Below are 56928 nucleotides of genomic sequence, written 5' to 3'. Positions count from 1 at the left end.
GGCATCAGGCCCGTGCTCATGCCCGGCCCCTCACCCACGCGCACCGGCCACCCGCTGCAGGCGCCCCTCGGCATCCCAGCGGGCCAGCATCACGTCGGACTCGGACAGCGCCTCGTGGCGCTCGCGCGTGAAGGCCGGGGCATAACGTCGCACCACGCCGTCGATCGGATCGAGCTGCTCCAGCGCCTCGCGGATGGCCTCGCGGCGGGTGCTGCGGGCCCGCTCGATCGCCCGGTGCAGGATCAGGGTCGTGTCGTAGCCCTGCCCCAGGCCGACCAGCGAGGGCAGGCGCATCGGATCGGCCACGCCCATGCGCTCGGCGGCACGCTCCATCAGTTGCCGCCCGCGCGGACTGCGGTGGATCAGCAGCGCGCGGGTCTGCACCACCCGCAGGTCCAGCTCGTGCAGGCCAGGACCCACCAGCCGGGGAAAGTCCCCGCCGGCGATGCCCCAGTGGCTCAGGATGGGCAGGCGGCTGGCCACCGGCAGATCGAGCATCTCCCGGGCCAGCACCATGCCCTCGGGCTCGTTGGCCACCAGCAGCAGGGCCTGCATGCCCGCCCGCTTGAGGTCGAGCACATGTTCGATGAGCGAGGTCTCGCCACCCCAGTTGTACCAGCGCACCGGCAGCAGCTGCAGCCCCTTGTGGAGCGGCACCTGGGCTTCGGCCGCCTGCTGGCAGCTGCGCCCCCAGCCCGAGTTGGGCGCGATCAGGCCGACGCGCAGGTGGCCCTCGGCATGGGCCTGGCGCAGCAGCGCCTTCATGGCCCAGGTGTCGTTGAGCGAGACCCGGAAGGACCAGTCGGGCTGCCGACCCGGATCGAGCACGGTGCTGCCCGCCGCCCAGGGGCTGAACACCGGGCACTGCAGGCCGGGCGCGACATGGCCCATCTCGGTCAGCACCGGGCTGAAGCGGCTGCCGAACACCGCCACCAGGTCGGGCAGCGCCGCCAGCGCCCGCAGGTTCTCGACGCCACGGCTGGGCACGCTGCGATCGTCGCGGACCTCCAGCTGAAGCGGGCGCCCGCCCAGCACGCCACCGGCCGCGTTCAGGTCCTCGATGGCCAGCTCCACGCCCAGGCGGATCATGTCGTGGCTGGTGCTCGTGGCCATCTTCAGCTCGGCCGTCATGCCGATGCGCACCGGCGACGGCGACGCCCGCAGGGGCGAACACGACACGGCCGCCATCGCCGCGGCGGCCAGGCGCAGCGCCGCGCGGCGGGAAGGACGAACTGTGGCGACCATCGTGTGTGCTCCTGGCTGCGCCGGGCACAAGGCCCGGCATCGCCCGGGTTATCGACGGCACCGAGGCGGACTTGAGCGGCATCGGCCGCCACGGGCCCGGCGGCTCAGGCCCGCGACGTCAGCAAGCCCAGCAGCAGCAGCACGAGCAGCCCCAGCAGCAGCGCGACCCCACGCCAGAAGCGCGCCGGATCGCGCTCCAGCAGGGGCGCACGCTGGGCCCTCAGGTGCTGGGGCCCGGGGTGGCTCAGGTCGTGGAGGAAGGCCGACAGCGCCTCGTGCCGCCGGGCCCGCCGCGGATGCAGCGCCTGGCGCAGCACGGCGTCGAGCCAGGCGGGCAGGTCGCGCCGGGCCTGGCGCACCGGCTCGTAGCTCAGCCGGTGCAGATCCCCCGGGCCCCGGACCTGCGTGACCTGCAGCCCGTAGGGCAGCGCGCCGGTCAGCATCTGGTAGGTGATGAGCGCCAGCGAGAACAGGTCGGACTGCGCCGAGACGCCTTCGCCGGTGAAGTATTCGGGCGCGGCGTACTGGAGCGATCCCGGCAGCAGGTCGGCATCGGCCACGCGGGTGCCTTCGGCCAGGCCGGCGACGTGCACCGCGCCGAAGTCGATGATCTTCACCGTGCCTTGACGGTCGATCATGATGTTCTCGGGGCGCAGGTCCTGGTGCAGCATCTCCTTGCGGTGCAGGGCCTGCAGGCCCCTGGCCACCTGCTCGACGATGCGGCGCACCGCATCCAGGTCCGGCCGGGGGTGGTCGGTCATCCACTGGGCCAGCGTCTGGCCATCCACGTACTCCATGGCCACGTACAGGTGACGGCGCCGACGATCCGTGACGCAGGGCTTGAGCAGGTTCGGATGGTCCAGCCGGCGAGCCACCCACTCCTCCAGCAGGAAGCGGTCGAGGTGCTCCGGGTGGTCACGCAGGTCCACCGAAGGGGTCTTCAGCACGACCTGGCGCCCGCTCGCCGGGTCGATGGCCAGGTGGACGTGGCTGCGCGCGCTGGTCTGCAGCTCGCGCACGATGATGTAGCCCTCGAAGTCCATGCGCGGCTGCAGCACCGGCGGCATGGCCAGGCCCTCGCGCTGCGCATGCAGGCGATGCGCCGGCTCGTCGGGCAGCGAGACCACCCGGGCCAGCTGCACCGTCAGGTTGTCGTCGGCCCCCTGCGCCAGCGCCCGGGCCACCAGGTGGGCGGCCGCGGCATCGAGCTGCGCGGGATGCGCCGCCAGGGCCGCATGCACGTCGGCGGCGACCAGATGCTCGCAGGCCCCGTCGGTGGCGAGCAGGTAGACCTCCCCGACCTCGGTGGTCCAGCAGCGGTAGTCGATCTCCACCGTGGCACTGGCGCCGAGGGCGCGGCCGAGGTGGCTTTCGCCGTCGGACACCCGCACACGATGGTCCTCGGTCAGCTGCTCCAGCGCCTGGGGATGCAGGCGATAGATGCGGGAGTCCCCCACATGCAGCAGGTGGGCCTCGCAGCCCTTGAAGACCAGGGCACTGAAGGTGCACACCTGGCCCCGATCCCTGTCGAAGCGGGCATCGCTGCGCTGGTTCTGCGCGTGCAGCCAGGAGTTGGTGGCCTGCAGTACCCGCTGGGCGGCCCGCTTGACGGGCCAGGCCTCGGACGTGCTGAAGTAGTCGTCGAGGAAGCCCCGCACTGCCGCCGCGCTGGCCACCTGGCTGACCGCGCTGCTGCCGATGCCGTCGGCCAGCGCCAGCACGATGCCCTTGGTGCTCAGCAGGGGCTCCGTCGGTACGCTCGCGCCGTGGAAGTCTTGGTTGACCGCCCGCCCGCCGGGGTCGGAGTGCTGGCCCAGATCGACACGCAGGCAGGTGGACATGGCGGACGACCCGGGTCAGCGCGATCGAGGTCCTCGGGGCATGCGCGCCGTCACTCAGTGCGCCCGCCTGGGCGCCGTCTTGTAGTGGGTCGAGTACAGCGTCGCGCCGACGAAGGTCAGGCCGCCGACGAGGTTGCCCAGCACGGTGGGGATCTCGTTCCAGATCATGTAGTCCATGAAGGTGAAGTTGCCGCCCAGCATCAGGCCCGACGGGAACAGGTACATGTTGACGATGCTGTGCTCGAAGCCCATGTAGAAGAAGACCAGGATGGGCATCCACATCGCGATGACCTTGCCAGACACGCTGGTGGACATCATCGCCGCCACCACGCCGGTGGAGACCATCCAGTTGCACATCACCGCCCGGATGAACAGCGTCAGCATGCCCGCGGCGCCGTGCGCCGCGTAGCCCACGGTGCGGCCCTCGCCGATGTGGCCGATCTTCACGCCCACCGCATTGGGCGCTTCGGAGAAGCCGTTGGTGAAGATGATGGCCATGAACAGCGCCACGGTCATCGCGCCGGCGAAGTTGCCGCAGAAGACCAGCGCCCAGTTGCGCATCACGCCGCTCCAGGTGGCGCCGGGGCGGCGGTCCAGCACCGCCAGCGGCGCCAGCGTGAACACGCCGGTGAGCAGGTCGAAGCCCAGCAGGTACAGCAGGCAGAAGCCGACGGGAAACAGCAGCGCGCCGATCAGCGGATTGCCGGTGTTGACGTTGACGGTCACCGCGAAGGCGGCAGCCAGCGCGAGGATGGCGCCGGCCATGTAGGCACGGATCAGGGTGTCGCGGGTCGACATCAGCAGCTTGGATTCGCCGGCGTCGACCATCTTGGTCACGAACTCTGCGGGGGCTAGGTAGGCCATGTTCTTGTCCTGTCAGTTCGAGGCGATCAGCACACGGCCCTGGTCGATGCGCACGGCGTGGGCGCGCACCGAGTGCTCCGGCGCCTCCACGCACTCGCCGGTGCGCAGGTCGTAGTGCTGCTTGTACAGCGGCGAGGCCACCACGATGCGTTCGCCCAGGCTGCCGACCAGGCCACGCGAGAGCACGCTCGCGCCGGCCTTGGGATCGACGTTGTCGATGGCGTAGAAGTCATCGCTGCCCACGCGGAAGATCGCCACGTGGCGCTCGCCGACCCGCGCGCAGACGCCGGTGTGGGGCAGGATGTCGTCGGCCGCGCACACGGCGGTCCAGTTCAGGGTCTCGGTGTTCATGGATGGGGCTCCGGTGCGGACTCAGGCGGGCGTGCGTTCTTCGGGGCGGGCCGGACGGATCTGGCCCCGTTCCTCGACGAACACGATGTGCTCGTCGGCCCGATCGCTGTTGACGAAGGAGCGGAAGCGCTGGCGCACCACGGGGTCGGTCACCGCCGTCTTCCACTCGCACTGGTAGGTGTCGACCACGTGCTGCATCTGGGTCTCCAGCTCGTCGGCGATGCCCAGGCTGTCCTTCAGGATCACGTCCTGCAGATAGGCCAGGCCGCCTTCGAGGTTGTCGCGCCAGGTGCTGGTGCGCTGCAGCCGGTCGGCGGTGCGCACGTAGAACATCAGCACGCGGTCGATCATGCGCACCAGCTCGTCCTTGCCCAGGTCGCTGGCGAACAGCTCGGCGTGGCGCGGCTTCATGCCGCCGTTGCCGCAGACGTACAGGTTCCAGCCCTTCTCGGTGGCGATCACGCCGATGTCCTTGCCCTGGGCCTCGGCGCATTCACGCGTGCAGCCCGAGACGCCGAACTTGATCTTGTGCGGCGCGCGCAGGCCCTTGTAGCGGTTCTCCAGCTCGACGGCCAGGCCGACGCTGTCGCCCACGCCGTAGCGGCACCAGGTCGAGCCGACGCAGCTCTTCACGGTGCGCAGCGACTTGCCGTAGGCGTGGCCCGACTCGAAGCCCGCGGCGATCAGCTCCTCCCAGATCAGCGGCAGCTGCTCGACGCGGGCGCCGAACATGTCGACCCGGGCGCCGCCGGTGACCTTGGTGTAGAGGCCGTACTTCTTGGCGATCGTGCCCACGGCGATCAGGCCGTCGGGCGTGACCTCGCCGCCCGGCATGCGCGGCACCACCGAGTAGCTGCCGTCCTTCTGGATGTTGCCCAGGAAGTAGTCGTTGCTGTCCTGCAGGCCGGCCAGGTCCTTCTTCAGCACGAACTCGTTCCAGCACGACGCGAAGATGCTCGCGGCGGTCGGCTTGCAGATGTCGCAGCCCAGGCCCTGGCCGTGGCGGGCCAGCAGCTCGTCGAAGGACTTGATCTGGCCGACCTTGATCAGGTGGAACAGCTCCTGGCGCGAATACGCGAAGTGCTCGCACAGGTGGTTGTTGACCGCCATGCCGCGCCTGGCCATCTCGACCTTCATCACCTGGGTGACCAGCGGCACGCAGCCGCCGCAGGTCGCGCCGGCCTTGGTGCAGGCCTTCATCTCGCCGATGGTGCAGGCGCCCTCGCCCACCGCGGCGCAGATCTGGCCCTTGGTGACGTTGTTGCACGAGCAGATCTGGGCCGAATCCGGCAGCGCCTCCACGCCCAGGCCCGGCTTGGCCTTGCCGTCGCTGGACGGCAGGATCAGGAACTCGGGCTCGGCCGGCAGCGTGATGCCGTTGAGCGCCATCTGCAGCAGCGTGCCGTACTCGGCGGCATCGCCCACCAGCACCGCGCCCAGCAGCTGCTTGCCATCCTCGCTGACGACGATCTTCTTGTAGATCTGGCGCAGCTCGTCGGTGTACTGGAACGAGCGGCTGCCCGGCGTGTTGCCGTGCGCGTCGCCGATGCTGGCCACGTCCACGCCCATCAGCTTGAGCTTGGTGCTCATGTCCGCGCCGACGAAGACCGCCTCTTCCTGGCCGGCCAGCTGGCGCGCGGTGACACGGGCCATCTCGTAGCCCGGCGCCACCAGGCCGAAGGTCTGGCCGTTCCAGGCTGCGCATTCGCCGATGGCATGGATGTCGGCATCGCTGGTGCGGCACTCGCTGTCGATGGCCACGCCACCACGCGGGCCGATGTCCAGGCCCGCCGCGCGGGCCAGCTCGTCACGCGGGCGGATGCCGGCCGAGAAGACGATCATGTCGGCTTCCAGATGGCTGCCATCGGCGAACTCCATGCGGTGGCGGGCCGTCTCGCCGTCGACGATGCGCAGCGTGTTCTTCTGCGTGTGCACCTGCAGGCCGAGGCCCTCGATCTTGCGGCGCAGCACGCGCCCGCCGCCCTCGTCGATCTGCACCGCCATCAGGCGCGGCGCGAACTCGACCACATGGGTCTGCTGCAGGCCCATGTCGCGCAGCGCCTTGGCGCATTCCAGGCCCAGCAGGCCTCCGCCCACCACCACGCCGGTCTTCGAGCGCGCCCCGCATTCCTGCATCGCCTCCAGATCCTCGATGGTGCGGTAGACGAAGCAGTCCGCACGGTCCTTGCCCGGCAGCGGCGGCACGAAGGGATAGGAGCCGGTGGCCAGCACCAGCTTGTCGTAGGGCAGCACCTCGCCATCGACGGTGGTGACAGTGCGCGCCGCGCGGTCGATGCGGGCGGCACGGGCGGCCAGGCGCAGCTCGTGGCCGGTGCGCTCGAAGAAGCCGGGCTCCACCAGCGACAGGTCGGCGGCCGACTTGCCGGAGAAGAATGCCGACAGGTGCACCCGGTCGTAGGCGGCCCGCGGCTCCTCGCACAGCACGGTCACCCTGGCGTGGGACAGGCCCGACGCTTCGAGGCTCTCGAGGAATTTGTGGCCGACCATGCCGTGACCGACAACGACGATGTTCATGGGTGACTTCCGGAAAAAGCGGAGCGGGCGCGTCAGGCACGACAGGCGTGACGAACACAGTCCGGATGACGGGCGCCTGGGTCAGGCGTGACGGGGGAATTCGACGAACGGCGCGTGGCATCGGTGCCAGTGCCGGCGGGGGTGCCGGAGGTTCCCGCTCTCGTTAGCGGAAGCCGATCGTCGAATGGCTGGCTGGCATGGTGACGTTCACTTCCGCCGCAGCGAAAGAACTTCAGCAAGCGCCATGCCGGGCCACGAAGCCGGTCTGGCGTCCTTTTTCTGCCGCCGAGGCCCCTTCGGCGCCTTGGGTTGGTGCGCCAGCCGGTCGAACGCACGGATCAGGGTCGTTCCGCATTCATTTGGTGCCAACCGGCGAAGACCACGATCGTGATCCACCAGATGGCCCCCGGGGTATCGACGGGACTGGCTAGACTTCGCCCCATGAGCACGTTCTTTCCCCTGGGCTGGGCCCACTACCTGGCCGGCGGCCTGCTGATCGGCGCCGGCGTGGCGCTGCTGTTCGTCACCACCGGGCGCATCGGCGGCATGAGCACGGTGTTCTCGTCGACCTGGTCCTACGTGTCGAAGCGGCCGTTCTTCCAGCAGGCCCGGCTGGTCGAGAGCCGCGGCTGGCGGCTGGTGTACGCCGCCGGGCTGATCCTGGGCGCGGCGCTGTGGTGGAAGCTCATGGGCACGGCGGCGGCGCCGTCGACGGGCCTGCCGGCGTGGCAGCTGGTGCTGGGCGGCCTGCTGGCGGGTTACGGCGCACGACGGGGCAACGGTTGCACCTCGGGGCACGGCATCTGCGGCCTGGGCTCGCTGCAGTGGCCCTCGCTGGTGGCGGTGCTGACCTTCATGGCCACGGCCTTCGTCACCGCCAACCTGGTGCGCCACCTGCTGGGCGCCGCGGCATGAAGGCGGCACAGGTGCTGGCGGTGCTGGTGTCCGGGGCCCTGTTCGGCTTCGGGCTGGCGCTCTCGACCATGGTGCAGCCGGCGGTGGTGCTGAGCTTCCTGCACTTCGAGGACCTCGGGCTGGCGCTGGTGATGGGCGGTGCGGTGGTGGTGACGCTGCTGGCTTATCGCCTGGCCCCGGCGGTGATGCAGCGACCGCTGCTGGGCGGCGGCTTCGGCCGCCATGCGTCGGTCATGGAGCGTGACACCGTGGTGGGCGCGGCCCTCTTCGGCATCGGCTGGGGGCTGTGCGGCGTGTGCCCGGGCCCGGCCATCGCGGGGCTGGGCACCGGCAACCTCGAACTGCTGTGGGCGCTGGGCGGCATCCTCGCCGGGGCGTGGCTGCAGGGACGGCGAGCCCGGGTGCCGGGCTGAGCGGCAGCGAGTGGTAGGCCGTGTTGGACTTGAGCCAACCGTAAGCTCCCCTGCAAGCGGTTGGCGGCCTCAACTTCGAAGAGGCTGCCAACCTCAACCAACAGCTTTTGCGCTTCGGGTCAGAGCCTGGGGAGCAGGCTTGCGTTGGACGCCTCCCAGCGAAGAGCACGCATTGGCACCAACACTGCCCACGGGAAAGGACGCTATCGAACTCGGGGCCGCAATCTTTGGCCCCCTCATGGGCGAGGTGTTGCGGGACATCGCGTTTCCGCTGGCCCGCCGTGTGGCGACCGCCTGAGCCCTGGCCCGCTGCAACTGATTGCACGGCTACCCACCGCGCACCCTGCGGATAATGTAGGCACCTGCAACGGGTGCCACCAAAGACACGCCACACCGACCACCAGCGACAAGCACCCACGCAGGCAACCCAAGGGGAGAACATGCCTGCACTCGTGCCCGAACTGGTCAACATGGCGAGCGATCCCGCCGTGTCCACTGGCGAACTATTGCGCCGCGCCCTTGTGGCTGCCCGCCGCCTTGATGCGCCGGAGCTTGTGGAGTGGATAACGTCCGAACTGAACGGCTACAAAGACCGCGAAATCCCGGACTATCGAATCATCCGGGGCCAGATCATGGTGATGAACCCGGTTCGCGGATTGATCCCGTTTCGCGTGCGCAATGCCGAAGCGTTCGACTTGCTTTCCCGACACCCGGAAATGCAGTCCATCCCGGAGCTTGAAGAACTGGCCCGAAGCGACGGCGAACTAGGCCGCTACTTCCCGCCAGCGATTGAGCAGCGCATCATGCAAGGGATGCAGCTTCCCATGCGTCCGCAACTGTGCTTTTCCGCTGTGCAGGTGAAAGGGATCGTTGAGAAGGTGCGCAATCGCATCCTCGAATGGGCGCTAGACCTTGAGAGGCGGGGCGTGCTCGGGGAGGGGCTTACGTTCACCCAGAAGGAGAAGCAGACCGTGCAAGAACAGCACTACCACTTCGGCAACGTGTCGGGTTCACAGATTCAGATCAGTTCCAACGGATCAACCCAGACCCAAGCGAACACCACGGGCACCGACCTTGAGGCCCTGCGGGGCTTGGTTGAAGCCCTGGGCACAGCCCTTGACCGTGGCGCCGTGCAGGGGGACGCAGCCGACGAACTGCGGGCCGAACTGGCGACACTGAAGGCACAAGCCGCTTCGCCGAAACCGAAGTGGGAAATCATCAAGGCCACGGCCCGCACCATCAAGACAGTAGCCGAAGGCGCAGCGGGCAACATCCTGGGGGAACTGGCGAAGCCGCACGTTCAAACGCTGCTGGCCCTTGCTGCTGGCGCTGCTGGGGGTTGAAGGCCCGTTGCCAGTCGGTTGCCAGTGCGGGCCGCACCTTTGCACTTGATTGCAGCGGGAGAAGGCGGGACATGTTGCAGGGCCACCACCGCGCAACCTCTTCGCCACCCTCAAGCCCTTGCCCCACGGAGGGGACACCCCGCCGAAAACTGGCAACAGACTGGCAACGGAGAACACCAAGAAACAAGACCAACAAGTCACAGCGCCAGAATTCTCCGCAACTTGTTGATTTTCATGATGTTTTTGGTAGGCCGTGTTGGACTTGAACCAACGACCAAAGGATTATGAGTCCTCTGCTCTGACCAACTGAGCTAACGGCCCCCTCGTGCAGCGGGCGATTGTAGAGGCTGTCGGCGCCCCCCCCAGGGGCGCGCTCGCCTCACTTCTGACTCAGCGCGTTGCCGACCAGGCGGGCGGTGACGTCGACGATCTGGATCATGCGATCGTAGGCCATGCGGGTGGGGCCGATGACGCCGAGGGTGCCGACGATCTGGCCATGCACCTCGTAGGGGGCGGAGACGACCGACAGCTCCTCGAAGGGCACGACGCCGGTCTCGCCGCCGATGTAGATGCTGACGCCCTCGGCGCGGCTGGAGCCGTCGAGCAGGCGCATCAGCTGGGTCTTCTGCTCGAAGACGTCGAACATCTTGCGCAGCGAGCCCAGGTCGGTGCCGAAGTCGCTGACCTCGAGCAGGTTGCGCTCGCCGACGACGACGACACGCTGCGACTCCTCGTCGACCGCCTCGGAGCCGGCCTGCACGGCCGACTGCATCAGCGTGGAGATCTCGACGCGCAGCGTGTCGACCTCGGACTTGATGCGCTCGCGCATGGCCTCGATGCTCAGGCCCGCGCAGTGGCTGTTGAGGTAGTTGCTGGCCTCCTGCAGCTCGCCCTGGCCGTAGTCCTTGGCGGTGAAGAGCACGCGGTTCTGCACGTCGCCGTCGGGCGAGACCAGGATGAGCAGGATGCGGCGCTCGCCCAGGCGCAGGAACTCCATGTGGCGGAAGACGCTGGGCTTGCGCGGCGTGGTGATGACGCCGACGAAGTGCGACAGGCTCGACAGCACCTGGGCCGCGTTGGCGATGACCCGCTTGGGCTGGTCGGGCTCGATCAGCGGCGCGGGCAGCGTGTCGACGGCGTCGCGGCCGGCGCCCTGCACCCGCGTGGTGAGCATCGCGTCGACGAACATGCGATAGCCGCGCGCGGTGGGCACCCGGCCGGCGGAGGTGTGCGGGCTGACGATCAGGCCCAGCTCCTCCAGGTCGGACATCACGTTGCGGATGGTCGCGGGGGAAAGCTCCAGCCCCGAGGTCCGGGACAAGGTCCGCGACCCCACGGGCTGCCCGTCGGCGATGTATCGCTCGACCAGGGTCTTGAGCAGCATCTTGGCTCGGTCGTCCAGCATGTATCCGATTGTAGGTTCGTGAATCACCACCCGCGGCCACAGGCGGGGAAGACCGCCATCATGGCAGGCGGGGGGCTGTGGTGTAATTTCCTCATGACGAGCCGCTTTCGCCATGCCGCCCTTGTAGGCAAGTATCAGGCACAGGGCATGCGCCCGCTGCTGGAGACCATCGCCCAGCAGCTGGTCCGCCAGGGCCTGACGGTCTCGCTGGAAGAGGCCACTGCCCGCAACACCGGCATGGACCAGTACCCTGCCCTCGACATCGACGCCCTGGGGCGCCGGTGCGACATCGCCATCGTGGTCGGGGGAGACGGCACGATGCTGGGCATCGCCCGCGAGATGGCGCGCCACGGCGTGCCGATGGTCGGGGTCAACCAGGGTCGGCTGGGCTTCATCACCGACGTGCCGGTCCACGGCGTGGAGCAGACGCTCGAGGCCATGCTGGCGGGCGACTACGAAGAGGAATACCGCGCGATGCTCGAGGGCCGGGTGCTGCGCGACGGCCAGTGCATCTACGAGGCGCTGGCGATGAACGACGTCGTGCTGCGCAGCGGCGCGGCGACGATGGTCGAGCTGCGGGTCGAGGTCGACCAGCAGTTCGTGGCCAACTTCCGCGCCGACGGCCTGATCCTGTCCTCGCCGACCGGCTCGACCGCCTACTCGCTGTCGGCGGGCGGGCCGATCCTGCATCCGGGCGTGGCGGGCTGGCTGCTGGTGCCGATCGCGCCGCACATGCTGTCGAACCGGCCCATCGTGCTGCCCGACTCGGGCGAGGTCTGCATCGAGATCGTCAGCGACCGCGACACCTCGGCCAACTTCGACATGCATGCACTGACCCACCTGATGCACGGCGACCGCATCTGCGTGCGCCGCTCCGACCAGCGGGTGCGTTTCCTGCACCCGCGCGGCTGGAACTACTACGCCACCCTGCGGCGCAAGCTGCACTGGAACGAAGGCGCCCCGGCCCCGATCGGAGCCGCCTGATGCTCAAGCGCCTCGTCCTGCGCGACTTCGTCATCGTCACGAGCCTGGAGGTCGATTTCGACGCGGGCTTTGCCGTGCTGACCGGCGAGACCGGCGCGGGCAAGTCCATCCTGATCGACGCGCTGCAGCTGACGCTGGGCGGTCGGGGAGACGCCGGCGTGGTGCGTGAAGGCTGCAGCCGCGCCGACCTCTGCGCCGAGTTCGAACCGGTCACGCCCGCGGTGACCGCCTGGCTCGAGGCCGCGGGCTGCGCGCCCGAGTCGCCGCTGCTGATGCGCCGCACCGTCGACGGCCAGGGCAAGAGCCGCGGCTGGATCAACGGCAGCCCCGCCACGCTGGCGCAGATGAAGGAGCTGGGCGAGCTGCTGGTCGACATCCACGGCCAGCACGCCTGGCAGAGCCTGACGCGGGCGGCCTCGGTGCGCGAGCTGCTCGACGACTTCGCCGGCATCGACACGAACGCGATGGCCCAGGCCTGGAGCCGCTGGCGGGCCGCCCGGCAGGCGCTCGACGAGGCCCGCGCGCACGGCGCCGACCTCGAGCGCGAGCGCGAGCGGCTGGGCTGGCAGATCGGCGAGATCGCCCGGCTGGCCCCCGGGGAGCACGAATGGGACGAGCTCAACGGCGAGCACCAGCGGCTCGCCCACGCCCAGGCCATCCTCGATGCCGCCCAGCTGGCGCTGGACGCGACCAGTGAAGGCGAGATCAGCGCCAGCGCGCTGACCGACCGGGCGCTGGGCGCGCTGGCCGGCGTGTCGCACTACGACCCGCAGCTGGGCGAGGTGGTCGAGGTGCTGCAGGGCGCCCAGGCGCAGCTGGCCGACGCCGCGCACAGCCTGCGCGCGGCGCTGCGCCGCACCGACCTGGAGCCCGAGCGGCTGGGCGAGCTCGACGCCCGGCTGTCGGCCTGGATGGGACTGGCCCGGCGACTGCGCCGTCCGCCCGAGGAACTGCCGGCGCTCTGGCAGGGCTGGCGCCGGGAGCTGCAGGCGCTGGACGCCGCCGCCGACCTGGACGGGCTCGAGCGCCGCGCCGAGCGGGCGCGCCTGGACTTCGAGACCGCCGCCAGCGCCGTGTCGCACCATCGGCACGAGGCCGCCCCGCGCCTGGCGGCCGACGTGAGCGCGGCCATGCAGACGCTGGGCATGGCGGGCGGACGCTTCGACATCACGCTCGAGCCCCTGCCCCAGCCGCAGGCCCACGGGCTGGAGTCGGCCGAGTTCCTGGTGGCCGGCCATGCCGGCAGCACGCCCCGACCGATCGGCAAGGTGGCCTCGGGCGGCGAGCTGTCGCGCCTGGCCCTGGCCATCGCGGTGACCACCAGCCAGCGGCAGGGCCGCCAGGGCCGGGGCACGGCCACGCTGATCTTCGACGAGGTCGACTCCGGCATCGGCGGCACGGTGGCCGACACGGTGGGGCAGCTGATGCGCCGCCTGGGCGGCGAGCGCCAGGTGCTGGCGGTCACGCACCTGCCGCAGGTCGCCGCCTGCGCGGACCAGCACTTCGTGGTCAGCAAGCAGAGCGAGGCGGGCCTGACCCGCAGCGACGTGCGTCCGGTGGACGACGAGGCCCGGGTCGGCGAGATCGCCCGCATGCTGGGCGGCCAGCAGGCCTCGAGCGCGGGCATCGCCCACGCACGCGAGATGCTGGCCCATGCACAAAGCCATGCAAGGATCGGCATCCACCCCGATACTTCGGCCTCGACGCATCAGAAGTCCCGCGCCCGCCGGTGATCCGCCATGAACACACCCCTGCCGCCCTCACCCGCCACGGATGAGATTCCTTCACCGGTGGTGCTGATCTCGGGCATCTCGGGCTCGGGCAAGTCGGTCACGCTCAATGCGCTGGAGGACGCCGGCTACTTCTGCGTCGACAACCTGCCGCCCGAGCTGCTGCTCGACTTCATCCGGCTGGAACGCTCGCAGGCCGCCCGCAAGGTGGCGGTGGCCATGGACGTGCGCAGCGCGGCGTCGCTGCCCAAGCTGCTGCCGCTGAGCGACGAGCTGCAGCGTCTGGGCATCCCGATGCTCAAGCTGTTCCTGGAGTCGAGCACCGAGGCGCTGGTGCGGCGCTACTCCGAGACCCGCCGGCGCCATCCGCTGTCCTCGCGCGACGAGGAGCCGGGGCAGCCCCCGTCGCGCTCCGGGCTGATCGAGGCGATCGAGCTCGAGCGCGAGACGCTCGGCCGGCTGCGCGAGGTCTCCACCGTCATCGACACCACCGACCTGCGGCCCGCCCAGCTGCGCAGCTGGATCCTGCAGCTCGTCGGGGCCAGCGATGCGGCGCTGACGGTGGTGTTCGAGTCCTTCGCCTTCAAGCACGGCGTGCCCCGTGATGCCGACCTGGTCTTCGACCTGCGGGTGCTGCCCAATCCGCACTACGTGCGCGAGCTGCGGGCCCTGACCGGGCGCGACGCCGGGGTGCAGGATTTCCTGCGCGCCCAGCCCGAGGTCGGCGACATGCTGGCGCAGATCCAGTCCTTCCTGGACCGCTGGCTGCCCAGCTACGCGATGGACCAGCGCAGCTACCTGACCGTGGCCGTGGGCTGCACCGGCGGGCAGCACCGCTCGGTCTACCTGGCCGAGCGCCTGGGCGAGATCTACCGCTCGCGCGTGCCCACGCTGATCCGGCACCGCGAGATCGAGGCCAAGGAGGCCGGCAGCCGCTGAGGCTGCCGCCCGCCGCCATGAGCGCACCGGCCCTGCCCTCCGAGCTGGCGCTGTTTCCGCTGCACACCGTGCTGTTCCCGCAGGGTCAGCTGGGGCTGCAGATCTTCGAGGCGCGTTACCTCGATCTGATGGCGCACTGCCTGCGCCACGGCGAAGGCTTCGGCGTGGTCACGCTGATCCAGGGCTCCGAGGTGCGCCGCAGCGACGAGCCCATGTCGTGCGAGCCCGTGGGCTGCCTGGCCCGGCTGATCTCCTGCGACAGCGAGCAGGCCGGCCTGCTGCACGTGCGCTGCCGCGGCAGCCAGCGCTTCGAGCTGTCGTCGAGCCCGCGCCAGGAACGTGACGGCCTGTGGCGCGCCGGGGTGAGCTGGCTGGACGACGATCCGCCGGTGCGGCCGGCCGACGAGGTGCGCAGCACGGTCGAGGCCCTGCGCACGACGGTCGACACGCTGGCCGCGCAGGGGTCCGAGCCCTTCCTGAGCCCCTGGCACTACGACGACGCCGGCTGGGTCGCCAACCGCTGGAGCGAGCTGCTGCCGCTGCCGGCGGCCACCAAGCAACGGCTGATGGCGTTGCGGGATCCCGGCGCCCGGCTGGCGCTGGTGCACGGTTTCCTGCGCCGTCAGCAGATCATCGCGGCGTCAGCAGGCGACGCATAGGCGTGGGCAGGCCGACGGCCGCCAGGCCGTCGCGCGACACCCAGCGCCCGGGGCCCAGCGCCGCCGACAGCGGCGGCGGGCCGGCGTCGCCGCGCAGCACCAGCCGACGCGGGTGCAGCGTCCAGTCGCGGTGGGTCAGCACATGCACGAAGGCCGGCAGCGTCCACAGGCCGAGGCTGTCGGGCTCCGGTTCGGTCTCGAGCAGATCGGCCGGGGCCAGCCCGGGCGGCGTCTCGCGGCAGACCCATGGCGACGCGCCCGCCACCGCCGCTGGCTGCGCCTCGACCAGCCCCCGCACCGCGGACTGCAGCGTGGCCTCGTCGTCGAACAGCGGCATCGTCCACAGGCCGGCCCAGACGCCGCGCTCGGGCCGCTGCTGCAGCCACACCGCATCGCCCGAAGAGATCCAGAGCGTCCAGCTGGCCATGGCCTTGCGCACCAGCTTGCGGGTCTTGACCGGGAACTCGGCCACGCGTGCGAGCTGGCGGGCCCGGCAGCGATCGGCCAGCGGGCAGGCGTCGCACTGCGTCGAGCGGGGTCCGCACAGGCTGGCGCCTAGGTCCATCAGGCCCTGGGTGTAGGCCGGCATGTCCGAGGCCGCGAGCGGCAGCAGCGCCTGCGCCTGCGCCCAGAGCGCACGCTCCTGCGCCGCCTGGGCCAGATCGCCCTCGAAGGCCAGCACCCGCCCCAGCACCCGCTTGACGTTGCCGTCGAGGATGGCGACCCGCTCGCCGAAGCAGAAGGCGGCGATGGCCGCCGCCGTCGAGCGGCCGATGCCGGGCAGCTCGGCCAGCACCGCCGCACGGTCCGGAAAGGCCCCGCCGTGCTGCGCCACCACCGCCTGGGCGCAGCGGTGCAGGTTGCGGGCACGGCTGTAATAACCGAGGCCGGCCCACAGGGCCAGGACCTCGTCGAGCGGCGCGGCCGCCAGGTCGGCGACACCGGGGAAACGCTCGAGGAAACGGGCGTAGTAGGCCAGCACCGTGGTGACCTGGGTCTGCTGCAGCATGATCTCCGACAGCCAGACGCGGTAGGGATCACGGGTCTGCTGCCAGGGCAGCGCGTGGCGGCCGCTGATGCGCTGCCAGCGCACCAGCGGCGTCGCCACGTCGGGCAAGGAAGGAGCGGTCAAGGCAAAGGGGAAGACGTCGAGATCGATCAGGCCCGCTCGGCCGCCGGCGGCGACAGGGTGGCAGGTGACGAGGTGGAGAGGAAAGGCAGCCCGGGCCCGGGCGCCAGCTCGATGCGGTCGGTCAGGGTCACCGGCGACGCGCCGGCGACGGCCATCGGCAGCGGCTGGGTGTCGCCGAACTCGCGCTGGGTGGCTGCGCGACGCGAGGCCTCGAACAGCTGCGCCAGGTGGCCGTCGAGCGCGGTCAGCCGCAGCTCCTGCTGCTCGAGCTCGTTGACCCGGACCTCCAGCTCGCCCGAGGCCTGCCGGATGCGCTCGAGCGACTCGCGGCGGCGCTTGAACGCCTTGCGGCGCTCGCGCAGCTGGGCATCGACCTGAGCCGACGCGGTGCGGTTCCAGAGCTCCATCTCGCCGGCCGCGCTCTCGAACACCACCCGCAGGCGCGACATCAGCATGCGCCGGAACTGGTCGAGGAAACGGGGCTGCGCCAGGCGCATCGCCTGGCTGAGGCCGAGGTACTGGATGTAGTTGCGCTCGATCAGCGCCATGTCGTCACGGAAGCGCGACAGCTCCGGCGTGCTCGAGGGTGACAGGCTGAAGCCGAACTCGGTGTTGAGCCGGGTGAACGAGGCCGCCAGCATGTCGCGGATGTCCTGCCCGCGGCGCTGCGCCTCGTCGAGCGAGACGCGCAGCTGGGCGAACAGCTGGGTGAAGGAGCGCTTGGCCCCCAGCTTGAGCAGCGACTCGCGGATCGAGCGGATCATCAGGTCGACCTGGTCACGCAGCACGTCGCCGGACAGGCCCTGCAGCAGCTCCTTGAGCATGCGCGTGTGCACCGAGCGCAGCGCCTGCAGCTGGGCGGTGCACTGCTCGAACTCGGTGGTCTCGGCGGCCACGCGCGACAGCAGCATCTGCACCTTGCTGGCGTTCTTGCCACGCAGGCCGCGCAGCTCCATCAGCTGTTCGGTCAGGCCGCGGCGCAGGTCGTTGAGGCTGCGCTGGGTCTGCTGCTGGACCACGCCGAGCGCCTCCAGCGTCAGCTGCTCGAACACCGCCCGGCGCTGCGGCAGCAGCTGCTGCGCCAGCGCCTGCTCCAGCGCCAGCAGGCGGCTGTCGACCAGCAGCGCGCTGTTGCCCTCGACGCGGGCCTCCAGCGCCTGCCGGGCCGACAGCGGGAACACCCGCGCCAGCGGCACGTCCAGCGTGCGCGCCACCTGGACGCACTGACGGGTGATCTGGGACTCGCTGTGCTCCACGCTCGACAGCGGGTCGTAGAGCGCATCGATCTTGTTGAGCACCACGTAGCGGGTCAGCGCCTGCGAGGCCAGGTGGTCGCGCCAGATCTCGAGGTCCGAGCGGGTCACGCCGGTGTCCGCGCCCAGCACGAAGACCACCACGTGGGCGCTGGGCAGCAGGCCCACGGTCAGCTCGGGCTCGGCCCCGATGGCGTTCAGGCCCGGCGTGTCGATGACCACCAGCCCGCGCTTGAGCAGCGGGTGCGGCACGTTGATGATGGCGTGGCGCCACATCGGCACCTCGACCCGGCCCTCGATGTCGATCGGCGGGTTGTCGGCCGGCTGCTCGTCGTTCCAGAAGCCGAGCGCCCGGGCCTCGTCGACCGGGACGTGGCGGGTGCGCATCACGGCCGTCAGGGCGCCGGCGAACGATTCGGGATCCTTGACGTCGAGCGACTCGCGCACCCAGGCGCGCGGCTGCCCGCGCAGCTCGGCCAGCGAGGCCCCGTCCAGCCGCGTCTCGATGGGCAGCAGCGACAGCCCCGGCGGCTCGTCCGCATCCCAGCCCAGCTCGACCGGGCACATCGTGGTGCGCCCCGGCGTGGCCGGCATGATGCGGCGGCCCGCATCGGCGAAGAAAATGGCGTTGATCAGCTCGGACTTGCCGCGCGAGAACTCGGCGACGAAGGCCACGACCAGCTTCTCGCCGGCCAGGCGCTGGCGCAGCGAATCGAGCAGGTCGCCGGCGGCCTCGTCCAGCAGTCCCTGCTCGCGCAGGAAGCGCACCAGTTCGCGCACGCTCTCCTCGAGCCGGCCGCGCCAGGTGCCCATGGCATCCAGGCTGCGCACGAAGGGCTCGTGGGTAGTGACGTCGTTCGGTGCGGAATCGATCGGAAGCTGGGTCATCGTCTCACCGTTGCGACACGGTTCGTGGAGTGTTCATCCTAGCGCAGGGTGGCCGGGGCCATGCATGCGCAACATGCCGAGCCTGTCACGGACGGCAGCCGCCCAGGCCGCGAGATGCGCGGTGATCGACGGACAACTCAGCGGCGCTGGCAGGCCGGACAGTGGTAGGTGGCCCGCTGCCCCTGGACGATGCGGCAGATCGGCGTGCCGCAGCGCCGGCAGGCCTGGCCGGCGCGGTCATAGACCTGCGCCTGGTGCTGGAATGCCCCACCCATGCCATGGGCATCGCGGAAATCACGCAGCGTCGAGCCGCCCAGGCTGACCGCCTGCGACAGCACCGCCCGGATCGCCTCGACCAGGCGCTCGCAGCGGGCCCGGCTCAGGCGCCCCGCGGCGGTGCGCGGATCGATGCCTGACAGGAACAGCGCCTCGGAGCAGTAGATGTTGCCCACGCCGACCACCACGTCGCCAGCCAGCAGCGCCTGCTTGATCGCCACCCGCCGGCCCGCCAGCCCAGCGTGCAGCACCGACGCCGTGAAACCCCGCTCGAGCGGCTCCACCCCGAGGCGCGACAGCAGCTGCCGGGCCGGGTCGGCGGCCAGGCCGGCCGACCAGACCACCGCGCCGAAGCGGCGCGGATCGGTCAGGCGCAGCACGCCCCGGTCGGTCCGCAGCTCGAAGTGGTCGTGCACGCCGCGGGGCGGCGGTGCGGTGCTCCAGTTCAGCGAACCGGACATGCCCAGGTGCAGCAGCAGGCCGCTCTCGCCCTCGTCGGGTGACACCAGCGGCATCCACAGGTACTTGCCGCGCCGCTGCAGCGCGCCGATGGCGTGGCCGGCCAGGGCCTGCGGATCGCGGCCCAGCGGCCAGCGCAGCGGCTTGCCGAGCGACGCCGACAGGATGAGCGCACCGTCGACCCGGTCGGTCAGGCTCAGGCGGGTGACTTCGACTTCCGGCAATTCAGGCATGCCGCATTATCGGGAAGGACCCGCTCCGGCCGGGGCGCAGGCCCTCCCCTAGAATGAGTCGAAAGCCGGAGTCCAGTCGCATGCCCCTTTCCTTTCGCGTTCCCGCCGTGAGCCGGCTGCTGCTGGTCCCCCTGGCCGCGATGACGCTGTGCGCCGCGGCGCCCACCCGGGCCGCCATGCCGGAAGGCAGCGGTACCCCGCCGCCCAGGGTCGTCAATTCGACGATGGACGCCGAGCTGTTCTACCAGCTGCTGGTCAGCGAAAGCGAGCTGCGCCGCGGCGAGACCGGCACGGCCTACCAGGTCATGCTCGACGCCGCGCGCCGCACCCGCGACGAAGGCCTGTTCAAGCGGGCCGTGGACATCGCCATCGGCGGGCGGGCCCCCACCGAAGCCCAGGCGGCCCTGAAGGCCTGGCGGCTGGCCCTGCCCCGCTCCCGCATGGCCGTCGAGCTGCAGGCCCAGCTGCTCATGGCCCTGGGCAAGAACCGCGAGGCCCAGGAGCCGATGCAGACGCTGATCGAGCTGACCCCGGCCGCGGACCGGCCGCTGCTGATCGCCAGCCTGCCCCGCCTGCTGCGCCCGGGGGAGCCGGCCAAGGCCGGCGCCCGCACGCTCGACGAGGTGCTGCGCCCCTGGCGCGCCCAGGGGGCCACCCGGGCTGGCGCCGAGACCGGCAGCGCCCGGGCCTGGCTGATCGCCGGGGACACCGGCCGCAGCCTGGAGCTGGTGCGGGCCGCGCTGCAGTCCGATCCGGCCTTCATGCCGGCCGCCGCCGTGGCGCTGGAGCTGATCGACAAGGAGCCCCAGGCCGAGGCGCTGGTGCAGGCCTACGTGGCGCAGCCGCAGTCGAACACCGCGCTGCGCATGGCCTGGGCACGGGTGCTGACCGCCGGCAAGCGTTATCCGGAGGCCCTCGCCGTGGTGCGCACGGTCACCCGCGACGAAGCCACGCTGCTGCGCGCCTGGGTGATGCAGGGCGCGCTCGAGATGGAACTGCAGCAGACGGACGCCGCCTCCGCCTCGCTGCAGCGTTTCCTTGCCCTCGACGAGCAGCGACCGAAGGACGACGACCCCGGCACGCAGGCCGAGGACACCGGCACCGACGCCCACCAGCTGGTGGCTCAGCAGGACCGCAGCCAGGCCCTGCTGATGCTGGCCCAGGCCGCCGAGATGCAGAAGGACTACGCCGGAGCCCAGCGCTGGCTCGACCGGCTGGCCGAGGTGCAGGACGCGCCGTCGGTGGCGGTGCGCCGCGCCGGGCTGCTGGCCAAGCAGGGCAAGCTCGACGAGGCGCTGGCGCAGATCGACACCCTGCCCGAGGGCAGCGACGAGGAGCTGCGCGGCAAGCTGGGCGCCCGGATCCAGCTGCTGCGGGATGCGCAGCAGTGGAAACGGGCCCACGAGGCCCTGCAGCAGGCCAACGAACGTTTCCCGAAGGACGCCGACCTGATGTACGAGCAGGCGCTGCTGGCCGAGAAGCTCAAGCGCATGGACGAGTTCGAGGCCCTGCTGCGGGCGGTCATCCTGCTCAAGCCCGACCAGCCGCATGCCTACAACGCGCTGGGCTACAGCCTGGCTGATCGCAAGCTGCGGCTGGACGAGGCCCGGCTGCTCGTCACCCGGGCCCGCACGCTGGCACCCGACGACGCCTTCATCACCGACAGCGCCGGCTGGGTCGAGTTCCGGCTGGGCAACCTGATCGGCGCCGAGCACCTGCTGCGCGAGGCCCACGCCAGGCGCCCGGACGCGGAGATCGCCACCCACCTCGGCGAGGTGCTCTGGGCGATGGGGCGCCGCGACGAGGCCCGCGCGCTGTGGATCGAGGCGCGCCGGCAGGACGCCGACAACGAGGTGCTGACCGAGACGCTGGCCCGGCTGAAGGTGCGGCTTTGAGGCTGCAGCGCGGCCGCTGGTCCGCCCTGGCCTGCGCCCTGACGCTCGCCGCATGCGCCAGCACGCCGCCGGCGACCGGCACCGACGACCTGCTGACCGGACGGCTGGGCGTGGTGGTGGAGGGTCAGGCGGATCGTTCCTTCTCGGCCGGCTTCGAGCTGAGCGGCGACGCCCGCCAGGGCCGGCTCGCGCTGACCAGCCCGATCGGCCTGAGGGTCGGCGAGGCCCGCTGGCACGGCAACGTCGCCACGCTCAGCAGCAGCGACGGCGAACGCCGCTACGACAGCCTGGAAGCGCTCGCCGACGACCTGATGGGCGAGACGATCCCGATCGAGGCCCTGTTCGACTGGATGCGGGGCCGCCCGTGGCCCCAGGCCGCCGCCACCCCGCTGCCGAGCCCGCGCCAGGGCTTCTCGCAGCTGGGCTGGGAGGTCGACACCACCCGGGCGAGCGAAGGCAGCATCGCCGCCGTGCGCCAGAATCCGCCGCCCCGGGTGACCGTGCGCACCCGGCTGGACACCCGCTGATCCGCGGGTCGCCGTCCCTTTTCCCGCCCTGCCCCTTCCCATGTCCATCGCCGCGCTCCATGACCTCCCGGCCCCGGCCAAGCTGAACCTGTTCCTGCATGTCACCGGCCGCCGCGCCGACGGCTACCACCTGCTGCAGTCGGCCTTCGCGCTGATCGACTGGTGCGACACGCTGCACCTGGAGCGCCGCCCGCCCGGCCCCGGCGGCAGCCCGGGGGGCATCTCGCGCACCGACCTGGGCCTGGCCCTGCCCGATGACGACCTGAGCGTGAAGGCGGCCCGCCTGCTGCAGCAGGCCAGCGGCACCTGCTGGGGGGTGCACATCAGCATCGACAAGCAGGTGCCGTGGGGCGCCGGACTGGGCGGCGGCAGCTCGGACGCCGCGACCACGCTGCTGGCGCTGAACCGCCTCTGGGGGCTGCGCTGGCCACGCCAGCGCCTGCTCGACCTGGCGTTGCGCCTCGGTGCGGACGTGCCGTTTTTCGTCGGCGGCCACAACGCCTGGGTCGAGGGCATCGGCGAGCGACTGACCCCCATCGACCTGCCGGCCAGCGGCTATCTGGTGGTCAAGCCCGACGTCGAGATCCCGACGGTGAAAATTTTTACGTCAGAACTGTTGACGAGGGACACTCCAGCGACTACAGTAGCGGTCTTCGCTGCAGAAACAAAGCGATTCGGACAAAACGACCTGCAGGCTTGTGCTCAAGCCTACTCCAGCAAGGTCACCGAAACGCTGGTTCTGCTGGAGCAGCACATGGGCAACAGCCGCATGAGCGGTTCCGGCAGCGCCGTTTTTGCACACACCGACCATCCGTCGGCAGCCGAGCATGTCGTGGCGACACTGCCGGCAGCGTGGGTGGGCAGGTACTGTGAAGGAATGAAGCATCATCCGCTGTGCGAGTGGGCTTCAGACTGACACAAGGTTTCGGGTGCTGCGCAAGCGGCGTCCAGTGTAGGGGAGTCGCCAAGTTGGTCAAGGCATCGGATTTTGATTCCGACATGCGAGGGTTCGAGTCCTTCCTCCCCTGCCAAATCATCGTCAAGGCGCCGCGCTGGTTCATCCACGCGGCGCCCTTTTCTTGGTGAAGCGTCAAAACGCCACGGGCACCCCTCATGCTCTCCAACACCGTTCTGTTCACAGGCAACGCCAACCCCGCCCTCGCCCAGGAGATCGCCAAGGATCTCGGCATCGAGCTCGGCAAGGCTTCCGTGGGTCACTTCTCCGACGGTGAAGTGACGGTCGAAATCCAGCAAAACGTCCGTGCGCGTGATGTGTTCGTGGTGCAGCCGACCTGCGCCCCGACCAACGAGCACCTGATGGAGCTGCTGCTGATGGTCGATGCGCTCAAGCGTGCCTCCGCACGCCGCATCACCGCCGTCGTGCCCTACTTCGGCTACGCGCGCCAGGACCGCCGTCCGCGCTCGACCCGCGTGCCCATCAGTGCCCGCGTCGTGGCCAACATGATGGAAGTCGCCGGCGTCAACCGCGTGCTGACGATGGACCTGCACGCCGACCAGATCCAGGGCTTCTTCGACATCCCGGTCGACAACATCTACGCCTCGCCGGTGCTGCTCAGCGACGTCAAGGGCAAGCGCCACGAGAACCTCGTGGTGGTGTCTCCCGACGTCGGTGGCGTGGTGCGCGCGCGCGCGCTGGCCAAGCAGCTCGGCTGCGACCTGGCCATCATCGACAAGCGCCGCCCGAAGGCCAACGTCTCCGAGGTGATGCACATCATCGGCGAGATCGAAGGCCGCAACTGCGTGATCATGGACGACATGATCGACACCGCCGGCACGCTGGTGAAGGCCGCCGAGGTGCTGAAGGACCGGGGCGCCAACAGCGTGTTCGCCTACTGCACGCACCCGATCCTGTCGGGGCCGGCGGTCGAGCGCATCAGCAACTCCAAGCTCGACGAGGTGGTGATCACCAACACGATCCCGCTGCAGGGCCCGGCCCGGGCCTGCGCGAAGATCCGTCAGCTGTCGGTCGCCTTCCTGTTTGCCGAGACCATCCGCCGCATCTCGGATGGCGAGTCGGTGACCTCCCTCTTCGCCGAACAGAACAACAACTTCTGATGCGGCATCCGGTCCGGCCCCTCGGGGGCTGGACGAACTTCAGGTCGCCTGGTCGCGGGCGGCCTTCCATTTCTGGAGAATTGACATGAAATTCGTCGCATTCAAGCGCGAGCTGCAGGGGACCGGAGCGAGCCGCCGCCTGCGCATGGGTGGCAAGGTTCCCGGCATCGTCTACGGCGCGGGTGAGCCGGCCATGATCGAGCTGGACCACAACGCGCTGTACCACGCGCTGAAGAAGGAATCCTTCCACTCGTCCATCCTCGAGATGGAACTGGACGGCGCCTCCAGCAAGGTCGTGCTGCGTGACCTGCAGATGCACGCGTTCAAGCCGCTGGTCCAGCACATCGACTTCCAGCGCGTGGACGCCACCACCCGCATCCGCAAGCGCGTGCCGCTGCACTTCATCAACGAAGCCGATTCGCCTTGCGTCAAGACCGACAAGGGCACGATGTCGCACATCGCGACCGAGCTCGAGATCGAGTGCCTGGCCGAGAAGCTGCCGGAATTCCTGACGGTGGACCTGGGTTCGCTGGCCACCGGCCAGTCGATCCACGTCGACGACCTGAAGCTCGACAGCCACATCAAGGTCCGCACGCACGGCCGCAAGAACCCGGTCATCGCCACGGCCCTGCCGCCGAAGGTCGAAGAGATCGTGGCTCCGGTGGTTGCCGCCGTCCCGGCCAAGGGCAAGAAGAAGAAGTGATCTTCCGTGCCGCTTCCGGCTCGAAAAGCCCCGCCCTGGCGGGGCTTTTTCTTGCTCGGACCACTCTCCACTGAGGAGCGCCAGACATGATTCGACTCTTTGTCGGCCTGGGCAACCCAGGCGCCGAATACGAGGACACGCGCCACAACGCCGGTTTCTGGTGGATCGACGCGCTGGCCCGCCAGTGGGGCGTCAGCCTGCAGCCCGACCGCAACTACCACGGGCTGGTCGCGCGCGCCAACCTGCCGCAGGGCAGCGTCTGGCTGCTCGAGCCGCAGACCTACATGAACCTGTCGGGCAAGTCGGTGGCCGCGCTCGCGCGCTTCTTCAAGATCACGCCGGCCGAGATCCTGGTGGTGCACGACGAGCTCGACGTGCTGCCGGGCCAGGCCAAGATCAAGCTGGGCGGCAGCGCCGCGGGCCACAACGGGCTCAAGGACATCCAGGCCCAGCTGGGCAGCGCCGACTTCTGGCGCCTGCGCCTGGGCATCGGCCACCCGGGCGACCGCGCCGAAGTGGTCGGCTACGTGCTGCGCAAGCCGCCGCTGAGCGAGCGCATGCTGATCGACGAATCCATCGACCGCACGCTGCCGGCCTGCAAGGCCATGCTCGACGGCGACATGGCCCTGGCGATGCACACGGTCCACGCCAAGCCGCCGCGCCCCAAGCCGCCCCGGCCCGTCGCGCCGCCCGGCGGCACGGCCTGAACGGCAGCACCCGCCCTCAGGCGGGGGTGACTCCCGCCTGCAGCTGCTCGTACTTGTGCATCAGCTGCTCGCGGGTCTCGACATGCTGCGGGTGCAGCGGGATGCACTCGACCGGGCAGACCTGCACGCACTGCGGCTCGGGAAAATGGCCGACGCACTCGGTGCAGCGGCCCGGATCGATCTGGTAGAAGTCCGCGCCCATCGAGATGGCCTGGTTGGGGCACTCGGGTTCGCAGACATCGCAGTTGATGCATTCGTCGGTGATCATCAGCGCCATGGCGTTCTCCTTGCCGGCTCAGCCGGTCGCCTGACTGACACGGTGGCGCAGGCGTTCGAGCACCGAGGGGGACACGAACTTGGACACGTCGCCTCCCAGCACCGCGATCTCGCGCACGAAGGTGCCGCTGATGAACTGGTAATGGTCGCTGGGCGTCAGGAACAGGGTCTCGACCTCGGGCATCAGCTGGCGGTTCATGCCCGCCATCTGGAACTCGTACTCGAAGTCGCTGACCGCCCGCAGGCCCCTCACCACCACCTTGGCGCCATGGCCGACGACGAAGTCGCGCAGCAGGCCGCGGAAGGCGATGACCTCGACATTCGGGTACTGGGCCGCCAGCTCCTGGGCGATGTCCAGGCGCTCGTCGAGCGTGAACATCGTGCGCTTGTGGTGGCCGGCGGCCACCGCGACGATCAGGCGGCTGAACAGCCGGCTGGCCCGTCGCATCAGATCCTGATGACCCAGGGTCATCGGGTCGAACGTGCCCGGGTAGACGGCCGTGAGATCTTGCGTCACGCTGTTCAACTGGAGCTCCTGGCTGCGTGGGATGAGGACGTCGGGGGCGTGGCATCGGCCGCGCACGACACCAGAAGATGGTAATGCACGGCACCTGCCCGACCCTGACGGTGCAGGCTCAGGCCGGCGGCGCGCAGCTCGTCGGCGCCAGGCGCCTCGCCGGACTCGAGGTAGATCAGGCCGCCGGGCGCGAGCAGCGGCCGCGCTGCCTGCAGGCTGGCCGGCACCAGGCCGGCGGCGAACGGCGGATCGAGCAGCACGAGCTGGTAGCGCCCCGGCTCGGCCCGCTGCATCCAGTCCAGGGCGTCGGCCCGCTCGATGCGCAGCATCGTCGCCCCCAGGCGCTCGCGGTGGCGGTTCAGTGCGGCGACCAGCGCCGGCTGCTGCTCGAGCAGCGTCACCTCGGCAGCCCCCCGTGACGCGGCCTCGAAACCCAGCGCGCCGGAGCCGGCATAGGCGTCGAGCACCTGCCAGCCGCGCAGATCCTGGCCCAGCCAGTTGAACAGCGTCTCGCGCACCCGGTCCGGGGTCGGGCGCAGGCCCGGGCTGTCGGGCACCGGCAGGCGCGAGCGTTTCCACTGCCCGCCGATGATGCGCACCTCGCCACGCCCTGCAGGCGCGGCCGGGTGGGCCGGCGGACGGCCCCCTTCGGGCCGGGACGGGCGATCCGATCGGGCGGACCGGGCGGCCGCACGGGGCGGCTTGGAAGAAACTGAGGAGCTCACACCGGTATTTTAGGTGCGGCTGCCTACAATGAAGACTGTTCCAGTCGGTGGTCCGTCCACTCCCCAGCATGTTCAGTTTTTTCAGGCGCAAGACCACCCCCGCTCCGGTCGAGCCGCCCAGCCCGGTCGTCACGCCCGCGCCGGTGCCCCCGGCCGCCCCCGCGCCCTCGGCCTGGGCCCCTGCAGCCGCACCGGTCGCCAGCGCGCCGGTGCAGGTGCCACCGCCCCCAGCGGCAGTGGCGGCGGTCCGGCCGCCCGTGGCCACGCCCCCGCCGGCACCGATGCCCCCGGCGCCCGCCATGCCGCCCGAGCCGGCACCGGAGGTGCTCACGGCCAAGCCGGGTGGCTCCTGGCTGAAGCGGCTCAAGGCCGGCCTGCAGCGCACCGGCTCGGCGATCGCCCAGGTCTTCACCGGCACGCAGATCGACGACACGCTCTACGAGGAGCTCGAGGCCGCGCTGCTGATGGCCGACGCCGGAGTCGGTGCGACCGAATACCTGCTCGCCGACCTGAAGCAGCGGGTCAAGGACAACCGCACCACCGACCCCGGCGCGGTCAAGGGCCTGCTGGCACAAGGCATCGCCGAGCTGCTGGCGCCGCTGGAAGGGGCGCTGGAGGTGGGACGCCAGCAGCCCACGGTGATCATGGTGGCCGGCGTCAACGGCGCCGGCAAGACCACCACCATCGGCAAGCTGACCCGCCACCTGGCCGACCAGGACTGCAAGGTGCTGCTGGCCGCGGCCGACACCTTCCGTGCCGCCGCCCGCGAGCAGCTGGCCGTCTGGGCCGACCGCACCCGGGTCGAGATCGTCAGCCAGGAAGGGGGCGACCCGGCGGCCGTCTGCCACGATGCGGTGACCGCGGGCAAGGCGCGGGGCTGCGACGTGGTCATCGCCGACACCGCCGGCCGGCTGGCCACGCAGCTGCACCTGATGGAGGAGCTGCGCAAGATCCGCCGCAGCCTGGGCCGCGCGATGGAAGGCGCCCCGCACGAGGTGCTGCTGGTCGTCGACGGCAACACCGGCCAGAACGCGATGGCGCAGGTCAAGGCCTTCGACGACGTGCTCGGCCTGACCGGGCTGATCGTCACCAAGCTCGACGGCACGGCCAAGGGTGGCGTGCTCGCCGCCATCGCGCTGTGGGTGCGTGACCGCGCCCGCAGCGGCAAGGGCACGGTGCCGGTCTACTTCATCGGCGTGGGGGAGCGGCTGGAGGACCTCCAGCCCTTCAAGGCCCAGGAATTCGCCCAGGCCCTGCTGAGCTGAAGGCGGCGTGCCCCAGGGGGCACGCCTCGCGCCTGAAGCCTCACGCGGCCAGCGGCTGGGCCACCGGCTCGCTGCCCGGCCCCGCGGCGGCATGGCGACGGCGCGCCAGCCAGTGGCGCAGGTGGCGCGCCACGCCGGTCACCGCGCCCTGCTCCTCGCGGATCTGCAGCGGCGCATCCGGCGCCGGGGCCAGCGCGGCCAGCGCCTGCAGGCAGGCGTTGAGCGCCTCGGGCTGCAGGGGGTATTGCGCCAGCACGCCCTGGCGGCGGCTGCGCAGCGCCAGCGCGTCGGCATCGACGTGCACGAACGGCAGGTCGAGCAGCTCGGCCGCGTCGGCCAGCACCTGGCCGGGCTCGACCAGCGCACAGCGGCTGCCGCGCAGGATGCTGAGCTGGTCCTGCAGCGCCGGCACCTCGCGGCACAGCAGCACCGAACGGTTCATTCGGTCGTTGACGTTGGCATCGTGCGGGCCCTCGCCCACCACCAGGCAGACCTGGGCGGCCAGCGCCGCATCGGCCGCCAGCACCTGGGCCAGCACCCCGCGGGTCGTCTCGTCGATCAGCCAGACCACCTTGGGCACCGCCGTGACGCGGGACAGCAGGGTGCACAGCGCCTGCGCGCGGACCTGCTCGCCAGGCTGCAGCGCGATCACCGCGACGGCATACGGCGTGCCCTCGCCCGGCTCTCCCGCCAGCGCCGGCCCCAGGTGCACCGGCAGGCCATGGCGCATGAAGGCGCCGTAGGGGGTCGTGGCCTCGCGCCAGACCGCACCGATGGAGTCGACGTCGAGTCCGCCGGCGATGCTCATCACCCGTGCCGGCGCGATGCCCTGCTGCTGCAGGCGGCACAGTGCCGGCTGCGCGTCGGAGGCCAGCAGCAGGTCCGACAGCTGCTCGATCATGCCGGCGTTGTCGCCCGCCGGGGACGCACGCACCGGCGAGCAGGGATGGCGGTCCCCCGCCTCCAGGCAGACCAGCGGCACGCCGTGCTGGCGCGAGGCCATCGCGCAGGCCAGCACCGCGTCGCTGGCGCCCAGCGACAGGGCCGCCACCGGACGCAGCTCGTCGATCAGGCCGGTCATGCGGGTGAACAGCAGCGCCGCGGCCGCCTCCAGGCGGCCGTCGGGCAGGCCCAGGTGCACGCTCAGCGGCAGGCCGGGCAGCAGGCGGTCCATCGGCTCCCAGGGCCACACGCGGGCCGGCAGGCCGGGGTTGACCAGCACCAGCCGCAGGGGCTCGCCCCCCGCGGCCAGCACGCGGGCCAGCGCGGCGAACTTCAGGGCCGCGCTGGCCGTGTCGGCCAGGCAGAACACCACATCGCCCTGCACCGGCGCACCGCTGACCGAGGACTCGAAGCGCACGACATCGGTCAGCCAGGGCAGGCCCTCGACACTGGCCGGGGCCATGGCCATCGCGGGCCGCGAGGCCTCGGCGGGGGCGGCAGGCCGCAGGGATTCGGCCGGCGGTCGTGCGGCCGCGGCCGGCCCGGCCACGTCGGCGGCGCCGGCGACCCCCGCCTCCAGCGGATCGGCCGAGGCGTCGAGCGCCAGCGGCTGGAAGGCGGTGTCGCCCATCTCCGCGTGCAGCTCCAGCGCCAGCTGCTCGACCCACTGCGGTGTCACATGGTCGTCGCCGTCGAGGAAGGAGGCCAGCAGCACACGATTGCACAGCCGGTTGATGCGCCGCGGCACGCCGCCGGACCAGCGGTGGATCTGCTCGAGCGAGCCAGGGTCGAAGACCGGCCGGTCCTGCCAGCCCACCCGGCGCAGGCGATGCAGGATGTAGTCCCGCGTCTCCTGCAGGCCCAGCGGGCCGAGGTGGCAGGACGCGCTGATGCGCTGGCGCAGCTGCTCCATCGACTCGATCAGCTGGCGCAGCTCCGGCTGGCCCACCAGGAAGCTCTGCAGCAGCGAGCGGTTGCCGAGCTGGAAGTTCGACAGCATGCGCAGCTCCTCCACCGCGCGCGGCGACAGGTTCTGCGCCTCGTCGACGATCAGCAGCGCGTGGCGGCCCTGGCCGGCCAGCGCGGTCAGGAAGGCCTCGAGCGTGGCGATCAGGTGGGCCTTGGAGCTGCCGATGGTCGGGATGCCGAAGGCCGTGATGATGGACTGCAGCAGGTCACCGGCCTCGAGCTGCGTGCTGACGATCTGGGCGGCCAGCACCTTCTGGCGGTCCAGCCCGTCGATCAGCGTGCGCACCAGCGTGGTCTTGCCCGCGCCGATGTCACCGGTGACGACGATGAAGCCCTCGCCCTGGGTCACGCCGTACTGCAGGTAGGCCAGCGCGCGGCTGTGGCCGGCGCTGTTGAAGTAGAACGACGGATCGGGGTTGAGCTGGAACGGCGGGTTGCTGAAGCCGAAGTGGGATTCGTACATGGGGTGACCGCTCAGAAACGATGGTTCGCGCCGGCGTAGACCGACACCTCGCGGACGTCCGCGACGGACTCGACCGACGACGTGGACACCTGGTAGCGCAGCCCGACCGCCCCCACCGTCGCCGGAGAGAAGCGGTAGGCCAGGCCGACCCGCAGGCCGCCGTTGACACGGGCCACACCCTCGTCGAGCCCCAGTGTCTCATTGCGGCTGAGCGTGAACTCGACCTGGCCGGTGGTCTGGGCATCGAGGCGGCGGGCCACCTCGAGCGACAGCCCGGTCTGCCGCGTGTCGGCCGACGACGGTGTCGTCGTGTCGTCCGGGCCGACCAGGGCCCGGGTGGACTGGCGGTAGATCCGGGCGGTGGCCGTGTGCCGCTGCCCCAGCAGCAGCACCGTCAGGTCGGCGCCCTGCACCACCTGGGCCGAACCGGCGTTGACCACGCTGGCGCCGCTCAGGCCGGCGCTCAGGCCCTGGTTGGCCAGGTCGCTGCGCACGCGGGTCAGGCGCTCGACCGGGTCGGTGATGCGGGTGCGGTAGGCCGAGTCGAGCAGGGACTCGAGGCTGCTCGCCCCCGACTGGCTGGCCAGCTGGGCCGCCACCGTGCTGGCCTCGCGCGACAGCGTCGAGGCGACCACCACGAAGGGCGAACGGTGGGCGAACTTCAGCTGGTAGCTGTTGCCGAAGAAACGCCGCTCGAGCAGCGCATCCAGCGTCGTGCGTTCGGTCGGTGCCCAGTGCAGCAATGCACCACGCAGCGTGCCGCCGGTCTGCAGACCGCTGTAGCGGGCCCGGTCCCGGCCGGCGGTCAGGCCGACGAACCACTGCGGATCGGGTCCCCAGAGCAGCGACGCGCGGGCGACGCTGAACTCGACGTCGGCGATGCCACGGTCCTGGATGCTCGACAGCACCCGCGAGCCTTCGAGCCGCAGGCCCAGCGGCGTGGGCCGCCGGTCCAGCCGCACCAGATCGGACTGCACGGTGGAGTGGTAGCTGCCCGTCAGGCTGCCGGCCACCGGCGTCGTGCCGGCGGCCGTGCTGCCCCGGGTCTGGATCCAGGTCCGGTCGGCGCGGGCCAGCAGCGAGGTGCTCGGATCGAACTGGTGGTCGAGGTAGGGGCTGATGCGCTCGCGGTAGACCCGCGTGCGGTTGGACGAGCTGCCCTGCAGGGTCGCGTCCAGCACGCTCTCGGCGACCGTGTCGGCGGCCAGGCTGCCATCGAGGTAGAGCCAGCGGTCGAGCGCCACCACGCTGCCGTCGACCCGGCTGCGCGGCAGGAAACGCTGGGCCTGGGTGCGCTGGGCGTGGAAGAAGCCGTCCCCGGCCAGGTTGGCGTCGAGCCGGTAGCGCGCCCCGCGGCCGTAGACCTGCAGCTGCGGGCTCACGGTCAGGCGGGTGTCGGCACGGGCGGCCGCCCCAGCGGCCTGGTCGATGTTGTCGCTGGCCAGCACCTCGGTGCCGATCGACGGCGCCACCAGCCAGACGTCGGCGCGGGCCGCCGGCAGCGCCAGCAGCGCCGCGGCCCCCGCCACGGCCAGCAGCGCGACGCGGCGGTCAGCGCGCATAGTAGTACCCGTAACCATCGGTGCGACCGACCCCGGTCGACTTGTTCAGCACCGTCAGCACGATCGGGCAGTCCTCCAGCGCCGCGAAGGCCTGCGTGACCTGCTGGTGGGTGGTGCGGTTGGCCTCGACCACCATCACCACCTGGCCCATGCGCGAGGCCAGCACGCGCGACTCGGTGGTCGGGATCAGCGGCGGCGCGTCGAAGACGATGATGCGGTCGGCGTACTTGGCCGCCAGCTCGTCGAGCAGGCGCTCCATGGCCGCGCTGGCCAGCAGCTCGGTCGACTGGCTCGAGGCGGTGCCCGCGGGCATCAGGCTGAGCTTGGGCACGTTGGTGCGCAGCATCACGTCCGACAGCCCGACGTCCTCGGAGCCCAGCAGGTCGAGCAGGCCCGGGCCGGACTCGACCCCGCAGCGCGCCATCACCGACGGCCGCAGCACGTCGGCGTCGATCAGCAGCACCGAGTGGTCGACCTCCATCGCGATGCTCATCGCCAGGTTCATCGCGAAGAAGGTCTTGCCCTCGCCCGGCATGGCGCTGACCACCTGGATCAGGTTGGCGCGCGACGACACCTGCGCGCCCTCGCCCCGGGCGTTGGCCAGCAGCGGGCGCTTGATGATGCGCAGCTGCTCGGCCAGCAGCGAACGGGCCTTGGCCGGCACCAGGTAGCCGTCACGCTCGAGCCGGACCAGGTCGAGGCTGACCTCGCGCGAGCGTCTGCCCGCGGCGTCCGGCTCGACCCGCAGCGGCGCGGCGGGCACCGGGGCGGGCACGCGCGTCAGCGGCACGCGCCGCACCGCCGGTTCGGCCGGCAGGCCGGCAGGCCGTGCCGCCTCCGGCATCAGCGCCTCCTCGTTGGCCGCGCGGGCGGTCACCGTCACCTCGCGGGGCACGATCTCGCCCGCGTCGCCGACCGGCGCCGGCAGGGGCCGGATCGCGACCTCGAAACCGGCCGCCCGCAGCTCCTCCAGACGCCGTGCCGCTTGTTCAATGATGCTCATGGGTAGGCTCTCTCTAGGCGAGCGCGCTGGGGCGCAGGAAGATCCACACGAGCCAGATGCCGTAGATCAGCACGAACAACCCCATCGCCCCCAGCAGCTGCAGACGGTCGCGCCGCACCTGCTCGACCGAGCGGGGATCGGCCACCAGCGCCACGCTGCCCAGCACCGGCCGCTTGATGAAGTCGCGCAGCTCCCGCTCGCTGCCGAAGGTCGGGTGCAGGAAGGTCATCGCGTACGAGGCCAGCAGGCCCGCGAACAGCGCGGCCGCCAGCGTCACCAGCGCCAGCTGCTTGCGGCTGGGAAACACCGCCCAGGGCAGCACGCGGGGCGGCTCGATCACCCGGAAATCGGCCATCGAGCCGGTCTGGTCGATCTTCACGCCCAGCGCCGCCGATTCACGCCGGGTCACCAGCTCCTCGTAGTTCTTGCGGATGACCTCGTAGTCACGGGTCAGCTGGGCCAGGTCGGCCTCGGCCTGCGGCACCTGGCCGGCCTGGGAGCGGATCTCGGCCAGCCGGCCCTGCTGCACGCCCAGCTGGGCCCGCAGCGCGGCCACGTCGGCCTCCGCCTCGGCCTGCGACACGCGCAGCTTCTGGTAGACCGGATTGGTCGCGGCACTGCCCCCCCGGCCCCGGCCCGAACGGGCCCGCTCGTCGAGCTCGCGGCGGCGCTGGGCCTCGAGCTGCTCGATGGTGCGGCGCGCGGCGATGACGTCCGGATGCTCGTCGGTGTAGCGGCGGATCAGGTCGTCGAGCTGGCGGCGCTGCGCATCGATGCGCGAGTCGAGCTCCGGCGTCGCCGAGACCGCCGAGGCGGCGTTCTCGGGCAGCTGCGGATCCTCGCTGCCCAGCTCGCGGCGCAGCGCGTCGCGCGACTGCTCGGCCGCCGACAGCTGGATGCGGATGCGGTTGACCTCGTCGGAGATCGCCGCCATGCGGGCGAAGAAGTCCTGGTTGCTCGAGGGCGAGGCCACGCCGATGTTGCGCAGCTTGAAGTCCTTGACCCGGCCCTCGGCCTCGACGAGCTTGGCCTCGTACAGGCTGATCTGCTCGTCGATGAAGCGGCTGGCGTCCTGCGAATCGCGCCGCTTGCTGTCCACGCCCGAGTTCATGAACAGCGACACCAGCGCGGACACCAGCTTGCGGGCCCGCTCCGGATCGGTGTCGCGGTAGCTGATGGCGTAGAGGTTGTTGCCCCCCGTCTGCTCCACCTTGATGGAGCGCAGCAGGCTGTCGACCCGGGCCTCGGGCGGGCCGCCCGGGCCTTGGGTCAGGCCCAGCTCGGGCATGGCCACCAGCTTCTCGACGTTGGGGCGCGACACCAGGTTGCGACCCAGCATGCGCACCTGCTGGTCGATGTCGGGCTGCACGGTCAGGCCCTGCATCAGCGGCTTGAGCACGGTCTGCGTGTCGACGTAGATGCGGGCCCGCGCCTCGTAGCGCTCCTGCATCATCACCGAGGCGCCGACGCCGGCGATGCCCACGGCCCAGGCCACCGCCACGCCCACCCAGCGGTGGCGCCAGACGCGGTGCGCGACGGTGATGGCCTGACGGGTCAGCTCACTCATGGCCGTCCAGCCTCAGAACCAGCTCTGCGGCACGATGATGATGTCGCCCGGCTTGACGTCGACATTGGCCGAGATGTCGCCGCGCTTGAGCAGGTCGCGCAGGCGCACGCTGTACTGCCGCCCGGCCTCCGAGCCGCGCACCAGCACCGCGGCGTTGCCGTCGGCGAAGTCGGTCAGCCCGCCCGACTGGATCATCACGTCCAGCAGGGTCATGTTCTGGCGGAAGGCGACGGCCTGCGGCTTGGCCGCCTCGCCGACGATGCGGATCTGCTCGGCGTACTCGCCCTGGAAGTTGCTGACCACCACCGTGACCACCGGGTCGCGGATGACCCGCGACAGCCGGGCCTCGATCTCGCGGGCCAGCTCGGCCGGGCTCTTGCCGGCGGCGACGACATCCTCGACCAGCGGCGTGGAGATCAGCCCGTCGGGGCGCACCGTGATGGCCGCCGACAGCTCGGGGTTGCGCCAGACCACGACGTTGAGCGTGTCCAGCGGACCGATCTTGTAGCGGTGGTCAGGGGTCTGGGCGCTGCGCGGGGCCGGCGGGTAGGCGCCGGTGCTGCTGCAGCCCGACAGCGCGCCGGCGACCAGCGCGGCCCCCATCAGGGCGGCGCCCAGGCCCCTCACCTTCAGGCGGGCGCGGCGGTGGTGATCGTGACTCATGCGGTGTCCTCGGTGGCGTGCGGCCTGCGCGGCCGCTCTCTGACCGGTCCTATCGTCGGACCGGCGGGGTTTCTTGAATCGAAGCGGCGCGGCTCGACGCCCGGACCGTGCAAAATCGTCCAGGCGCCTCCGCTCAGTGCGCACCCTCGCGGAACAGCACCACGCTGACGGTCTCGATCAGCACCTGCAGGTCGAGCAGCAGCGAGTTGTTCTTCACGTAGTACAGGTCGAACTGGTGCTTGCGGCGCGCGTCCTCGAGCGAGGCGCCGTAGGCGTAGCGCACCTGGGCCCAGCCGGTCAGGCCCGGCTTGACGGTGTGGCGCACGTCGTAGAACGGGATCTGCTCCTTGAGCTGCGCCACGAAGGACGGCCGCTCCGGGCGCGGGCCGACCATGCTCATCTCGCCGCGCAGCACGCTGAAGAGCTGCGGCAGCTCGTCGATGCGGGTCTTGCGGATGAACTCGCCCACCCGCGTGATGCGGCTGTCGTTCTTGGTCGCCCAGCGCGCCACGCCATCCTTCTCGGCGTCGGTGCGCATGCTGCGGAACTTGATGCACATGAAGCCCTCGCCGGCCATGCCCACGCGCTCCTGCTGGTAGAGCACCGGGCCGCGGCTGTCCAGGCGGATGGCCAGCGCCGTCAGCAGCATCACCGGCGAGGCCAGCAGCAGCAGCACCGACGAGCTCACCACGTCGAACAGGCGCTTGGTCGCGGCCCGCAGGCGGCCCTGGGCAAAGCCGTCGCCGTAGATCAGCCAGCTGGCCTTGAGGCTGTCGACCGGCACCTCGGCGCGGGTGCGCTCGTAGAAGCCCGCCAGGTCGAGGATGGGCACGCCGCTGATGCGGCATTCCAGCAGCTGCTCCATCGGCACGCCCCCGCCACGCTGCTCACGCTCGGCGACGATGATCTCGCTGATGCCGTGCTGGCGCACCAGGTCCAGCATGTCGCGGCGGCGGTCGAACACGCGGCCCCCCTCGACCCGCTCGGGCACCTCGTGTCCGTCGGAGGTCGGGAAGAAGCCCACCACCTCGTAGCCGGCACGCAGCTCGGGCGCGGTCAGGTCGCTCCAGACCTGGCTGGCGTCGGCACCGGTGCCCACGATCATCACGCGGCGCGCGCCCATCTTCTGGCGCAGCGTCCAGGCCACGCCGCGGTAGACCGCCAGCCCGCCGGTCAGGTAGACCAGCGCATAACCGACCAGCCGGCTCGCATAACCGTCGTACTGGATGTACTTGGCCGCCAGGTAGGTGATGTAGCCCCCGACCACGAACACGAAACACACGCGCAGCACCGTCGAGCTCAGGCCGAGGTTGCGGTGACGGTACAGGCCGACGAAGGAATACATCAGCGCCATCACCAGCGCGAAGGCCAGGGCCGACAGGAAGATGGCCGGGGTCGCCGCCTGGGCCAGGCCGATCGCGTCCTGGCGCGCCAGCGTGACGGCCGACAGCAGCACGGCGGCAAAACACAGCGCGCCGTCGGCAAACAGTTCGACGAAGTGAGTGCCCGACGTGCGGTGCTGGAATACTCGGAACATCCGATGTTCTCCAAGGAGATGGGACATTGCCCGGGCCGGCGCATGGCCACCCCGGCAATGAAGACAGAATCTGCCCGGGATTTTCGGCCGATCTGCACCGGCGACCATCCCGCGCCCTCGCGTTCCCCCGCGAACCACACGGCGTCGAATCGTTTCGTGCGACTTTTCGTCCGTTCGCGGGAGCACCACGGTCGTGGCGGCACCCGGAACCGGAAATCGGCCGTCGTTATTGAAAAATCATCTTCACGAAAATCCGGAAAATCACGCAATACCTTTCCGGAATCACGGCGGTGGTTTCTGCGACCACCGTCCGCTGGTCTTCAATATTCAAATTCCAATGCGTTTCAGCACTTGATGCCGAGGTGCAGCGCGACGACCCCGGCGGTCAGGTTGTGCACGTCGACGTGGCCGAAACCGGCCGTCTTCATCATCGCCTTCAGCTCGGACTGGCCGGGGTGCATGCGGATCGACTCGGCCAGGTAGCGGTAGCTCTCGGCGTCGCCGGTGATCATCTTGCCGAAGCGGGGCAGCAGGTTGAACGAATACCAGTCATAGGCCTTCTCCAGCGGCTTGGCCACCTTGGAGAACTCCAGCACCAGCAGCTTGCCGCCGGGCTTGAGGACCCGGCACATCTCCTGGAGCGCCACGTCCTTGTGCGTCATGTTGCGCAGGCCGAAGGCGACGCTGACGATGTCGAAATGCGCGTCGGGGAACGGCAGCTTCTCGGCGTCGCACAGCACGCTGGGCAGCATGCGGCCCTCGTCGACCAGGCGGTTGCGCCCGGTGCGCAGCATCGCCTCGTTGATGTCGGTGTGCACCACCGTGCCGGTCGGCCCGACCTTCTTGGCGAACGCGCGGGTCAGGTCGCCGGTGCCGGCGGCGATGTCGAGCACCTGGTGGCCTTCGCGGGCGCCCGACACGGCGATCGTGTAGGCCTTCCACAGCCGGTGCAGGCCGCCCGACATGACGTCGTTCATCACGTCGTAGCGCGAGGCGACCGAGTCGAAGACGCCGCGCACCATCGTGGCCTTGCGTTCTTCCTCGACGGTCTTGAATCCGAAGTGTGTGTTGCTCATGGTGTGTTCAAGGTGATCCAGGATCCGGGGCCGCTCAGTGCGATCCGCAGCCGCGCGCCGGTGGCGGCGTCGCGATGTCGCGGCTGGCGCCGGCAGCCTCCAGGCGAGCCAGGTAGTCGGCCCAGAGCCGATCCTGCCCCTCGCCGAGCTCGCGCAGGTAAGCCCAGGTGTACAGGCCGCTGTCGTGGCCGTCGCTGAAGGTCGGCTTGACCGCGTAGTGCCCCACCGGCTCCAGGTCGACGATCAGCACGTCGCGCTTGCCGGTCTGCAGCACCTCCTGGCCCTGGCCGTGCCCACGCACCTCGGCCGAGGGCGACAGCACCCGCAGGAACTCGAACGGCAGCCGGAAACTGGCGCCGTCCGCATAGCCGACCTCGAGCACGCGGCTGTGCTGGTGCACGGTCAGCGCGGTCGGTCGCAGCAGGGTGTCCTGATCGTTCATCGGCGGATCTCTGGAATACAACTTGTTACAACAAGCACCCGAAGTGTAAGCGGGCAAACCACTACGCGCCAGCCCCGAGATGCAATTCCTGACCATCGTCCACACCCAGCGCCTGGCGGATGCGGGCGTCGATGGCGGGCCAGTCGGCCGTGAACGGCCCGCCGGCGCCCGACTCGCGCTGGCGCGGCGCCCAGATGGCCTGGGGGAAATGGGCGTCCAGCCGATGGCGGGCGATCAGGTGCCAGTGCAGGTGCGGCACCATGTTGCCCAGGCTGGCCAGGTTGACCTTGGCCGGCGCCAGGGCCTCGAGCATCACCCGCTCCACCGTGGCCACCACGTCCATGCAGCGCAGCCGGTCGGCGGCGTCGAGGTCGCTGAACTCGGCCACGTGGGCGCGCCAGATGACCCGCCAGTAGGCCGGGTAGTCCGGCTGGTCGATCACCCGGACCACACGCAGCGGCCCGAGGTCACAGACCGGCGTCACCGCCGCCGGGTCGTCGGCACCGCAGAGCACGCAGGTGGCGGCCATGTCAGACCAGCACCCGCTCGATGCCGCCGGCGTTGGCACGCTGCACGTACTCGGGCATCCAGTTCTCGCCCAGGATCTGGCGGGCCATCTCGACGACGATGTAGTCGGCCTCGAGCAGGCCGTTCTGCAGGTCGTCGCCGTAGCGGCTCAGGCCCTGCAGGCAGGCCGGGCAGGAGGTCAGGATCTTCATGTCGCCCTGGTGGCCGGCCGCGCGCAGCTGGGCCTCGCCCTTGCGGATCTCCTCTTCCTTGCGGAAGCGGATCTGGGTCGAGATGTCCGGGCGGTTCAGCGCCAGCGTGCCGGCCTCGCCGCAGCAGCGATCGCTCTTGACCACGCCCTCGCCCAGCAGCGCCTTGACCGTCTTCATCGGGTCCTGCAGCTTCATCGGCGTGTGGCAGGGGTCGTGGTAGAGGAAACCACCCTGGCCGGACAGCGTGATGCCCTTCTCCAGCAGGTACTCGTGGATGTCGATGATGCGGCAGCCCGGGAAGATCTTGTCGAACTGGTAACCCTGCAGCTGGTCGTAGCAGGTGCCGCAGCTGACCACCACCGTCTTGATGTCGAGGTAGTTCAGCGTGTTGGCCACCCGGTGGAACAGCACCCGGTTGTCGGTGATCATCTTCTCGGCCTTGTCGAACTGGCCCGAGCCACGCTGCGGATAACCGCAGCACAGGTAACCCGGGGGCAGCACCGTCTGCACGCCGGCATGCCAGAGCATGGCCTGCGTGGCCAGGCCGACCTGCGAGAACAGCCGCTCCGAGCCGCAGCCGGGGAAGTAGAACACCGCCTCGGTCTCGGCCGTGGTCACCTTCGGGTCGCGGATGATCGGGACGTAGTCCTTGTCCTCGATGTCCAGCAGCGCGCGGGCGGTCTTCTTGGGCAGGCCGCCCGGCAGCTTCTTGTTGATGAAGTGGATGACCTGCTCCTTGATCGGAGCGGCGCCCACCGTCGCCGGCGGCGCGCCGGTCTGCTTCTTCGTCAGCGACTGGAAGACGTCGTGCGCGACCCGCTGGGCCTTGATGCCCACGTTGACCATCGCCGAGCGGGCCAGCTTGATGGTCTCGGGGTTGCTGGCGTTGAGCATGAACATCGCCGCCGCACCGGCCGGGCGGAAGCTCTTCTTGCCCATCTTGCGCAGCAGGTTGCGCATGTTCATCGACACGTCGCCGAAGTCGATCTTCACCGGGCACGGGCTCAGGCACTTGTGGCAGACCGTGCAGTGGTCGGCCACGTCCTCGAACTCCTCCCAGTGCTTGATGCTGATGCCACGCCGCGTCTGCTCCTCGTAGAGGAAGGCCTCGATCAGCAGCGAGGTGCCCAGGATCTTGTTGCGCGGCGAATAGAGCAGGTTGGCGCGCGGCACGTGCGTGGCGCACACCGGCTTGCACTTGCCGCAGCGCAGGCAGTCCTTGATCGACGCGGCGATGTCGCCGATGTCGCTCTGCTGCATGATCAGCGACTCGTGCGTCATCAGGCCGAAGCTGGGCGTGTAGGCCTCGCTCAGGTCGGCCGAGCGGGTGTCGTCGCCCAGGTCGGTGACCCGGTCGCGGGCGCGCAGCAGCTTGCCCTTGTTGAAGCGGCCCTCGGGGTCGACGCGCGCCTTGTAGGTGGCGAAGTTCTTCAGCTCGTCGTCGGTCAGGAACTCGAGCTTGGTGATGCCGATGCCGTGCTCGCCCGAGATCACGCCGTCCAGGCTGCGCGCCAGCACCATGATGCGTGCCACCGCCTCGTGGGCGGTCTGCAGCATCTCGTAGTTGTCGGAGTTGACCGGGATGTTGGTGTGCACGTTGCCGTCGCCGGCATGCATGTGCAGCGCCACCCAGACGCGCCCGCGCAGCACCTCCTTGTGCAGGCGCTTGCACTCGTCGATCACCGGGGCGAAGGAGCCGCCGGTGAACAGCATCTGCAGCGGCCGCAGGATCTGCGTCTTCCACGAGGCCCGCAGGCTGTGGTCCTGCAGCTGGTCGAAGAACGAGCGGGTCTCGGCGGGCTGCACCACGTCGAGGTGCTGCATCCAGTCCTGCCACTGCGTGCGCACGTCGCGCACCAGCGCCAGCGCCTGCTGCACGCGGTCCTCGAGCAGCTCGGCGCTGGGGATGTCGTTGGCGTCGTCGGTCTTGCCCAGCGGCAGGCTGCCGGCGGTGAACAGCGCCTCGAGCCGGTCGGCCAGCGCGATCTTGTTGCGCAGGCTCAGCTCGATGTTGATGCGCTCGATGCCCAGCGTGTACTCGCCCATGCGCTCGAGCGGGATCACCACGTCCTCGTTCACCTTGAACGCGTTGGTGTGCTTGCTGATCGCGGCGGTGCGCTTGCGGTCGAGCCAGAACTTCTTGCGCGCGTCGGCCGAGACCGCCACGAAGCCTTCGCCCGAGCGGCCGTTGGCCAGGCGGATCACCTCGGAGGTGGCACGGGCCACCGCGTCGGCATCGTCACCGACGATGTCGCCGATCAGCACCATCTTCGGGAAGCCGCCGCGCTTGCTCTTGGTGGCGTAGCCCACCGCCTTCAGGTAGCGGTCGTCCAGGTGCTCCAGGCCGGCGAGGATGGCGCCGCCCGGGCGCTTCATCTCGTCGAACATGAAGTTCTTGATCTCGACGATCGAGGGCACGCACTGGATCGGGTTGCCGAAGAACTCCAGGCAGACCGTGCGCACATGCGCCGGCATCTTGTGCACGACCCAGCGCGCGCTGGTGATCAGGCCGTCGCAGCCTTCCTTCTGGATGCCCGGCAGGCCGGCCAGGAACTTGTCGGTGACGTCCTTGCCCAGCCCTTCCTTGCGGAAGGTGCGCCCCGGGATGTCCAGGCGCTCGGTGCGCTCGAGCGTGCGGCCGGTGGCGTCGTAGTAGTTCAGCTCGAAGCTGGCGGTCTCGACGTCATGGATCTTGCCCAGGTTGTGGTTCAGGCGGATCACCTCGAGCCACTTGGCCTCGGGCGTCACCATCTTCCAGCTCGCCAGGTTGTCCAGCGCCGTGCCCCACAGCACGGCCTTCTTGCCGCCCGCGTTCATCGCGACGTTGCCGCCGACGCAGCTCGCCTCGGCCGAGGTCGGATCGACCGCGAAGACGTAGCCGCCACGCTCGGCCGCATCGGACACGCGCTGCGTCACCACCCCCGCGCCGGTCCAGATCGTCGCCACCGGACGGTCCACGCCCGGCAGGTCGATCAGCTCGACCTCGGTCATCTGCTCGAGCTTCTCGGTGTTGATGACCGCGCTCTTCCAGGTCAGCGGCACCGCACCGCCGGTGTAGCCCGTGCCACCCCCGCGCGGGATGATGGTCAGGCCCAGCTCGACGCAGCCGGCCACCAGCGCGGCCATCTCGGCCTCGGTGTCGGGCGTCAGCACGACGAAGGGGTACTCGACGCGCCAGTCGGTCGCGTCGGTCACGTGCGCGACCCGGCTCAGGCCGTCGAACTTGATGTTGTCCTTCTGCGTGTGGCGGCCCAGCACCTTCTTCGTGCGCTGGCGCAGGTCGTGGACCACGCGGAAGCGCTCGCCGAAGCGCTTCACGGCCGCCTGCGCCTGCACCAGCAGCTCGGCCACCAGCGCGTCACGCTGCGGATCGACCTGCGGCTCGCGGCGCTTCTCGACCTCGGCCAGGCGGTGCTGCAGCGCCTCGATCAGCTGACCGCGGCGCTTCGGGTTGTCGATCAGGTCGTCCTCGAGGTAAGGATTGCGCTGGACCACCCAGATGTCGCCCAGCACCTCGTAGAGCATGCGGGCCGAGCGGCCGGTGCGGCGCTCGCCGCGCAGCAGGTCGAGCAGCTCCCACGCCCGTGCGCCCAGCAGCCGGATGACGATCTCCCGGTCCGACAGCGAGGTGTAGTTGTAGGGGATTTCGCGCAGGCGAGACGGTGGTGCCGCGTCGAGCTCGGCAAGGTGATCACCCACGAGACCGGGGGTGATGGGGTTCAAAGGCAGCGGTGCATTCATGGTGTCTTGGCCTGCGCGCAGAACCGCGAATCCTACCGCAGGGACCCCGGCCCGCCGGGCGCAAGTGCTTTCCCGGACACACGCGGCCCCGGGCACGACGGGGCGTCATGCTCCTGCGGCAGTCTGTCGGGCCGGCCTTGATGCAAGGCATCACGGACACCGGCCGAAGGTGCATCATCAGCCCTGTCCCCCACCACCCGCGAGGAGTTCCATGACCGCGTCCATCGCCACCCTGCCCGACGACGGCCTGCCGCCGTCCGCGCCCCTGGCAGCCAGCCCGGTCTGGCCCTTCCCGCGCTGGATCGCGCACCGCGGTGCCGGCACGATCGCGCCGGAGAACACGCTGGCCGCGTTCCGGGTCGGCGCCAGCCACGGCTTCCGCGCCTTCGAGTGCGACGTCAAGCTCAGCGCCGACGGCATCCCCTACCTGATGCACGACGACACGCTGCTGCGCACCGCCGGCCAGGACAGCGGCGCCAGCACCCTGGTCTGGAGCGAGATCTCGCTGCTCGACGCCGGCGGCTGGCACAGCCGTGGCCACGCCGGCGAGCCCCCCGCCAGCCTCGAGGCCGTCACCGCCTTCTGCCAGCGCAACGGCGGCGTGCTCAACATCGAGCTCAAGCCCACCCCGGGTGACGAAACCCGCACCGGCGAGGTCGTCGCCGCCGAGACCGAGGCCCTCTGGCAGCCGCTGGTCGACGCCGGCCAGGCCCCCTGGCCGCTGCTCAGCTCCTTCAACGCCAAGGCGCTGGCCGCGGCCCGCGAGACCGCCCCCCAGCTGCCGCGCGCGCTGCTGCTCGACCAGCTCACCCCCGACTGCTTCGACGTCGCCGAGCTGCTCGACTGCACCGCCGTCATCCTCGAGCACTCGCTGATCGACCCCGCCCTGCTGCAGCGCCTGCACCACGCCGGCCTGCGCGTGCTCGCCTACACCGTCAACGACCCCGACGCCGCCGAGCGCCTGCTCGGCTGGGGCCTCGACGGCCTCATCACCGACGAGGTGGCGAGGTTCGTGCCGGATTGATCTGGTGCAGGGGTCCGCTCGACGCGGCGGACCGGCGTGACTTGTGACACGGCGACACCCCCATAGGAGGGGGTGGGCTGGGTCGCCTGGTGAGCCTCATGGCCGCTACCTTGTGCACATCGGGACACAGGGAGCCAGGATGAAGCCGAGCAGGCCGCGGACCGGCGAGGTCACGCCGTCCGATCTGAAGACGATCCTGCATTCGAAGCGGGCCAACCTCTATTACCTCGAACACTGCCGCGTGCTGGTGAACGGCGGACGGGTGGAGTACGTCACCGAGCAGGGCAAGCAGTCGCTGTACTGGAACATCCCGATCGCCAACACCACCTGCGTGCTGCTCGGGACCGGCACCTCGCTGACCCAGGCCGCGATGCGCGAACTGGCCAAGGCCGGGGTCCTGGTCGGCTTCTGCGGCGGCGGGGGCACCCCACTGTTTGCCGGAACCGAGCTCGACCTCGACATCGCCTGGCTGTCACCACAGAGCGAATACCGGCCGACGGAGTACCTGCAGCACTGGGTCCGCTTCTGGTTCGACGACGCCCTGAGGCTCGAGGCCGCCAAGACCTTCCAGCGGCTCCGGCTGCAGCGCCTGCGTACCCAGTGGAGCGGTGATCGCCGGCTCAAGGCCGCCGGCTACGAGCCCGACCTGCAGGCGCTGGAAGCGGCGCTGGCCCAGACGGCCCCGGCCATGGACGCAGCGTCCGATCACATGGTGCTGCTGACGGAAGAGGCCCGCCTGACCAAGCAGCTCTACAAGCTGGCTTGCCACGCCACGAAATACGGCGATTTCACGCGCAGCCAGCGCGGCCAGAGCGTGGATGCGGCCAACCAGTTCCTGGACCACGGTAACTACCTGGCCTACGGCCTGGGCGCCACCGCCACCTGGGTGCTCGGCATCCCTCACGGCCTGGCGGTGCTGCACGGCAAGACCCGCCGTGGCGGTCTGGTGTTCGACGTGGCCGACCTGGTCAAGGACGCGGTGATCCTGCCCCAGGCCTTCATCAGCGCCGCCCGTGGAGACACCGAGCAGGAATTCCGCCAGGCCTGCATCGAGAACCTGACCCGCAGCGAAGCCCTCGACTTCATGATCGATGCCGTCAAGGAGGTGGCCGTCCGCATGGGCCAGCGGGCGCAACGGCCTCCTCTGCCCGGAGGCGACGCATGAACGTGCTGATCATCTCCCAGTGCGACAAGCGGGCCCTGACCGAAACCCGCCGCCTCCTCGACCAGTTCGCCGAGCGGCGTGGCGACCGGACCTGGCAGACCCCGATCACCCGCGACGGCCTGGACACGCTGCGCCGACTGCTGCGTCAGACCGCACGCAAGAACACGGCCGTGGCCTGCCACTGGATCCGTGGGCTCGACCACTCCGAACTGCTGTGGGTGGTGGGGGATCGCAGCCGCTTCAACCCGATGGGGGCGGTGCCGACCAACAGCACGGAGCGCGATATCCTGCGAGCCGAGGATGAAAACGACTGGCACAGCGGTGAAGACATCCACCTGCTGGCCGCAATGGCGTCTCTGATGCATGACCTGGGCAAGGCCTGCGCCGCCTTTCAGGCCCGGTTGGCGGGACGACTAAAGGAACGCAACCGCTATCGGCATGAATGGGTGTCGCTGCGCCTGTTCCAGGCCTTCGTGGGTGACAGCAACGATTCGACCTGGCTGGCCCGCCTCGCCGATCCGACCGAGGCGGATCTGGCCACCTGGACGGATTGGCGCAGCGGCCGACTGCAACGTGACGGTCTGGACACCACCGTCACGCCCCCCTTCCGTGCCCTGGCCCATGCCCCGCTGGCACAAGCCATCGCCTGGCTGATCGTCACGCACCATCGGCTACCGGTGTTGCCCGCCTACAGGACGGACGGCACTCAAGACTGGCTGGGCGCCAAGGCGGGCGGCTTCAGCGCCGCCAGCCTCGAAGCCGCGCTGTTGAAGGTGGACGCCGGCTGGAACGAGGTCCTCACGCCAGCGGCCCGCCGTGAAGTGCTGCCTTACTGGGACTTCCCGCAGGGCCTGCCGGTGACGACCGCCCACTGGCAGTCCCAGTCCAGGCGCCTGGCCACCCGGCTGCAGCGCCTGCTGGCCCATCCGGACAGGGATGCAGGCTACTCGTGGCTGCAGCAGCCCTACGTGATGCACCTCTCGCGCCTGGCCCTGATGCTGGCTGATCACCACTACTCCAGCCTCACGCGCACCGGGCGCGACAGCGGCCGGATCCGCGTGCCCGACGGCTACCCGCTGCTCGCGAACACCCGCAAGGACAGCGGCAGAACCGTCGCCAACCAGACCCTGGACGAACACCTGATCGGTGTGGCTCGCGACAGCCGCGTCATCACCCACGCCCTGCCTCGCTTCGCGGCCGACCTGCCGGCGCTGCACCGCCACAAGCCGCTGCACCAGCGCAGCCGCGACGAGCGTTTCCGGTGGCAGGACAAGGCGGCCGAACTGGCGACTCGCCTGCGTGACCAGGCCGCCGAGCATGGCGCCTTCATCGTCAACATGGCCAGCACCGGATGCGGCAAGACCCTGGGCAACGCCCGCGTGATGAACGCCCTCGCGGACCCGGAACGGGGCTTTCGCTGTGCATTCGCGATGGGCCTGCGCACCCTGACGCTGCAGACCGGTCACGCGTTCCGTGACCGGCTGCAGCTCGACGCTGATCAACTCGCCATTCAGGTGGGCGGCAGCGCCAGCAAGGCGCTGTTCGAGCATCACGAAGCGCTGGCGGAAGGCTCGGGCTCGGCGTCAGCCCAGGCCCTGCTGGACGAAGACGCCACCGTGGACTTCGACGGTGACTCCGGTCGGGCTGAAACCAACCCCTTGCTGGCCCTCGCGCTGCACGACCCCAGGGTCAAGGCCCTGCTGGTGGCACCGCTGCTGGTCTGTACCATCGATCACCTCACACCCGCCACCGAAAGCCAGCGCGGCGGCCGACAGATCGCGCCCATGCTGCGCCTGCTCAGCGGCGATCTGGTGCTGGATGAACCCGACGACTTCGACATCGCCGACCTGCCGGCCCTCACCCGCCTGATTCACTGGGCCGGCCTGTTGGGCAGCAGGGTGCTGCTGTCCTCAGCCACCCTGCCACCCGCACTGGTGCAAGGCCTGTTCATGGCGTATCGGGCCGGGCGGAACCAGTTCCAGCGCCACCGTGGCCAGCACCCCGGAGGCGACGCCCCACCTGAAGTGCTCGCCCTGTGGCTGGACGAAGAACGACAAGCGCACAGCACCTGCGCGACGCCGGAGGCGTTCGAGACCGCACACCTTCGTTTCGCCCGCGAACGCCACGCCCGGCTGGCCAGCGCACCGGTACGCCGGCGCTGCCAGCTGGTGCCGCTGCCGCTGACCGGCCTGAGCGAGACGCAGCGCCCGGTCGAATTCGCCCGTCTAGTGCTGCAACACGCACAGGCCCTGCACCAGCAGCATCACCAGCAGGACCCCGAGCGACCCGGGCGGCGCGTCAGCTTCGGCCTGGTGCGCATGGCCAACATCGAGCCGCTGGTGCAGGTGGCGCTGGCCCTGTTCAAGCAGGGCGCGCCCGCAGGCGTGCAGATCCACCTGTGCGTCTACCACTCGCAATTTCCCCTGCTGATCCGCTCGGCCATCGAGCACCGACTCGACACCACGCTCAAACGCCATCAGCCCGATGCCGTGTTCGCGTTGCCGGAGATCCGGACCAAGCTGGAAGCCCATCCGGAAGCCCGGGATCAACTCTTCATCGTGCTGGGCTCACCGGTGACCGAAGTCGGTCGGGACCATGACTACGACTGGTCCGTGGTCGAACCCTCGTCAATGCGCTCGCTGATCCAGCTGGCAGGGCGAGTGCGGCGGCACCGGCATGACGTCTGCACCACACCCAACCTCGTGGTGTTCGACACCAACCTGAGACACGGCCAGCAACCGGATCGCGCAGCCTTCCTGCGCCCCGGCTTCGAGTTGGACGAGCCACCTTTCAAGCTGCAGACCCACCAGCTCAGCGCCTTGCTGCGACCAGAAGAGTGCGACGTGATCGACGCCCGGCCGCGCATCGTCTGCGCGGGACCGGAGCACCTTGCACCCACCCGGCGGCTGGCGGATCTGGAGCACGCCCGCCTCGCGCACACCATGCTGCCCATCGTGGCCAAGCCGGTGGTGCTGACGCCGCGCCAGATGCGGGCCGGCGGAGCGACCGCCCTGGCGATGGCCATCCCCACCAACGCCGCCTCCTGGTGGCACGAGCCGGCGGCCGACGCGCTGCTCACCGCCATGCTGCCGCAGCACTCGCCATTTCGATACGACCCCAAGCCCGGTGTGGACCTGTGCCTGCGCCCCAACGAGGACACGGGCGAGATCGAGCTGACCCAGGTGCTGGATGCCGAACGGGGTCAGGCCCTTTACCAACCGGTGGAGCGCGCCAAGCACGAGCGCATCCCGGACGAGCAGGTGCAAGGCTGCGGCATCTCCCCCTGGTTTGCGGCCAGCTACGAGCAAGCCATCCTCGATCTGGCCGAAGCGCGCGACATCAGCGCCGCGCAGTGCGCGCAACGCTTCGCCACCTTGAGCCTGCCCGAAAACGCCCAGGGCTGGCGATCGCACCCGGTGCTGGGCTTCACCAAAAAACGATGAGAAGAGGCCGGCTGAGCCAGCCTGCTGCCTGTTCGGCAGTGAAGGTTGCATGACCACTCGGGTACAGCAATTTTCTGAGCTGCCTTGCGGCAGTCATTGAAGCATACAGACCCCGTCAATAAAAAATTCCATTCTGGTACTGCAATGGTTAACAATGCCGTACAGTCCATCAACACAGAGCGGCGCTCTTGCCGCAACTGACTCAGGAAGGATCTATGTCGAACCTATCAGGGAGGTCGGCAGTCATCCGGGCTGTCATCGCTCAGTTCCTCAAGGAACGCTGCGATGCCAAGCTGGAGAAGCTGAAGGCCGATGATCCGCAGCGTGATGTCGCTGCCCAAGCGCTTCGAGCGCAGTACGAGCACAGCACCTGGCTGGGTGATGCTGCACGACGTGTCAGCCAGATCCAGGCGGTGACGCACTCGCTCAAACCCACTCACCCCGATGCCAAGGGCACTAATCTCTATTGCCCGCCGGCCGGCTTGCCCCCACAGGTCCTGGTCGGCAGCCATTGCCTCGGCGATGACTTTGCCAGCGACGTGGTGGGCAACGCCGCCGCGCTGGATGTCTTCAAGCTCCTCAAGCTGGAGCATGAGGGCCGAAACCTTCTGGCTCTCATGCTGGCAGGCGATGCCGATGTGGCCGCTGCCCTGAGCGACCAGCCCGAGCAGGCCGCCGAATGGGTCGAAGCCTTCACCAGCCTGGTACAAGCCCGTGGCCGAGTGGCCAGCCACACGCTGGCCAAGCAGGTCTATTGGCTGGTGGGCGAAGACCCGGTGAGCGATGCCGACTTCCACCTGCTGGCACCGCTTTACGCCAGCTCGCTGGCGCACCAGGTACACGCGGTCATCCAGGACGACCGCTTCAGCGAAGCCGCCAAGGAAGCCCGCCAGGCCCGTCGGGAAAAAGAGTTCCATGAGCGGCCGACACGCGACTACCTGAACCTGGCCGTCCAGAAGCTGGGTGGCACCAAGCCTCAGAACGTGTCGCAGCTGAACAGCGAGCGCGGCGGCAACAACTACCTGCTCGCCTCGCTGCCACCGGTCTGGCAAGCGCGTGATCTGGCTCCGCTGCTGCGCTCGGACACCTTGTTCAAGCGCTTCGAGCGACAGGACGGCGTCTGGCAAGCCGTCAAGGCCTTGCGCGACTTTCTGGAGACCGATCCGCCAAAAACGATGGACACGCGCGACGCCCGCGATGAACTGGCCCTCGAGCTGATCTCGCACTTCGTGTTGTTCGGCGTGGCGTTCCGCACGCTGCCGGACGGCTGGAGCGACGACCCCGAATGCCGCCTGCATCCGGCCGAGAAGGTCTGGGTCGATGCGGGCGCCGCCGATGAACGACCCAGCGACTGGCCTGATGTTCTGGCGGGGCGTTATGCCAACTGGCTCAACGGCCAACTCAGCAGCAAGCAGCGGCTGCACATGGGCGACCCCGAGCACCAGCACTGGCAAACCGAGCTGGCCGATGAACTGGCGGCCTACGAATGGGAGATGAGCCATGCCGACTGAGCTGCCCACCATCACCGGGGTGCTGGTCATTCCCCGGCTGCGGATCCAGAACGCCAACGCCATTTCGAGCCCGCTCACCTGGGGAGCTCCCGCCATGTCGGCCTTGCTGGGCACCATGCACAGCCTGGAGCGCAGGCTGGGCGCCGAACTGGGGCTCAACTTCAATGGCGTCGGTGTCATCTGCCATGGCCACGAGGCGCAGACCACCGAAGGCGGCTTCACCCGCGCCTTCCGGCTCAGCCGCAATCCGGTCAATGCCGACGGCAGTTCGGCATCGATCGTCGAAGAGGGACGCATCCACCTGGACATCTCGCTGGTGTTCGGCGTGGTGGGTACGGTGCTGGGCGAAGACGACGCCACCCGCCAGCGCGTGGCCCAGACGGTGGCCGACCACCTGGCCGGCATGCGTGTGGCCGGAGGCAGCGTGATGCCCGCCCTGCCCCACAGTGCGGGCGGCCCGACGGCGCGACAGCAGCGCCCGCAACTGCTGCCGCTGGGTCCGGAGGGCGCTGAGCAAACCAAGGCCTTCCGCAGTTGGCGCTTGCGCTGGTTGCCGGGCTTTGCCTTGGTCTCTCGCGACGACCTGCTGCACAACCACCACGCCAAGCTGCAGGCTGCCCAGCCCGGCGCCAGCCTGCTGGACGCCTGGCTCGACCTCTCGCGGCTGAACTACCGCGCCCAGCGCACCCAGGTTGAAAACCCGCGCACGGGCGAACTCGTCGAGGCGGTGACCTGGCAACACGATCGCCCTGCAGGCTGGATCGTGCCGATCCCGGTGGGCTATGCCGCCTTGTCGCCACTCTACGAGCCGGGCGAGGTGGCGGGCGCCCGCGACCGCAGCACGCACTTCCGTTTTGTCGAGAGTGTCTATTCACTTGGCCAGTGGATCAGCCCGCATCGTTTGACCAGCGTGCAGGACCTGCTCTGGTACGGCGATCACGACGAGCCCACCGGCCTGTACCGCTGCCGGAACGACTACCGCGCACCGGCTCCAGCCGACGCCGAGCCAGGTGATCCGGCCTGCGCACCCATGCTGCCTGTTTTCCTGCCCCCCGCTGCACAAGCGCAGCAACCTTCACTGTTCTGACACTCAGGGAGTTTTCATCATGGCCACGAAAAAAGACGCCACCGCCCTTGCCACCGCTTCGGTCTTGGCATTCGAACGCAAGCTCGATCCGTCCGATGCGCTGCTTCACGCCGGCCTGTGGGCCGAGCGTGACCAGAACCATGCCTGGGCACCGATCGCGGTGAATGAAAAATCGGTGCGGGGCACCATTTCCAACCGACTCAAGACCAAGGACCAGGATCCCGCCAAGCTCGATGCCGCCATCGAGAACCCCAACCTGCAAACCGTCGACGTGGCGGCCCTGCCGGCCGAGGCCGACACCCTGCGCGTCAGCTTCACGCTGCGCGTGCTGGGTGGTGCAGGCACGCCTTCGGCCTGCAACAGTGCCGAATACAAGACCAAGCTGCTGCAGACCGTGGCGAGCTACGTGAGCAGCCAGGGCTACGACGAGCTGGCCCGACGCTACGCCCACAACCTGGCCAACGGCCGCTTCCTGTGGCGCAACCGCATTGGCGCCGAATCGGTAGAGGTCCGCGTCGCCCATCTGGAAAACGGCCAAGCCACCCGTGTCTGGACCTTCGATGCGCTGACGCTGCCCATGCGACAGTTCAGCGCTGCGCCAGCCGGGCTCGACGAACTGGCGCAGCTGCTGGCCAACGGCCTGGCTGGCCAACGCCATGTGCTGCTGCAAGTCACGGCATTTGCCCGGATCGGAGGGGGTCAGGAGGTCTTCCCCTCGCAGGAGCTGATCCTCGACCGTGGCCGGGGCGACAAGAGCAAGACGCTCTACAGCGTGACGGCCGGCGTCAACAAGGTCGCCGGCATCCACTCGCAGAAGATCGGCAATGCGCTGCGCACCATCGACACCTGGTACCCGGACGCCGAGGAACTCGGCCTCGGCCCCATCGCCGTGGAGCCCTACGGCTCGGTCACGACCGAGGGCCGGGCCTATCGACAGCCCAAGCGGAAGGCCGATTTCTACACGCTGCTGGACAACTGGGTCCTGCGCGACGACACGCCAGCCATCGAGCAACAGCACTTCGTCATGGCCACCCTGATCCGCGGCGGTGTGTTCGGCGATGCCGGCAAGGACTGAGTGATGGACCATTACCTCGACATCGAGCTGCGGCCCGACCCGGAGTTTCCAGCGCCGCAACTGATGAACGCCCTGTTCGCCAAGTTGCACCGCGCCCTCGTCAAGCAGGGTTTCGGAGGCATCGGTGTCAGCTTCCCGGGGGTCGACACACGAGCGCCGCACCTGGGAACCCGGCTGCGGCTGCATGGGCACAGCGAGCCGCTGACCACGCTGGAGGCGAGCGACTGGCTGACCGGCATGCGTGACCACGTGGCGCTCAGCCGCAGCGCACCAACCCCCTCCGACGCGCGGCATCGTGTCGTGCGGCGGGTGCAGGCACAAAGCAACCCCGAACGCCTGCGCCGCCGCCTGATGCGCCGCCACGACCTCGACGCCGAGCAGGCACGGCAGCGCATTCCGGACAGTGCCGCCCAGACGCTGCACCTGCCCTTCGTGCAACTGTGCAGCACGAGTTCAGGCCAGAAGTTCCGCCTGTTCATCGATCACGGCCCGCTGCTCGACGCCCCCGCACCAGGCGAATTCAGCGCCTACGGCCTGAGCCAGACCGGCTCAGTCCCCTGGTTCTGACCCACGCCCCGGCACCCGCCCGACCCTTTTTTCAGGGGTCAGGCATCATTCTTTAAAAATCAACAACTTACACCTGCCACAGAAATTTTGGGGCAACGGCCCACTTGTGGCAAAATTCTTTGTGCATCAGGCACTTGTGCGTGTTTTTGGCTAGGGACAGTCTGCATAAATCGCCCCAAGCCGTGCTTGGCATGGGCCTGAAGCACTGAGACGATACGGTCCATGAAGCAGCACAGCCTGGGCTTGGGACAGACGGCCAAGCGAACACGGCGCCGGGAGTTCCTGGCCGAGATGGAGAAGGTCGTGCCTTGGGCCGATCTGGTGGCACTGGTGTCGCCGTACTTGCCCGAAGGCAAGCGCGGCCGGCCACCCTTCTCGCCGGAAACCATGCTGCGCATTCACTTCATGCAACAGTGGTTCGCCCTGAGCGACCCGGCGATGGAAGAAGCGCTGCACGACATGCCGGTGTTTCGCGAGTTCGCGGGCGTGGAAGGCTGGGATGAGCGGCTTCCCGACGAGAGCACGATCCTGCGGTTTCGCCACGTGCTGGAGAAGCACAAGCTGGCTGGCCAGATCCTGCAGACCGTCAACGACCTGCTGAGTGCCAAGGGCGTGATGCTCAAGAGCGGCACGGTGGTGGATGCCACCTTGATTGCCGCGCCGAGTTCGACCAAGAACAGCAGCGGCGAACGTGATCCGGAAATGAAGCAAAGCCGCAAAGGCCAGCAGTGGTACTTCGGCATGAAGTGCCACATCGGCGTGGACCTGGAGTCGGGCCTGGTGCACACCGTGAGGGGCACCAGCGGCGCCGTCAACGACGTGACCGAAGCCAACAGCCTGCTGCGGCCCGGCGACCGTGAAGTCTTTGCCGACGCGGGCTACCAAGGCGCTGGCAAACGCCCGGACGCCCGGGCTGACGTGACCTGGAACATCGCGATGCGGCCTGGCAAGCGCCGCACGCTCGACCCGGCCAAGCCGATGGAAGCCCTGACCGAGCAACTGGAGAAGGTCAAGGCGGGCATTCGGGCGCGAGTGGAGCATCCGTTCCGGGTCGTCAAACGCCAGTTTGGGCACGTCAAAGTGCGCTACCGCGGATTGGCCAAGAACACGGCGCAGTTGCACACGCTGTTTGCGCTGGCCAATCTGTGGATGGTGCGGCGCAAGCTGTTGGGAGTGCTGGCATGAGTGCGCCCGCAATTCGCCAAAAGGGCCTGTGTGGCCCGCCGCTGGGCGCCGCAAGCCTGGAAATTGGGTTGAAACATGCCGAGGTTGCATCACATTCCCATTTGCTCAGCCATGTAGCCCGCGTGCTTGGGCTTTGTGCAGACCTTCCCTAGCCCGCGAGTTCACTGCCGGATAGGCAGCTCAGAAAGACCGCCGGGATCTCGTTGTTCAGGCGGGTGAGTTCACTGCCGGATAGGCAGCTCAGAAAGCACCGATCCCGGCAGCACGCTGGACGGAAACGTTCACTGCCGGATAGGCAGCTCAGAAACTTACGCGATGGCCGGCGGCAACCTCGCCTGAGTTCACTGCCGGATAGGCAGCTCAGAAAGTCGAGCTGCGGGCCGGCGAGGCCTACACGCTGTTCACTGCCGGATAGGCAGCTCAGAAATCGTAGCTGTCGCCGGTCTCGTTGGTGGTGCCGTTCACTGCCGGATAGGCAGCTCAGAAAGCGGAGCTGGCGGGTCAGGTTGGACGCCACGTGTTCACTGCCGGATAGGCAGCTCAGAAACCCGAGCAGCAGGAGCTGATCGTCACGCTCGGCGTTCACTGCCGGATAGGCAGCTCAGAAAAAGTGGCCCACCGCAGCACTGACGGGGCCGTCCGTTCACTGCCGGATAGGCAGCTCAGAAATGGTCGAACACGGTGGACACGCGGGCGGCCAGGTTCACTGCCGGATAGGCAGCTCAGAAAATCCAGCTCATCCGCGAGTGCCGCGCGCTCGAGTTCACTGCCGGATAGGCAGCTCAGAAACGTGGCTGCTGCTCTGTGTGCGTGCCGTGATGCGTTCACTGCCGGATAGGCAGCTCAGAAAAGGAACGCCGCCACCAGGGCGTGCTTTGCGCCGTTCACTGCCGGATAGGCAGCTCAGAAACAGCACTCCCAGGCCCGGCGGGACGATCTGGTGTTCACTGCCGGATAGGCAGCTCAGAAAATCATGACCCCGGCTGAGTAGCTGAACGTCGTGTTCACTGCCGGATAGGCAGCTCAGAAACGAAGTCGGCCGCGGTGCTGCCGGTGGCGATGGTTCACTGCCGGATAGGCAGCTCAGAAAACCGCCCCGGCCAACACCGTCAAGGCCCGCGTGTTCACTGCCGGATAGGCAGCTCAGAAAGTTGGCAGTCATCGTCACCGTGAGACCAGCAAGTTCACTGCCGGATAGGCAGCTCAGAAAGCCACCAGCGCCACGAGCGGGGCATGGGCCACGTTCACTGCCGGATAGGCAGCTCAGAAATACTACGATCCGCCGGGCATCCTGACCGTGTGGTTCACTGCCGGATAGGCAGCTCAGAAACACTGGTCGCCGCCCTTGCGCCGTGGATGCTTGTTCACTGCCGGATAGGCAGCTCAGAAATCTGGTGGCATGTACCGTCCTGCTGAGGGTTCGTTCACTGCCGGATAGGCAGCTCAGAAAGAGCCGGCCGTCACGGCCTTGCCCAGCGCGATGTTCACTGCCGGATAGGCAGCTCAGAAATGGCTGATCTGGGATTGGCGCGGATGGCTGATGTTCACTGCCGGATAGGCAGCTCAGAAACAAACCCAGCGGTGCACAGCTCGCAGGGTTTCGGTTCACTGCCGGATAGGCAGCTCAGAAAAGCGCAGGTCGTCACGAGGGCGACAGGGTCGAGTTCACTGCCGGATAGGCAGCTCAGAAAATCAGGACCGCGATGGCTCAATCCATCATCGAGTTCACTGCCGGATAGGCAGCTCAGAAATGGCTGCGATGGGCTGGCGGGTTTACCAGTCGGTTCACTGCCGGATAGGCAGCTCAGAAAGTGGCCTGCTCGGCCCCGATCTGGGCCGTGCGGTTCACTGCCGGATAGGCAGCTCAGAAAAATATGAAATCGTCGACTCGCCAATAGGGACAGTTCACTGCCGGATAGGCAGCTCAGAAAGTGCAGACGCCTGAATCGGGCATGTCTGAGTGGTTCACTGCCGGATAGGCAGCTCAGAAATGGGTGGGCGCATCCAGGCCGCCACCACGACCGTTCACTGCCGGATAGGCAGCTCAGAAAGAGCCAGCATCTGGCCGAACACGTCGTCGCCGGTTCACTGCCGGATAGGCAGCTCAGAAAACAGCGGGCTGTTCTTGGTCTGCACGTCCGAGGTTCACTGCCGGATAGGCAGCTCAGAAAGAGACGCCGAACCGGCCGTCATCGGTCGTGATGTTCACTGCCGGATAGGCAGCTCAGAAAAAACAGACGCACGCGGGCCTTGACGGTGTTGGGTTCACTGCCGGATAGGCAGCTCAGAAAGATCAACGCGCGTTGCCGAATCATCCGGTAGAGTTCACTGCCGGATAGGCAGCTCAGAAATGCTGAGGAAAGCTCTCTTTGGCCAACTCCCTGTTCACTGCCGGATAGGCAGCTCAGAAAAAGTTCGGCATCTCGCCGACAACCCGGCGCTTGTTCACTGCCGGATAGGCAGCTCAGAAAGACCAGGCCGACGGCCGAGACGCCGAGCGTGAGTTCACTGCCGGATAGGCAGCTCAGAAAAGGTGCGCACCCTGCGCCCGCTCGCCCGCCGCGTTCACTGCCGGATAGGCAGCTCAGAAATGGGCGGCAATCTGTGGACCGCCGAAGGCAAGGTTCACTGCCGGATAGGCAGCTCAGAAAACGCCGGCTCGTCCCAGACCCACGTGCACCACGTTCACTGCCGGATAGGCAGCTCAGAAAAGGCCGAACAGACCGGGCAGGGCGCTGATGGCGTTCACTGCCGGATAGGCAGCTCAGAAAAGGACGCCGTCGCCATCCAGCTCATCCGCGAGGTTCACTGCCGGATAGGCAGCTCAGAAATGTCTGCCCGTAGTAGGTGCAGGGCGATTGCATGAAGCTCTTGCCTGAAATCGGTGCTACAAGAGCGAGTTTTTGACGCCCCCGATGCCCGACAACCAGCCCCTGCCCCCCGCGCCTGAAGCCCTCGGCGACCTGGCGGCGTTCGCCGAACTCGACGACCCGCGCAGCCGGCGTTGCCGCTACCCGCTGGAGGAGTTGCT

General features: G+C 69.3%; 45 protein-coding genes, 2 tRNA genes and 1 CRISPR repeat array (1 of these 48 only partly in view). Of the genes, 23 read left to right on the top strand and 24 right to left on the bottom strand.

The genetic code is table 11. The features are described 5' to 3' along the window. The 6 genes from C7444_RS15005 to nirB all read right to left on the bottom strand — a co-directional run. Positions 1-20 carry the 5' end (the start) of a PAS domain S-box protein gene (locus tag C7444_RS15005; RefSeq protein WP_170130772.1) on the bottom strand. 3715 nt of this gene lie to the left of the window's left edge, so 20 of the gene's 3735 nt are visible here — the first part of the coding sequence; its start codon is at positions 18-20; its stop codon lies beyond the left edge, outside the window. Positions 21-30: 10 nt separating this feature from the next. Continuing rightward, positions 31-1245, bottom strand: a complete 1215-nt coding sequence (locus C7444_RS15000) for an ABC transporter substrate-binding protein (protein ID WP_110401663.1) — start codon at positions 1243-1245, stop codon at positions 31-33. A 104-nt stretch (positions 1246-1349) separates the two neighbouring features. Next, positions 1350-3086, bottom strand: a complete 1737-nt coding sequence (locus tag C7444_RS14995) for a bifunctional protein-serine/threonine kinase/phosphatase (protein WP_110401662.1) — start codon at positions 3084-3086, stop codon at positions 1350-1352. Between the two features lie 54 nt (positions 3087-3140). Beyond that, positions 3141-3950, bottom strand: coding sequence for a formate/nitrite transporter family protein (locus C7444_RS14990; protein WP_110401661.1), 810 nt, complete (start codon positions 3948-3950; stop codon positions 3141-3143). A 12-nt stretch (positions 3951-3962) separates the two neighbouring features. After that, positions 3963-4301, bottom strand: a complete 339-nt coding sequence (nirD, locus tag C7444_RS14985; protein WP_110401660.1) for a nitrite reductase small subunit NirD — start codon at positions 4299-4301, stop codon at positions 3963-3965. A gap of 21 nt (positions 4302-4322) precedes the next feature. Then, positions 4323-6836 (bottom strand): nitrite reductase large subunit NirB, encoded by a 2514-nt coding sequence (gene nirB / locus C7444_RS14980; RefSeq protein WP_110401659.1) that lies wholly within the window; start codon positions 6834-6836, stop codon positions 4323-4325. Between the two features lie 441 nt (positions 6837-7277). Here nirB and C7444_RS14975 point away from each other — a divergent pair, with 441 nt between their 5' ends. The 3 genes from C7444_RS14975 to C7444_RS14965 all read left to right on the top strand — a co-directional run bounded on the left by C7444_RS14975 (position 7278) and on the right by C7444_RS14965 (position 9507). After that, positions 7278-7751, top strand: a complete 474-nt coding sequence (locus tag C7444_RS14975; protein WP_110401658.1) for a YeeE/YedE family protein — start codon at positions 7278-7280, stop codon at positions 7749-7751. Further along, positions 7748-8164 (top strand): DUF6691 family protein, encoded by a 417-nt coding sequence (locus tag C7444_RS14970; protein WP_110401657.1) that lies wholly within the window; start codon positions 7748-7750, stop codon positions 8162-8164. Before C7444_RS14975 ends, C7444_RS14970 begins: the two co-directional genes overlap by 4 nt. A gap of 440 nt (positions 8165-8604) precedes the next feature. Further along, positions 8605-9507, top strand: a complete 903-nt coding sequence (locus tag C7444_RS14965) for an AbiTii domain-containing protein (RefSeq protein WP_170130771.1) — start codon at positions 8605-8607, stop codon at positions 9505-9507. A gap of 244 nt (positions 9508-9751) precedes the next feature. Here C7444_RS14965 and C7444_RS14960 read toward each other — a convergent pair. Together C7444_RS14960 and hrcA are read right to left on the bottom strand one after the other, a co-directional pair. Further along, positions 9752-9828, bottom strand: a tRNA-Ile gene (locus C7444_RS14960). A gap of 58 nt (positions 9829-9886) precedes the next feature. Further along, a complete protein-coding gene (gene hrcA, locus C7444_RS14955) occupies positions 9887-10912 on the bottom strand; it encodes a heat-inducible transcriptional repressor HrcA (protein ID WP_110401656.1) in 1026 nt (341 codons plus the stop codon). A gap of 93 nt (positions 10913-11005) precedes the next feature. On the opposite strand from hrcA, the gene C7444_RS14950 reads away from it, so the two are divergent. The 4 genes from C7444_RS14950 to C7444_RS14935 are packed head-to-tail and all read left to right on the top strand — an operon-like array spanning position 11006 to position 15224. Next, a complete protein-coding gene (locus tag C7444_RS14950; protein WP_110401655.1) occupies positions 11006-11896 on the top strand; it encodes an NAD kinase in 891 nt (296 codons plus the stop codon). Next, positions 11896-13629: a DNA repair protein RecN gene (recN, locus tag C7444_RS14945; RefSeq protein ID WP_211317577.1), complete on the top strand. Its 1734-nt coding sequence runs from the start codon at positions 11896-11898 to the stop codon at positions 13627-13629. Before C7444_RS14950 ends, recN begins: the two co-directional genes overlap by 1 nt. Before the next feature lie 6 nt (positions 13630-13635). Then, a complete protein-coding gene (gene rapZ / locus C7444_RS14940) occupies positions 13636-14565 on the top strand; it encodes an RNase adapter RapZ (protein ID WP_110401654.1) in 930 nt (309 codons plus the stop codon). Between the two features lie 17 nt (positions 14566-14582). Next, entirely contained in the window at positions 14583-15224 is a 642-nt protein-coding gene (locus C7444_RS14935) for an LON peptidase substrate-binding domain-containing protein (RefSeq protein ID WP_110401653.1), read from the top strand. On the opposite strand, the gene mutY is transcribed toward C7444_RS14935, so the two are convergent. The 3 genes from mutY to mutM form a co-directional block, all read right to left on the bottom strand. Beyond that, positions 15196-16356, bottom strand: coding sequence for an A/G-specific adenine glycosylase (mutY, locus tag C7444_RS14930; RefSeq protein WP_245909592.1), 1161 nt, complete (start codon positions 16354-16356; stop codon positions 15196-15198). The two genes, C7444_RS14935 and mutY, sit on opposite strands and share 29 nt — an antisense overlap. A gap of 26 nt (positions 16357-16382) precedes the next feature. Next, the gene (locus C7444_RS14925) at positions 16383-18497 is read right to left on the bottom strand and encodes a dynamin family protein (protein ID WP_110401651.1); all 2115 of its coding nucleotides are present in this window, start codon (positions 18495-18497) and stop codon (positions 16383-16385) included. A gap of 137 nt (positions 18498-18634) precedes the next feature. Further along, positions 18635-19465, bottom strand: a complete 831-nt coding sequence (gene mutM, locus C7444_RS14920; protein WP_110401650.1) for a bifunctional DNA-formamidopyrimidine glycosylase/DNA-(apurinic or apyrimidinic site) lyase — start codon at positions 19463-19465, stop codon at positions 18635-18637. A gap of 80 nt (positions 19466-19545) precedes the next feature. Here mutM and C7444_RS14915 point away from each other — a divergent pair, with 80 nt between their 5' ends. From C7444_RS14915 to pth, 7 genes are all read left to right on the top strand, one after another. Continuing rightward, positions 19546-21360: a tetratricopeptide repeat protein gene (locus tag C7444_RS14915; RefSeq protein WP_110401649.1), complete on the top strand. Its 1815-nt coding sequence runs from the start codon at positions 19546-19548 to the stop codon at positions 21358-21360. Further along, positions 21357-21887 (top strand): outer membrane lipoprotein LolB, encoded by a 531-nt coding sequence (locus C7444_RS14910; RefSeq protein ID WP_170130770.1) that lies wholly within the window; start codon positions 21357-21359, stop codon positions 21885-21887. Before C7444_RS14915 ends, C7444_RS14910 begins: the two co-directional genes overlap by 4 nt. A gap of 40 nt (positions 21888-21927) precedes the next feature. Beyond that, the gene (ispE, locus tag C7444_RS14905; protein WP_110401647.1) at positions 21928-22803 is read left to right on the top strand and encodes a 4-(cytidine 5'-diphospho)-2-C-methyl-D-erythritol kinase; all 876 of its coding nucleotides are present in this window, start codon (positions 21928-21930) and stop codon (positions 22801-22803) included. A gap of 38 nt (positions 22804-22841) precedes the next feature. Further along, positions 22842-22918, top strand: a tRNA-Gln gene (locus C7444_RS14900). An 82-nt stretch (positions 22919-23000) separates the two neighbouring features. Further along, the gene (locus C7444_RS14895; protein WP_110401646.1) at positions 23001-23963 is read left to right on the top strand and encodes a ribose-phosphate pyrophosphokinase; all 963 of its coding nucleotides are present in this window, start codon (positions 23001-23003) and stop codon (positions 23961-23963) included. An 85-nt stretch (positions 23964-24048) separates the two neighbouring features. After that, positions 24049-24666 carry a 50S ribosomal protein L25/general stress protein Ctc gene (locus tag C7444_RS14890; RefSeq protein WP_110401645.1) on the top strand — a complete coding sequence of 206 codons (618 nt, stop codon included), beginning with the start codon at positions 24049-24051 and terminating at the stop codon, positions 24664-24666. 86 nt (positions 24667-24752) lie between these two features. Continuing rightward, positions 24753-25373: an aminoacyl-tRNA hydrolase gene (pth, locus tag C7444_RS14885; protein ID WP_110401644.1), complete on the top strand. Its 621-nt coding sequence runs from the start codon at positions 24753-24755 to the stop codon at positions 25371-25373. A 16-nt stretch (positions 25374-25389) separates the two neighbouring features. Here pth and C7444_RS14880 read toward each other — a convergent pair whose 3' ends face one another. Genes C7444_RS14880 through rsmD form a run of 3 tightly spaced genes read right to left on the bottom strand, consistent with a single transcriptional unit; the run spans position 25390 to position 26891 of the window. Continuing rightward, a complete protein-coding gene (locus tag C7444_RS14880) occupies positions 25390-25650 on the bottom strand; it encodes a YfhL family 4Fe-4S dicluster ferredoxin (RefSeq protein WP_110401643.1) in 261 nt (86 codons plus the stop codon). A gap of 18 nt (positions 25651-25668) precedes the next feature. Further along, on the bottom strand, positions 25669-26175 hold the full coding sequence (coaD, locus tag C7444_RS14875; protein ID WP_110401642.1) for a pantetheine-phosphate adenylyltransferase: 507 nt from the start codon (positions 26173-26175) through the stop codon (positions 25669-25671). Continuing rightward, positions 26172-26891 carry a 16S rRNA (guanine(966)-N(2))-methyltransferase RsmD gene (gene rsmD / locus C7444_RS14870; protein ID WP_170130769.1) on the bottom strand — a complete coding sequence of 240 codons (720 nt, stop codon included), beginning with the start codon at positions 26889-26891 and terminating at the stop codon, positions 26172-26174. The genes coaD and rsmD overlap by 4 nt, the downstream gene beginning before the upstream one ends. A gap of 68 nt (positions 26892-26959) precedes the next feature. On the opposite strand from rsmD, the gene ftsY reads away from it, so the two are divergent. Next, complete coding sequence (ftsY, locus tag C7444_RS14865; RefSeq protein WP_110401640.1) at positions 26960-28156, top strand: signal recognition particle-docking protein FtsY; 1197 nt, start codon at positions 26960-26962, stop codon at positions 28154-28156. A 40-nt stretch (positions 28157-28196) separates the two neighbouring features. Here ftsY and C7444_RS20415 read toward each other — a convergent pair whose 3' ends face one another. The 10 genes from C7444_RS20415 to C7444_RS14815 all read right to left on the bottom strand — a co-directional run bounded on the left by C7444_RS20415 (position 28197) and on the right by C7444_RS14815 (position 42840). Beyond that, on the bottom strand, positions 28197-30530 hold the full coding sequence (locus tag C7444_RS20415; RefSeq protein ID WP_211317576.1) for an XrtA/PEP-CTERM system-associated ATPase: 2334 nt from the start codon (positions 30528-30530) through the stop codon (positions 28197-28199). Between the two features lie 11 nt (positions 30531-30541). Next, complete coding sequence (locus tag C7444_RS14855; RefSeq protein WP_170130768.1) at positions 30542-32092, bottom strand: TIGR03016 family PEP-CTERM system-associated outer membrane protein; 1551 nt, start codon at positions 32090-32092, stop codon at positions 30542-30544. Next, entirely contained in the window at positions 32082-33095 is a 1014-nt protein-coding gene (locus tag C7444_RS14850) for an XrtA-associated tyrosine autokinase (RefSeq protein WP_110401638.1), read from the bottom strand. The genes C7444_RS14855 and C7444_RS14850 overlap by 11 nt, the downstream gene beginning before the upstream one ends. A 13-nt stretch (positions 33096-33108) precedes the next feature. Further along, positions 33109-34662 carry an XrtA system polysaccharide chain length determinant gene (locus tag C7444_RS14845; protein WP_110401637.1) on the bottom strand — a complete coding sequence of 518 codons (1554 nt, stop codon included), beginning with the start codon at positions 34660-34662 and terminating at the stop codon, positions 33109-33111. A gap of 12 nt (positions 34663-34674) precedes the next feature. Further along, positions 34675-35325 (bottom strand): XrtA/PEP-CTERM system exopolysaccharide export protein, encoded by a 651-nt coding sequence (locus C7444_RS14840; protein ID WP_245909591.1) that lies wholly within the window; start codon positions 35323-35325, stop codon positions 34675-34677. 133 nt (positions 35326-35458) lie between these two features. Then, the gene (locus tag C7444_RS14835) at positions 35459-36862 is read right to left on the bottom strand and encodes a TIGR03013 family XrtA/PEP-CTERM system glycosyltransferase (protein WP_110401636.1); all 1404 of its coding nucleotides are present in this window, start codon (positions 36860-36862) and stop codon (positions 35459-35461) included. Positions 36863-37206: 344 nt separating this feature from the next. Then, positions 37207-37938 (bottom strand): bifunctional demethylmenaquinone methyltransferase/2-methoxy-6-polyprenyl-1,4-benzoquinol methylase UbiE, encoded by a 732-nt coding sequence (ubiE, locus tag C7444_RS14830; protein ID WP_110401635.1) that lies wholly within the window; start codon positions 37936-37938, stop codon positions 37207-37209. Between the two features lie 34 nt (positions 37939-37972). Continuing rightward, the gene (locus C7444_RS14825; RefSeq protein WP_110401634.1) at positions 37973-38380 is read right to left on the bottom strand and encodes a gamma-butyrobetaine hydroxylase family protein; all 408 of its coding nucleotides are present in this window, start codon (positions 38378-38380) and stop codon (positions 37973-37975) included. A 61-nt stretch (positions 38381-38441) separates the two neighbouring features. Then, positions 38442-38909: an HIT family protein gene (locus C7444_RS14820; protein ID WP_110401633.1), complete on the bottom strand. Its 468-nt coding sequence runs from the start codon at positions 38907-38909 to the stop codon at positions 38442-38444. A 1-nt stretch (position 38910) separates the two neighbouring features. Beyond that, on the bottom strand, positions 38911-42840 hold the full coding sequence (locus tag C7444_RS14815) for a DUF3683 domain-containing protein (protein ID WP_110401632.1): 3930 nt from the start codon (positions 42838-42840) through the stop codon (positions 38911-38913). 211 nt (positions 42841-43051) lie between these two features. Here C7444_RS14815 and ugpQ point away from each other — a divergent pair, with 211 nt between their 5' ends. From ugpQ to C7444_RS14775, 8 genes are all read left to right on the top strand, one after another. Beyond that, on the top strand, positions 43052-43864 hold the full coding sequence (gene ugpQ, locus C7444_RS14810) for a glycerophosphodiester phosphodiesterase (RefSeq protein WP_110401631.1): 813 nt from the start codon (positions 43052-43054) through the stop codon (positions 43862-43864). Between the two features lie 139 nt (positions 43865-44003). Next, the gene (gene cas1f, locus C7444_RS14805; RefSeq protein WP_110401630.1) at positions 44004-45029 is read left to right on the top strand and encodes a type I-F CRISPR-associated endonuclease Cas1f; all 1026 of its coding nucleotides are present in this window, start codon (positions 44004-44006) and stop codon (positions 45027-45029) included. Further along, positions 45026-48472: a type I-F CRISPR-associated helicase Cas3f gene (cas3f, locus tag C7444_RS14800; RefSeq protein ID WP_110401629.1), complete on the top strand. Its 3447-nt coding sequence runs from the start codon at positions 45026-45028 to the stop codon at positions 48470-48472. The genes cas1f and cas3f overlap by 4 nt, the downstream gene beginning before the upstream one ends. A 215-nt stretch (positions 48473-48687) precedes the next feature. Next, positions 48688-49983, top strand: coding sequence for a type I-F CRISPR-associated protein Csy1 (gene csy1, locus C7444_RS14795; RefSeq protein WP_110401628.1), 1296 nt, complete (start codon positions 48688-48690; stop codon positions 49981-49983). Next, positions 49973-51070: a type I-F CRISPR-associated protein Csy2 gene (csy2, locus tag C7444_RS14790; RefSeq protein WP_110401627.1), complete on the top strand. Its 1098-nt coding sequence runs from the start codon at positions 49973-49975 to the stop codon at positions 51068-51070. The genes csy1 and csy2 overlap by 11 nt, the downstream gene beginning before the upstream one ends. Before the next feature lie 19 nt (positions 51071-51089). After that, a complete protein-coding gene (gene csy3, locus C7444_RS14785; protein WP_110401626.1) occupies positions 51090-52145 on the top strand; it encodes a type I-F CRISPR-associated protein Csy3 in 1056 nt (351 codons plus the stop codon). 3 nt (positions 52146-52148) lie between these two features. Then, entirely contained in the window at positions 52149-52712 is a 564-nt protein-coding gene (cas6f, locus tag C7444_RS14780; RefSeq protein ID WP_110401625.1) for a type I-F CRISPR-associated endoribonuclease Cas6/Csy4, read from the top strand. 222 nt (positions 52713-52934) lie between these two features. Further along, on the top strand, positions 52935-53897 hold the full coding sequence (locus C7444_RS14775) for an IS5 family transposase (protein WP_110401624.1): 963 nt from the start codon (positions 52935-52937) through the stop codon (positions 53895-53897). Positions 53898-54056: 159 nt separating this feature from the next. Continuing rightward, a CRISPR array of direct repeats spans positions 54057-56728; the repeat unit is 28 nt; unit sequence GTTCACTGCCGGATAGGCAGCTCAGAAA. Between the last annotated feature and the right edge of the window lie 200 nt (positions 56729-56928).

It is taken from the genome of Sphaerotilus hippei, assembly GCF_003201595.1.
In the GTDB taxonomy this organism is placed as follows: domain Bacteria; phylum Pseudomonadota; class Gammaproteobacteria; order Burkholderiales; family Burkholderiaceae_C; genus Sphaerotilus; species Sphaerotilus hippei.
This window is presented reverse-complemented; position numbering and strand designations above follow the sequence as displayed.

What these genes read in the sequence shown, in the direction of transcription:
- C7444_RS15000 (WP_110401663.1), bottom strand. Translation starts at nt 1,245, where the DNA reads ATGGTCGCCACAGTTCGTCCTTCCCGCCGCGCGGCGCTGCGCCTGGCC.
- C7444_RS14995 (WP_110401662.1), bottom strand. Translation starts at nt 3,086, where the DNA reads ATGTCCACCTGCCTGCGTGTCGATCTGGGCCAGCACTCCGACCCCGGC.
- C7444_RS14990 (WP_110401661.1), bottom strand. Translation starts at nt 3,950, where the DNA reads ATGGCCTACCTAGCCCCCGCAGAGTTCGTGACCAAGATGGTCGACGCC.
- nirD (WP_110401660.1), bottom strand. Translation starts at nt 4,301, where the DNA reads ATGAACACCGAGACCCTGAACTGGACCGCCGTGTGCGCGGCCGACGAC.
- nirB (WP_110401659.1), bottom strand. Translation starts at nt 6,836, where the DNA reads ATGAACATCGTCGTTGTCGGTCACGGCATGGTCGGCCACAAATTCCTC.
- C7444_RS14975 (WP_110401658.1), top strand. Translation starts at nt 7,278, where the DNA reads ATGAGCACGTTCTTTCCCCTGGGCTGGGCCCACTACCTGGCCGGCGGC.
- C7444_RS14970 (WP_110401657.1), top strand. Translation starts at nt 7,748, where the DNA reads ATGAAGGCGGCACAGGTGCTGGCGGTGCTGGTGTCCGGGGCCCTGTTC.
- C7444_RS14965 (WP_170130771.1), top strand. Translation starts at nt 8,605, where the DNA reads ATGCCTGCACTCGTGCCCGAACTGGTCAACATGGCGAGCGATCCCGCC.
- hrcA (WP_110401656.1), bottom strand. Translation starts at nt 10,912, where the DNA reads ATGCTGGACGACCGAGCCAAGATGCTGCTCAAGACCCTGGTCGAGCGA.
- C7444_RS14950 (WP_110401655.1), top strand. Translation starts at nt 11,006, where the DNA reads ATGACGAGCCGCTTTCGCCATGCCGCCCTTGTAGGCAAGTATCAGGCA.
- recN (WP_211317577.1), top strand. Translation starts at nt 11,896, where the DNA reads ATGCTCAAGCGCCTCGTCCTGCGCGACTTCGTCATCGTCACGAGCCTG.
- rapZ (WP_110401654.1), top strand. Translation starts at nt 13,636, where the DNA reads ATGAACACACCCCTGCCGCCCTCACCCGCCACGGATGAGATTCCTTCA.
- C7444_RS14935 (WP_110401653.1), top strand. Translation starts at nt 14,583, where the DNA reads ATGAGCGCACCGGCCCTGCCCTCCGAGCTGGCGCTGTTTCCGCTGCAC.
- C7444_RS14925 (WP_110401651.1), bottom strand. Translation starts at nt 18,497, where the DNA reads ATGACCCAGCTTCCGATCGATTCCGCACCGAACGACGTCACTACCCAC.
- mutM (WP_110401650.1), bottom strand. Translation starts at nt 19,465, where the DNA reads ATGCCTGAATTGCCGGAAGTCGAAGTCACCCGCCTGAGCCTGACCGAC.
- C7444_RS14915 (WP_110401649.1), top strand. Translation starts at nt 19,546, where the DNA reads ATGCCCCTTTCCTTTCGCGTTCCCGCCGTGAGCCGGCTGCTGCTGGTC.
- ispE (WP_110401647.1), top strand. Translation starts at nt 21,928, where the DNA reads ATGTCCATCGCCGCGCTCCATGACCTCCCGGCCCCGGCCAAGCTGAAC.
- C7444_RS14895 (WP_110401646.1), top strand. Translation starts at nt 23,001, where the DNA reads ATGCTCTCCAACACCGTTCTGTTCACAGGCAACGCCAACCCCGCCCTC.
- C7444_RS14890 (WP_110401645.1), top strand. Translation starts at nt 24,049, where the DNA reads ATGAAATTCGTCGCATTCAAGCGCGAGCTGCAGGGGACCGGAGCGAGC.
- pth (WP_110401644.1), top strand. Translation starts at nt 24,753, where the DNA reads ATGATTCGACTCTTTGTCGGCCTGGGCAACCCAGGCGCCGAATACGAG.
- C7444_RS14880 (WP_110401643.1), bottom strand. Translation starts at nt 25,650, where the DNA reads ATGGCGCTGATGATCACCGACGAATGCATCAACTGCGATGTCTGCGAA.
- ftsY (WP_110401640.1), top strand. Translation starts at nt 26,960, where the DNA reads ATGTTCAGTTTTTTCAGGCGCAAGACCACCCCCGCTCCGGTCGAGCCG.
- C7444_RS20415 (WP_211317576.1), bottom strand. Translation starts at nt 30,530, where the DNA reads ATGTACGAATCCCACTTCGGCTTCAGCAACCCGCCGTTCCAGCTCAAC.
- C7444_RS14855 (WP_170130768.1), bottom strand. Translation starts at nt 32,092, where the DNA reads ATGCGCGCTGACCGCCGCGTCGCGCTGCTGGCCGTGGCGGGGGCCGCG.
- C7444_RS14850 (WP_110401638.1), bottom strand. Translation starts at nt 33,095, where the DNA reads ATGAGCATCATTGAACAAGCGGCACGGCGTCTGGAGGAGCTGCGGGCG.
- C7444_RS14845 (WP_110401637.1), bottom strand. Translation starts at nt 34,662, where the DNA reads ATGAGTGAGCTGACCCGTCAGGCCATCACCGTCGCGCACCGCGTCTGG.
- C7444_RS14840 (WP_245909591.1), bottom strand. Translation starts at nt 35,325, where the DNA reads ATGAGTCACGATCACCACCGCCGCGCCCGCCTGAAGGTGAGGGGCCTG.
- C7444_RS14835 (WP_110401636.1), bottom strand. Translation starts at nt 36,862, where the DNA reads ATGTTCCGAGTATTCCAGCACCGCACGTCGGGCACTCACTTCGTCGAA.
- ubiE (WP_110401635.1), bottom strand. Translation starts at nt 37,938, where the DNA reads ATGAGCAACACACACTTCGGATTCAAGACCGTCGAGGAAGAACGCAAG.
- C7444_RS14825 (WP_110401634.1), bottom strand. Translation starts at nt 38,380, where the DNA reads ATGAACGATCAGGACACCCTGCTGCGACCGACCGCGCTGACCGTGCAC.
- C7444_RS14820 (WP_110401633.1), bottom strand. Translation starts at nt 38,909, where the DNA reads ATGGCCGCCACCTGCGTGCTCTGCGGTGCCGACGACCCGGCGGCGGTG.
- C7444_RS14815 (WP_110401632.1), bottom strand. Translation starts at nt 42,840, where the DNA reads ATGAATGCACCGCTGCCTTTGAACCCCATCACCCCCGGTCTCGTGGGT.
- ugpQ (WP_110401631.1), top strand. Translation starts at nt 43,052, where the DNA reads ATGACCGCGTCCATCGCCACCCTGCCCGACGACGGCCTGCCGCCGTCC.
- cas1f (WP_110401630.1), top strand. Translation starts at nt 44,004, where the DNA reads ATGAAGCCGAGCAGGCCGCGGACCGGCGAGGTCACGCCGTCCGATCTG.
- cas3f (WP_110401629.1), top strand. Translation starts at nt 45,026, where the DNA reads ATGAACGTGCTGATCATCTCCCAGTGCGACAAGCGGGCCCTGACCGAA.
- csy1 (WP_110401628.1), top strand. Translation starts at nt 48,688, where the DNA reads ATGTCGAACCTATCAGGGAGGTCGGCAGTCATCCGGGCTGTCATCGCT.
- csy2 (WP_110401627.1), top strand. Translation starts at nt 49,973, where the DNA reads ATGCCGACTGAGCTGCCCACCATCACCGGGGTGCTGGTCATTCCCCGG.
- csy3 (WP_110401626.1), top strand. Translation starts at nt 51,090, where the DNA reads ATGGCCACGAAAAAAGACGCCACCGCCCTTGCCACCGCTTCGGTCTTG.
- cas6f (WP_110401625.1), top strand. Translation starts at nt 52,149, where the DNA reads ATGGACCATTACCTCGACATCGAGCTGCGGCCCGACCCGGAGTTTCCA.
- C7444_RS14775 (WP_110401624.1), top strand. Translation starts at nt 52,935, where the DNA reads ATGAAGCAGCACAGCCTGGGCTTGGGACAGACGGCCAAGCGAACACGG.